The sequence below is a fragment of the Lentzea alba genome (assembly GCF_011067745.1).
In the GTDB taxonomy this organism is placed as follows: domain Bacteria; phylum Actinomycetota; class Actinomycetes; order Mycobacteriales; family Pseudonocardiaceae; genus Lentzea; species Lentzea alba.
This window is the reverse complement of sequence record NZ_JAAMPJ010000004.1, coordinates 1-57671: the sequence shown is the minus strand read 5'-3', so window position 1 is coordinate 57671 and position 57671 is coordinate 1. Positions and strand designations below refer to the sequence as shown.

At 66.2% G+C, this 57671-nt stretch carries 46 protein-coding genes, 1 tRNA gene and 2 pseudogenes (1 of these 49 running past the window's edge); 36 read left to right on the top strand and 13 right to left on the bottom strand.

Annotated features, from left to right (window positions below; translation table 11 throughout):
• The 6 genes in view from G7043_RS15925 to G7043_RS15900 are tightly spaced (at most 10 nt apart) and all read left to right on the top strand, a layout consistent with a single transcriptional unit that may run on beyond the window.
• A protein-coding gene (locus G7043_RS15925) for an AAA family ATPase (RefSeq protein ID WP_313887902.1) crosses the window boundary here: on the top strand, nucleotides 1–889 show its 3' portion. The gene continues 68 nt to the left of window position 1, outside the view; 889 of the gene's 957 nt are visible here — the last part of the coding sequence; the start codon falls outside the window, past its left edge; the stop codon is at nucleotides 887–889.
• A 6-nt stretch (nucleotides 890–895) separates the two neighbouring features.
• On the top strand, nucleotides 896–2029 hold the full coding sequence (locus tag G7043_RS15920) for a DUF58 domain-containing protein (protein WP_207311257.1): 1134 nt from the start codon (nucleotides 896–898) through the stop codon (nucleotides 2027–2029).
• On the top strand, nucleotides 2026–4239 hold the full coding sequence (locus tag G7043_RS15915; protein WP_166046455.1) for a transglutaminase TgpA family protein: 2214 nt from the start codon (nucleotides 2026–2028) through the stop codon (nucleotides 4237–4239). The genes G7043_RS15920 and G7043_RS15915 overlap by 4 nt, the downstream gene beginning before the upstream one ends.
• Nucleotides 4236–6833 carry a PKD domain-containing protein gene (locus G7043_RS15910; protein ID WP_166046454.1) on the top strand — a complete coding sequence of 866 codons (2598 nt, stop codon included), beginning with the start codon at nucleotides 4236–4238 and terminating at the stop codon, nucleotides 6831–6833. The genes G7043_RS15915 and G7043_RS15910 overlap by 4 nt, the downstream gene beginning before the upstream one ends.
• A gap of 8 nt (nucleotides 6834–6841) precedes the next feature.
• Entirely contained in the window at nucleotides 6842–9421 is a 2580-nt protein-coding gene (locus G7043_RS15905) for a PKD domain-containing protein (RefSeq protein ID WP_166046453.1), read from the top strand.
• A 10-nt stretch (nucleotides 9422–9431) separates the two neighbouring features.
• Nucleotides 9432–12041, top strand: coding sequence for a PKD domain-containing protein (locus G7043_RS15900; RefSeq protein ID WP_166046452.1), 2610 nt, complete (start codon nucleotides 9432–9434; stop codon nucleotides 12039–12041).
• A 3-nt stretch (nucleotides 12042–12044) separates the two neighbouring features.
• Here the strand turns inward: G7043_RS15900 and G7043_RS15895 are convergent, their stop codons facing one another.
• Genes G7043_RS15895 through G7043_RS15880 form a run of 4 tightly spaced genes read right to left on the bottom strand, consistent with a single transcriptional unit; the run spans nucleotide 12045 to nucleotide 15480 of the window.
• Entirely contained in the window at nucleotides 12045–13436 is a 1392-nt protein-coding gene (locus G7043_RS15895) for a toll/interleukin-1 receptor domain-containing protein (RefSeq protein WP_166046451.1), read from the bottom strand.
• A 38-nt stretch (nucleotides 13437–13474) separates the two neighbouring features.
• Nucleotides 13475–14458 (bottom strand): hypothetical protein, encoded by a 984-nt coding sequence (locus G7043_RS15890; protein ID WP_166046450.1) that lies wholly within the window; start codon nucleotides 14456–14458, stop codon nucleotides 13475–13477.
• Nucleotides 14455–14952, bottom strand: coding sequence for a hypothetical protein (locus G7043_RS15885; RefSeq protein WP_166046449.1), 498 nt, complete (start codon nucleotides 14950–14952; stop codon nucleotides 14455–14457). The genes G7043_RS15890 and G7043_RS15885 overlap by 4 nt, the downstream gene beginning before the upstream one ends.
• Before the next feature lie 51 nt (nucleotides 14953–15003).
• The gene (locus G7043_RS15880; RefSeq protein ID WP_166046448.1) at nucleotides 15004–15480 is read right to left on the bottom strand and encodes a hypothetical protein; all 477 of its coding nucleotides are present in this window, start codon (nucleotides 15478–15480) and stop codon (nucleotides 15004–15006) included.
• A gap of 199 nt (nucleotides 15481–15679) precedes the next feature.
• Here G7043_RS15880 and G7043_RS15875 point away from each other — a divergent pair, with 199 nt between their 5' ends.
• The 3 genes from G7043_RS15875 (at nucleotide 15680) to G7043_RS15865 (ending at nucleotide 17677) form a co-directional block, all read left to right on the top strand.
• Nucleotides 15680–16312, top strand: coding sequence for a response regulator (locus G7043_RS15875; RefSeq protein ID WP_166046447.1), 633 nt, complete (start codon nucleotides 15680–15682; stop codon nucleotides 16310–16312).
• The gene (locus tag G7043_RS15870) at nucleotides 16306–17421 is read left to right on the top strand and encodes a sensor histidine kinase (protein WP_313887901.1); all 1116 of its coding nucleotides are present in this window, start codon (nucleotides 16306–16308) and stop codon (nucleotides 17419–17421) included. Before G7043_RS15875 ends, G7043_RS15870 begins: the two co-directional genes overlap by 7 nt.
• A gap of 182 nt (nucleotides 17422–17603) precedes the next feature.
• Nucleotides 17604–17677: transfer RNA gene (locus tag G7043_RS15865), tRNA-Pro, on the top strand.
• A gap of 137 nt (nucleotides 17678–17814) precedes the next feature.
• On the opposite strand, the pseudogene G7043_RS15860 reads toward G7043_RS15865, so the two are convergent.
• From G7043_RS15860 to G7043_RS15840, 5 genes and pseudogenes are all read right to left on the bottom strand, one after another.
• Nucleotides 17815–18213, bottom strand: a pseudogene (locus G7043_RS15860) (tyrosine-type recombinase/integrase); the annotation flags it as partial.
• Nucleotides 18214–18319: 106 nt separating this feature from the next.
• Nucleotides 18320–19786 (bottom strand): hypothetical protein, encoded by a 1467-nt coding sequence (locus tag G7043_RS15855; RefSeq protein WP_166046445.1) that lies wholly within the window; start codon nucleotides 19784–19786, stop codon nucleotides 18320–18322.
• 38 nt (nucleotides 19787–19824) lie between these two features.
• Nucleotides 19825–20379, bottom strand: coding sequence for a DUF3558 domain-containing protein (locus tag G7043_RS15850; protein ID WP_166046444.1), 555 nt, complete (start codon nucleotides 20377–20379; stop codon nucleotides 19825–19827).
• Complete coding sequence (locus tag G7043_RS15845; protein ID WP_166046443.1) at nucleotides 20376–20774, bottom strand: hypothetical protein; 399 nt, start codon at nucleotides 20772–20774, stop codon at nucleotides 20376–20378. The genes G7043_RS15850 and G7043_RS15845 overlap by 4 nt, the downstream gene beginning before the upstream one ends.
• Before the next feature lie 92 nt (nucleotides 20775–20866).
• On the bottom strand, nucleotides 20867–21646 hold the full coding sequence (locus G7043_RS15840; RefSeq protein ID WP_313887900.1) for an ESX secretion-associated protein EspG: 780 nt from the start codon (nucleotides 21644–21646) through the stop codon (nucleotides 20867–20869).
• A gap of 246 nt (nucleotides 21647–21892) precedes the next feature.
• Here G7043_RS15840 and G7043_RS15835 point away from each other — a divergent pair, with 246 nt between their 5' ends.
• From G7043_RS15835 to G7043_RS15715, 25 genes are all read left to right on the top strand, one after another.
• A complete protein-coding gene (locus G7043_RS15835; RefSeq protein WP_166046441.1) occupies nucleotides 21893–22411 on the top strand; it encodes a WXG100 family type VII secretion target in 519 nt (172 codons plus the stop codon).
• Complete coding sequence (locus tag G7043_RS15830; RefSeq protein ID WP_166046440.1) at nucleotides 22408–23205, top strand: hypothetical protein; 798 nt, start codon at nucleotides 22408–22410, stop codon at nucleotides 23203–23205. The genes G7043_RS15835 and G7043_RS15830 overlap by 4 nt, the downstream gene beginning before the upstream one ends.
• On the top strand, nucleotides 23202–24647 hold the full coding sequence (locus G7043_RS15825; protein ID WP_166046439.1) for a lipase family protein: 1446 nt from the start codon (nucleotides 23202–23204) through the stop codon (nucleotides 24645–24647). The genes G7043_RS15830 and G7043_RS15825 overlap by 4 nt, the downstream gene beginning before the upstream one ends.
• Nucleotides 24644–25096: a hypothetical protein gene (locus G7043_RS15820; protein WP_166046438.1), complete on the top strand. Its 453-nt coding sequence runs from the start codon at nucleotides 24644–24646 to the stop codon at nucleotides 25094–25096. Before G7043_RS15825 ends, G7043_RS15820 begins: the two co-directional genes overlap by 4 nt.
• A gap of 58 nt (nucleotides 25097–25154) precedes the next feature.
• Nucleotides 25155–25607, top strand: a complete 453-nt coding sequence (locus G7043_RS15815; RefSeq protein WP_166046437.1) for a hypothetical protein — start codon at nucleotides 25155–25157, stop codon at nucleotides 25605–25607.
• A 4-nt stretch (nucleotides 25608–25611) separates the two neighbouring features.
• Nucleotides 25612–26019, top strand: a complete 408-nt coding sequence (locus G7043_RS15810) for a YbaB/EbfC family nucleoid-associated protein (RefSeq protein ID WP_166046436.1) — start codon at nucleotides 25612–25614, stop codon at nucleotides 26017–26019.
• A 114-nt stretch (nucleotides 26020–26133) separates the two neighbouring features.
• Complete coding sequence (locus G7043_RS15805) at nucleotides 26134–26598, top strand: hypothetical protein (RefSeq protein WP_166046435.1); 465 nt, start codon at nucleotides 26134–26136, stop codon at nucleotides 26596–26598.
• Nucleotides 26599–26823: 225 nt separating this feature from the next.
• Entirely contained in the window at nucleotides 26824–26994 is a 171-nt protein-coding gene (locus G7043_RS15800) for a hypothetical protein (RefSeq protein ID WP_166046434.1), read from the top strand.
• 354 nt (nucleotides 26995–27348) lie between these two features.
• Nucleotides 27349–30597 (top strand): protein DpdE, encoded by a 3249-nt coding sequence (dpdE, locus tag G7043_RS15795; RefSeq protein ID WP_166046433.1) that lies wholly within the window; start codon nucleotides 27349–27351, stop codon nucleotides 30595–30597.
• The gene (gene dpdF, locus G7043_RS15790) at nucleotides 30587–33154 is read left to right on the top strand and encodes a protein DpdF (RefSeq protein ID WP_166046432.1); all 2568 of its coding nucleotides are present in this window, start codon (nucleotides 30587–30589) and stop codon (nucleotides 33152–33154) included. The genes dpdE and dpdF overlap by 11 nt, the downstream gene beginning before the upstream one ends.
• Nucleotides 33154–34029 (top strand): protein DpdG, encoded by an 876-nt coding sequence (dpdG, locus tag G7043_RS15785; RefSeq protein ID WP_166046431.1) that lies wholly within the window; start codon nucleotides 33154–33156, stop codon nucleotides 34027–34029. The genes dpdF and dpdG overlap by 1 nt, the downstream gene beginning before the upstream one ends.
• Entirely contained in the window at nucleotides 34022–37090 is a 3069-nt protein-coding gene (gene dpdH, locus G7043_RS15780) for a protein DpdH (protein WP_166046430.1), read from the top strand. Before dpdG ends, dpdH begins: the two co-directional genes overlap by 8 nt.
• Nucleotides 37083–37772, top strand: coding sequence for a hypothetical protein (locus tag G7043_RS15775; protein ID WP_166046429.1), 690 nt, complete (start codon nucleotides 37083–37085; stop codon nucleotides 37770–37772). The genes dpdH and G7043_RS15775 overlap by 8 nt, the downstream gene beginning before the upstream one ends.
• Before the next feature lie 77 nt (nucleotides 37773–37849).
• Nucleotides 37850–42220 carry a protein DpdJ gene (gene dpdJ / locus G7043_RS15770; RefSeq protein WP_207311255.1) on the top strand — a complete coding sequence of 1457 codons (4371 nt, stop codon included), beginning with the start codon at nucleotides 37850–37852 and terminating at the stop codon, nucleotides 42218–42220.
• Nucleotides 42217–42738, top strand: coding sequence for a phospholipase D-like domain-containing protein DpdK (gene dpdK, locus G7043_RS15765; protein WP_207311254.1), 522 nt, complete (start codon nucleotides 42217–42219; stop codon nucleotides 42736–42738). Before dpdJ ends, dpdK begins: the two co-directional genes overlap by 4 nt.
• Nucleotides 42735–44729, top strand: a complete 1995-nt coding sequence (dpdD, locus tag G7043_RS15760) for a protein DpdD (RefSeq protein WP_166046427.1) — start codon at nucleotides 42735–42737, stop codon at nucleotides 44727–44729. Before dpdK ends, dpdD begins: the two co-directional genes overlap by 4 nt.
• Before the next feature lie 759 nt (nucleotides 44730–45488).
• The gene (queC, locus tag G7043_RS15755) at nucleotides 45489–46241 is read left to right on the top strand and encodes a 7-cyano-7-deazaguanine synthase QueC (RefSeq protein WP_313887958.1); all 753 of its coding nucleotides are present in this window, start codon (nucleotides 45489–45491) and stop codon (nucleotides 46239–46241) included.
• Nucleotides 46238–46879 (top strand): 7-carboxy-7-deazaguanine synthase, encoded by a 642-nt coding sequence (gene queE / locus G7043_RS15750; protein ID WP_166046426.1) that lies wholly within the window; start codon nucleotides 46238–46240, stop codon nucleotides 46877–46879. The genes queC and queE overlap by 4 nt, the downstream gene beginning before the upstream one ends.
• Nucleotides 46879–47238 carry a 6-carboxytetrahydropterin synthase QueD gene (queD, locus tag G7043_RS15745; protein ID WP_166046425.1) on the top strand — a complete coding sequence of 120 codons (360 nt, stop codon included), beginning with the start codon at nucleotides 46879–46881 and terminating at the stop codon, nucleotides 47236–47238. The genes queE and queD overlap by 1 nt, the downstream gene beginning before the upstream one ends.
• Nucleotides 47235–48056: a GTP cyclohydrolase FolE2 gene (folE2, locus tag G7043_RS15740; RefSeq protein ID WP_166046424.1), complete on the top strand. Its 822-nt coding sequence runs from the start codon at nucleotides 47235–47237 to the stop codon at nucleotides 48054–48056. The genes queD and folE2 overlap by 4 nt, the downstream gene beginning before the upstream one ends.
• Nucleotides 48056–48970, top strand: coding sequence for a hypothetical protein (locus G7043_RS15735; RefSeq protein ID WP_166046423.1), 915 nt, complete (start codon nucleotides 48056–48058; stop codon nucleotides 48968–48970). The genes folE2 and G7043_RS15735 overlap by 1 nt, the downstream gene beginning before the upstream one ends.
• Entirely contained in the window at nucleotides 48970–50109 is a 1140-nt protein-coding gene (gene dbpB, locus G7043_RS15730; protein WP_166046422.1) for a DGQHR domain-containing protein DpdB, read from the top strand. The genes G7043_RS15735 and dbpB (G7043_RS15730) overlap by 1 nt, the downstream gene beginning before the upstream one ends.
• Nucleotides 50106–51344 (top strand): tRNA-guanine transglycosylase DpdA, encoded by a 1239-nt coding sequence (gene dpdA / locus G7043_RS15725; RefSeq protein WP_166046421.1) that lies wholly within the window; start codon nucleotides 50106–50108, stop codon nucleotides 51342–51344. The genes dbpB (G7043_RS15730) and dpdA overlap by 4 nt, the downstream gene beginning before the upstream one ends.
• Nucleotides 51341–52504 (top strand): DGQHR domain-containing protein DpdB, encoded by a 1164-nt coding sequence (dbpB, locus tag G7043_RS15720; protein WP_207311253.1) that lies wholly within the window; start codon nucleotides 51341–51343, stop codon nucleotides 52502–52504. The genes dpdA and dbpB (G7043_RS15720) overlap by 4 nt, the downstream gene beginning before the upstream one ends.
• The gene (locus tag G7043_RS15715; protein WP_166046420.1) at nucleotides 52501–53040 is read left to right on the top strand and encodes a VUT family protein; all 540 of its coding nucleotides are present in this window, start codon (nucleotides 52501–52503) and stop codon (nucleotides 53038–53040) included. Before dbpB (G7043_RS15720) ends, G7043_RS15715 begins: the two co-directional genes overlap by 4 nt.
• Nucleotides 53041–53397: 357 nt before the next feature.
• On the opposite strand, the gene G7043_RS50370 is transcribed toward G7043_RS15715, so the two are convergent.
• Both G7043_RS50370 and G7043_RS15705 read right to left on the bottom strand, forming a co-directional pair.
• The gene (locus G7043_RS50370) at nucleotides 53398–53529 is read right to left on the bottom strand and encodes a hypothetical protein (protein ID WP_390827123.1); all 132 of its coding nucleotides are present in this window, start codon (nucleotides 53527–53529) and stop codon (nucleotides 53398–53400) included.
• Nucleotides 53530–53677: 148 nt separating this feature from the next.
• Nucleotides 53678–54746, bottom strand: a pseudogene (locus G7043_RS15705) (IS256 family transposase); the annotation flags it as partial.
• Between G7043_RS15705 and G7043_RS47585 the strand changes: the two are divergent.
• Together G7043_RS47585 and G7043_RS15695 are read left to right on the top strand one after the other, a co-directional pair.
• Nucleotides 54633–55049, top strand: coding sequence for a hypothetical protein (locus tag G7043_RS47585; protein WP_207311251.1), 417 nt, complete (start codon nucleotides 54633–54635; stop codon nucleotides 55047–55049). The pseudogene G7043_RS15705 and the gene G7043_RS47585 sit on opposite strands and share 114 nt — an antisense overlap.
• A 104-nt stretch (nucleotides 55050–55153) precedes the next feature.
• Nucleotides 55154–56542 carry a hypothetical protein gene (locus tag G7043_RS15695; protein ID WP_166046418.1) on the top strand — a complete coding sequence of 463 codons (1389 nt, stop codon included), beginning with the start codon at nucleotides 55154–55156 and terminating at the stop codon, nucleotides 56540–56542.
• Here the strand turns inward: G7043_RS15695 and G7043_RS15690 are convergent.
• Nucleotides 56533–57108, bottom strand: a complete 576-nt coding sequence (locus G7043_RS15690) for a hypothetical protein (RefSeq protein WP_166046417.1) — start codon at nucleotides 57106–57108, stop codon at nucleotides 56533–56535. The two genes, G7043_RS15695 and G7043_RS15690, sit on opposite strands and share 10 nt — an antisense overlap.
• Nucleotides 57109–57156: 48 nt before the next feature.
• Nucleotides 57157–57393, bottom strand: a complete 237-nt coding sequence (locus tag G7043_RS15685; RefSeq protein WP_166046416.1) for a hypothetical protein — start codon at nucleotides 57391–57393, stop codon at nucleotides 57157–57159.
• Nucleotides 57394–57671: the final 278 nt, after the last annotated feature.

Below are 57671 nucleotides of genomic sequence, written 5' to 3'. Positions count from 1 at the left end.
CGGCAAGCCCGAGGTGGTCCGGCTGGCACTGGTGTGCCTGCTCGCCGAGGGCCACCTGCTGATCGAGGACGTGCCCGGCGTCGCCAAGACCTCGCTGGCCAAGGCCATCGCCCGCTCGGTCGCGGGCGCCGAGGTGAAGCGCATCCAGTTCACCCCGGACCTGCTGCCGTCCGACGTGACCGGCGTGCAGGTCTACGACCAGGGCCGCTCGCGCTTCGAGTTCCGGCAGGGCCCGGTCTTCACCCACATCCTGCTCGGCGACGAGATCAACCGCGCCTCCCCGAAAACCCAGTCCGCGCTGCTCGAGGTGATGGCCGAGGGCCAGGTGACCGTCGACGGCCGCCCGGTGCCGGTGCCCTACCCGTTCCTGTGCATCGCCACCCAGAACCCGGTGGAGCACCAGGGCACCTACGCCCTGCCGGAAGCGCAGCTGGACAGGTTCATGATGCGCATCAGCATCGGCTATCCCGAGAACCTGGACGACGAGGTCAGCATCCTGTCCTACGGCGTCACCCGGCGCCGCCCGGACGAGCTCAAGTCCGTGATGGAGCTCGACGACCTGCGCCTGATGATCCGCGCGGTGCGCGACCAGCGCGTGGCCGACAACCTCCGCGAGTACGTCGCCCGCCTGATCCGCGCCACCAGGGCCCACCCCGACGTGGAACTGGGCGTGAGCCCCCGCGGCGGCATCGCCCTGGTGACCGCCGCCCAGGCCTACGCGCTGGCCGCCGGCCGCCCCTACGTGACCGCGGACGACGTCAAGGCGGTGGCGATCCCGGTCCTCAACCACCGCCTGCTGCTCACCCCGGAAGCCCGCATCCAGCAACGCACCGCCGCGTCGATCCTCACCGACGTCCTCGCCGCCGCGCCGGTGCCGACCGGTGGGTGACGTGCGGTGCTGACCAGAACCGGCGCGGCGATGGCCTGCACCGCCGTCGCACTGGTGGCCCTCGGCGCCGGGGCCGACTACCCCGAACTCGTCACCCTGGGCCTGGCCGCCGCGGCCACCCTGCTGCTCGCGGCCGCCTGGATGGTGGCCGCACCCCGCCTGACCGTCGTGCGCGAGGTCCGGCCACACCGCGTCTTCGAAGGCAGCGCGGCCCAGGGCACCCTGACCGTCACGAACATCGGCCGCCGCCGCAGCCCGCCCCTGCTGGTCACCGAAACGGTCGGCGGCCACCGCACCACCGTGCCGGTGCCCGCCCTGGCCACCGGCGAGGGCTGCACGGTGGGTTACGCGCTCCCGGCCACCACCCGCGGCCGCTACCTGATCCCTCCGGTGGAGCTGGGCCACTCCGACCCGCTGCGTCTGCTGCAGCGCGGCCACCGGCGCGGCGGCGAGCTCGTCGTGCACGTCTACCCCCGCGTGCACCCGCTCGCCCTGATCGGCGCCGGCGGCCCGCAGGACGCCGAAGGCCCGACGAACAGCAACGCCGCACTGGGCGGGGCGGCGTTCCACAGCCTGCGGGAGTACGTGCCGGGCGACGACTGGCGCCGCATCCACTGGGGCGCCACCGCTCGCACCGGCACGGTGATGGCCCGCCAGGTCGTGGTGCCCGACGAACCGCGCCAGCTGGTCGTCCTCGACACGAGCGCGGCGGCGTACCCCGGTGCGCTGTTCGAGGACGCCGTGCGCGTCGCCGCGTCGTTCTGCGTGGCGGCCGAAACCACCGGCCTGCCGTTCCAGCTGCGCACGACCGGTGCCCTGGAACGGGAATCCTCCGGTCCGGCCTTGGAGTTCCTGTCCACAGTGGAGCGTGGCCGCGCCGACCGCGGACTCGCCGCCCTCCCCGGCCGGCTGCGTGACGTGGTGTCCGACACGCAGGGCGTCGCACTGACCGTGATCACCGGCCGGGTGGACGCCGAGATCGCCCAGCTGCTGATGTTGCTGCGCCCCAGGTTCCTCTCGATCAGCCTCGCCCAGCTGACCACCGCGGCCCCGGTGACGCGCCCGCGCGGCGTGCTCGCGGTCGCCGCGCCCACCAGCGACCAGTTCGCCCTCAACTGGAACCGGCTGGTCCTGCGATGAGCCGGCTGAAGCTGAGCGCGCTCACGCCGGGCAGGGCGGTCGTCGAAGTGGCACTGGCGCTCGCCACGTCCGCCGCCGGGGCTCTGGTGTACCGCGAGTTCTTCGCCTCACCGGGCTACCTGCTGACGCTCGGGTCGGCGTGCCTCGTCGGCGGCGTGACGGCGGTGCCGAACCGGCGCGCGTGGACCACCCCGCTGCTGGCCGTCGCGGGGCTGGCCCTGGTCGTCGTCTTCGGCGTGTTCCACGGCGCGGGCTCGGAGGTCCTCGACGGCGTGCGCGGCAGCTGGAACCGCCTGCTCGCCGTGGTGGTGCCCGCGGACCCGTGGGGTGAACTGCTGGTGGTCCCCACCCTGGTGATGTGGGCGGTGGCGTTCACGTCGGTCGCGCTCGCCCTGCGCACGCGGACCGTGCTCGCACCACTGGCGCCGTCCCTGGCCGGTTTCCTGTTCGCCGTGTTCGTCGTGGGCAACCAGGCCGGTGGGCACGCGATCGCCACCATCATGTTCCTGGCAGCGGCCCTGGCGCTGATCGCCGTCCGCACCCAGCGTCCCACCGCCACCGGCACCGTCCTGACCGAACGGCGGTCCTCCCGATCGGCCGGCGCGCTCGGCGTCGCGGGCCTGATGGTCTGCGCCGCCGCCCTGTTCGGAGTCGTGGGCGGTCAGCTGCTGCCGCTCGCGTACGGCGAGCACCGCTTCGACCTTCGCGACCTGCTCGCACCCCCGGTCACGACCACCGACACCCTCACCCCGCTGGCCCGGTTGAAGAGCCAGCTCAACGACGACCCCGCCCGCGAGCTGTTCACCGTGCGCCTCGACGTCGACGCCTACACCCAGGTCGACCGCATCCGCACCGCCGCGCTCGACGTGTTCGACGGCGCCACCTGGACCTCCGACGACACCTACCGCGTGGCGGGCAGCCACCTCACCGCCGACGCCGCGCTGACCCGCGGCAGGCAGGTGAGGGCCCACATCGAACTGAAGGACCTCGCCGGCCCTTACCTGCCCGTCATCGGCTGGCCGTCCCAGCTGGAGGCGACCGGCGGCAACCGGGGGCTGCTCGGGTTCGACCCGGACTCGGGCGTGCTCATCAGCACCGCGTCGAAACTGCGGGGGCTCAGCTACGACGTGACGGCTGAGATCGGCGTCCGGGACGAGGGCCTGGTGCGGGCCACCGCGACGCCCGGACACTCGCGGTCCCTTCCGGATGGTCTGCCGGAACCCGTCCGCGCGATGGCCACGAACCGCGCCGGTCTCACCGGTTACGAAAGCCTCGTGGACCTCGAGAACCGGTTCCGGGAGCTCGCCACGAACCCGGACGCACCGCCAGGACACTCCTACGCCGCCATCGCCCGCCTGCTGTCCGCCCCGGACGCCAACGGTGGCTACGCCGAACAGCACGCCGCCGCGTTCGCCGTGGTCGCGAGGTCGATGGGCTTCCCGGCCAGGGTCGCCGTCGGTTATCGGCTGCGCAACCACCAGGGTGGCGCTTTCCACGTCAGCACCAACAACGCCCACGCGTGGCCGGAGGTGCACTTCGCGGGCTACGGCTGGGTGGCGTTCGAACCCACCAACACCGACAACATGCCCTTGCCGCACCAGCAGGCGGAGGCACCCGAGGTGGTGCAACCGCAACCGGCCCCGCCGACCACCGCGCCGACGGCCGAGTCGCGACGTGCCGAGGCGGTGGACGGGCAGGGGTTCGGCTGGGACGACATCCGCGACAGCACCGTGCCGGTCGCGCTCGCCGCTGTGCTGCCGGTGCTGCTGCTCTGCGGGTTCGTCGTGATCGCCAAGGCCCTTCGCCGCAGACGCCGGCGGCAGCACGGTGATCCCGCGGCGAGGGTGCTCGGCGCGTGGCAGGAACAGATGGACCGGCTCGTCGAACGCGGCATCACGCCACCGGTGTCGCTGACGTTCCACGAGGTGGCCCGGCACGTCCGCGGCGTCCTCGGTGACGCCGCAACGGTGGTCGAGGCGTCGGCGGAACTGGCGACCACGGCGATCTACGCGCCCGACTGCGTCGATGAGTCCGACGCCACCGAGGCCTGGCGGTTGGTGACCCGGCTGCGCCCCCTGCTCCACCGCCGGCGCGTGTCCGCGGCCCGGCTGCGCGCCGCAGTGGATCCCCGTCCACTGTGGACGGTCTGGAGCGCCGCACGGCAACGACGTCAGGCCGGAGAACGCCTGGAAGTGGGGAGATACCGATGATCCGGCGACGCACCAGGGCATTCGTCGCGGTCGCGGCCGCCGCGTCGGTCACCGCCGCCGTTCTCGTGGCCGGGCCGGGATATGACGCCGCACGGGTGCGCATGTCCTCCGGCGCGGTCTGGCTCGCGTCGTCCGGGACCGGCGAGGTGTCGCTGGTGGACGGCACCACCGGCGAGGTCCGGGGGCACACGCGGGTCGCCGCGCCGGGCACCGCGCTGAGCGTCGCCCGGCTGGGCTCCGCCGCGTTCGTCGCGAACAGGAAGACCGGGCAGCTGAGCCGCGTCGACAGCGCCACCGAGCAGGTCTCCCCGTCCGGGGCCGACCTCCCCGCGAGCGACGGGCTCGTGGTGAAGACCACGCCGGACGTGGTCCACGGCATCGACGTCCGCAGCGGAACGGTCGTGTCGGTCGACCCGCACACGCTGCGGTCGTCCGGCGACCGGACGCGGCTGGCCGAGCGGCTCCAGCCGGACAGCGTGGTCGTGGACGGCGGCGGCCGGCTGTGGGCGATCGACGCCGACACCGGTGACCTGGTCTGGCTCGCTGACGGGAAACGACGGTCGCGTCCCGCCGAGGCCGGGAACAGCCGTCTGACCGTCACCACGGGCCGGCCGGTGCTCGTGGATCCCGAACGGGACGTCGCCGAACTCCTCCACCCCGGCACCGGTGTCGTCGCCGGCACCGTGCGGCCGGGCCTGGACGCGGGCGACGTGGTGGCCGTGAGCGGCTCCGCCGACCGGTCGAGGGTGCTCATCGCGAACAGCACCCGCGGCGAACTGGTCGTGTGCGCGTTCGACCCCCGTTCCTGCACGGCACCGGTGAAGGTCGCCGCGGAAGGCGCCGACCTCGGGACGCCGGTCGAGGTCGACGACCACGCGGTGGTGCCGGACTACTCCACCGGAGAAGCCACCGTCGTCGATCTCGCCGACGGGAGCGTGGTCTCGCAGCGCCTGCTCTTCGCCGGGCCGGTCCGGTTCGAGCTGGTCGTGCACGACAACCTCGTCTTCTTCAACGACCCCAACAGCAACGCGGCCGGAGTGCTGAAGCTGACCGGTGACGTCATGACGATCACCAAGCACGCCGAAGCTCCCACCGGGGACGACGGCGTCGGGCAGCAGACCGATCCACGGGCACAACAGGCCCAGCAGGAGACGAAGATCGGTCAGCCGGAGCGCACACCCGCTCCCGGACTCACGGGACAACCGGCCCTGCCGGACTCCTCCACGCCGGAGCCGAAGGCGTCCATCGTGGTCACCCCCGGCAACCGAGGTGCGGTCGGCGACGAGTTCGAGCTGACCATGACGTTCCTCCCGGCGGTGATCGCCGACGCCGACTGGCAGTTCGGCGACGGAACCACCGGCCGCGGTGCGACGGTCCGCCACCGGTGGCAGCAAGCCGGTGAACACACCGTCGAAGCCGTCGCCACCCTCGGCTCGGGCCAGCGCGTGACGGCGAGGACCACGATCGTCGTGGATCCCGCCGGAACGCCCCCGCAGATCACCGGGCTCTCCGTGCAGCGCCCCAAGCCGGTCGTCGGGGAGCTCGTGCGCATCAGCGCGGGCACCTCAGGTCGTCCGGACATGTGGGCGTGGACCGTCACCAGGGCAGGCAGGAACCGGCCAGAGGCCACCGCGGGAACAGCCGAGTTCAGCCACAGGTTCACCACAGCGGGCCAGTACACCGTCTCGCTCACCATCACGAGAGGTACGACGACGGCCACCTCCTCCCAGGAGGTCACGGTCGCCCGCGGCGCCGTCGAGGGCTGGGGCCGCAACAGGAGCGGGGTGCTGGACATACCTCCCGCGGCGACGAGCGGCGTGATCGCGGTCGCGGCGGGAGACGCGCACGCTCTGGCGTTGAAGGCCGACGGCTCCGTGATCGCCTGGGGTGACAATTCCTGGGGGCAGGTGGAGGTGCCTCCGGAGGCGTCCAGCGGCGTGGTCGCCATCGATGCCGGGCAGGCGCACAGCCTGGCGCTGAAGGCGGACGGCACCGTCATCGGGTGGGGCGGCAAGGGCGTGAAGGACCTGGAGGTGGTGCCGCCGGCGGCCAGGTCCGACGTGATCGCGATCTCCGCCGGTTTCGACTTCGGCCTGGTGCTGAAGAAGGACGGCTCCGTGGTCAGCTGGGGCGCTTCGCCTGGGAACGTGGAGGTGCCGCCGGCGGCCAGGTCCGACGTGATCGCGATCTCGGCTGGATTCCTCCATTGCCTGGCGCTGAAGGCGGACGGCTCGGTCATCGGCTGGGAGGGCGACGAAGGCGGGCACGAATCGGCGACCACGACACCACCGGAGGCCCGCGCGGGTGTGGTCGCCGTCGCCGCGAACGGCTGGAGTTCCCTCGCGCTGAAGTCCGACGGCTCGGTCATCGGCTGGGGTGACAACGACTGGAACCAGATCTCGATACCGCAGGAGGCCAAGAGCGGCGTGATCGCGATCGACACCTCGTTGACGCACAGCGTGGCGCTGAAGTCGAACGGCACCGTCCTCGCCTGGGGCGCCAACGATTTCGCGCAGACAGCGGTACCGCCGCAGTACAACAGCGGTGTCCTGAGCGTCTCGGCCGGCAAGCAGTACAACCTGGTCTTGGTATGAGGCGACGAATGGCGAGGAAAACGCTGGCCGTCGCCGCGACCGCGGCCGCCGTTCTCGTGGTGGCAGGGCCGGGATACGACGCCGCGCGGGTGCGCCTGCACTCCGGCGCGGTCTGGCTGGCGTCCGTCCACACCGGACAGGCCACGCTGGTGGACGGCCCGACCGCCGAGGTGAAGGCCAGGGTGCCGGTCGCCGAGCCGGGCACCGCGCTGAGCGTCGTCCAGCAGGACGATGCCGCCTACGCGCTGAACCAGCGGACCGGACAGCTCAGCCGCATCGACACCGCCGCGGAGAAGGTGTCGCGGCCGGTGTCCCTTCTCCCGCCGAGCGACGGACTCACTCTGAAGGCCGGACCGGACGCGCTGCACTTGATCGACGTCCACAGTGGAGTGATCGCGTCAGCTGACCGGAAAACCCTGGCACGGCGGGGAGAACCCCAGCGGCTGGCGGAGAGGATCAGGCCGGGCAACGTCGTCGCGGACGTCCGTGGCCGGGTGTGGGCGGTCGACGACGAGACCGGTGACCTGGTGTCGCTGGCCGGGAACGAACGACGGCAGAGCTCCGGCGCCGGCCGGAACGCTCGCCTGGTGATCACTGAGAACCAACCGGCGGTGGTGGATCCCGAGCGCGGCACGGTCGAGCTGCGCTCCCCCGAGTCCGGTGCTGTCGTCAGGACCGTTCGGGTGGATCTGCGCGCGGACGACACCGTGGCCGTCAGCGGTTCGGAGGACCGGTCACGGGTGCTCGTCGTGAACAGCACCCGCGGCGAACTGATCACCTGCACGTTCGACACCGGCACCTGCGCCGAGCCCGTGCACGTCAGCGCGCCGGGCGCCGACCTGGGAAGTCCGGTCGAGATCGACAACCACGCGATCGTGCCCGACTACTCCACCGGCGAGGCCACCGTCATCGACCTCGGCACCGCACGGATCGTGTCCCGGCGCGACCTCTTCTCCCGGCCGACGAGGTTCGAGCTCCTCACCCACGACGGCATCGTCTTCTTCAACGACCCCAACGGAAACGCCGCCGGCGTGCTCGACCTCACCGGTGAGGTGCGGACGACCGTCAAGTACGGCGAAGGCTCCGTCGAGGGCGACGCCCCGCCCACACCCGACCCGCGTGCGCAGACGGTTCAGGAGCCGGAGGCCGACCGGCGCGGGCGGAAGCCGGAGTGGGGGACCGGCCGCAACCCCGTCCAACCCGCCGGGAACAACCTCACGCCCCAGCTGCCTGCCTCCGCAGCGTTCATCTCGGTCAGCCCGGACAACCACGGCGTGGTCGGCGAACTGTTCGAGCTGACCATCGTGTTCCGGACTCCGGTCGGCCCCTGGGGCACGGACTGGTCGCTCGGCGATGGTTCCAGGGGGTACGACACGACGACCCGCCACACCTGGCAGCAGCCCGGTGTCTTCACCGTCCGGGCGCTCGCGACCTTCGGCTCGGGAGCGAAAGTGCTGGTCGAGACCGTGGTGACGGTGGACCCGCCCGAGGCACCACCCCGCGTCACCGCGATCGACGTCCAGCGACCGAAACCTGTGATCGGCGAGTCGGTCCACTTCAGCGCGGACAGCAACGTGCGGCCGGACAGCTGGGCTTGGACCGTCGCCAAGACGGGCAGCGCGGCGCCCGAGGCCACCGCCCGGACCGCCGAGTTCGACCACGCCTTCACCACCGCGGGCACCTATGCCGTCACGCTCACCATCACCAAGGGCACGCGGACGGCGACCTCTTCCCGTCAGTTCACCGTCGCCCAGGGCGCGGTCAAGGCCTGGGGCAGGAACAGCGAGGCCCAGGCGACCGTGCCGCCGTCGGCCTCAGGTGGCGTCGTGGCGATCGACGGCGGTGATGTGCACGCCCTGGCGTTGAAGTCGGACGGCTCCGTCATCGCCTGGGGCGCCAACGACTCCGGGCAGACCGACGTGCCGGCGGAGGCCGGTCGAGACGTGATCGCGGTCTCCGCCGGTCGTGCGCACAGCCTGGCGCTGAAGAAGAACGGTTCCGTCCTCGCCTGGGGCCTCAACGACGACCGTCAGTCCTTCGTGCCGTCGTCGGCCAGACAGGGGGTGGTCGCGATCGCGGCGGGCGGAAACCACAGCTTGGCGTTGAAGGAAGACGGCTCGGTGATCGGGTGGGGGGCCGACGACTTCGGCCAGACCTCGATACCGCGGGAGGCCAGGAGCGGCGTCATCGCGATCGCCGTGGGAGACGAGCACAGCATCGCCCTGAAGTCGGACGGCTCGGTCGTCTTCTGGGGCGAGCTCTCCGGTGGCGGACCGCGAGTGCCGCCGGAAGCCACGAGCGGTGTGGTCGCGATCGCCGCTGGGGACTATCACAGCCTCGCGTTGAAGGCGGACGGCACGATCATCGGCTGGGGGCACAGCCGCTCCGACGTGCTTTCGATACCGGAGGAAGCCATGAGCGACGTCGTGACGGTCAGCACCGGGACGCACGCCCTGGCGTTGAAGTCGGACGGCTCGGTGATCAGCTGGGGTCTCAGCAGAGAGGGTGTGTCCAACGTGCCTCCCGAGTACAGCAGCGGTGTGCTGGCCGTGGCCACCGGGGTGTTCTTCAGCATGGTCCTGATGTGAAGCGGTGCCGATGAACCGACGTGCGCGCCTGCTGACCGTGCTCACGGCTGTTGCCGCGGCCGCGGCGGTCGTGCTCGTGGCGGAGCCGGGCCACCACTCCGCGCGGATGCGGATGCACTCCGGCACGGCGTGGCTCGCGTCCAACCTGACCGGCGAGGCGACGCTGGTCGACGGCGCCTCCGCCGAGGTGGCGGCCAGGGTGTCCCTCGGTGAGCCGCCCGGCCCGCTGAGCGTCGCCCAGCACGGCGGCGCGGCCCTGGTCCTGAACCAGGTGACCGGTGTGCTGAGCCGGGTCGACAGCGCCACCCTGAAGGTCTCCCGGTCGGCGGTGTCCCTGCCCCAAAAAACCGTGACCGTGCTGAAAGCCGCACCGGACGTGATCTACGGCGCCGACGTCCACAGTGGAATGGTCACCTCGGTCGACCCTGGCACGCTGGCGGCGAAGGGCGAACCGGTCCGGCTGGCCGGGTCGATCAGGCCGGACGACATCGCCACCGACAGCCGCGGCCGGTTGTGGGCGGTCGACGAGAAGACCGGCGACCTGGTCTGGCTGACCGGCGGCGTGCGGCGGACACGTCCGTCCGCGACCAGGACGGCCCGGCTCGCGATCACCGTAGACCAGCCCGCCGTCGTCGATCCCGGACGAGGCACGGCCGAACTGCTCTCTCCCGAGACCGGCGCCGTGACCCGTTCCGTCGAGACCGGGCTGAAGGACGACGACACCGTGCTCGTGGGTGGTTCCGCCGATCTGCCGAGACTGCTGATCGCGTCCCGCACCCGCGGTGAGCTGATCACGTGCTCTTTCGGCACCGGCTCCTGTTCCGCTCCCGTGCGGATCTCCGCACCGGGCGCCGAACTGGGCACACCGCTGGACCTCGGCGCCCACGCCGTCGTGCCCGACCACTCCACCGGACGGGCCGCCGTCGTCGACCTCGCCACCGCACGGGTCGTCGCCGAGCACGACCTCTTCGGCCGGCCGACGCGGTTCGAGATCGTCGTGCGCGACGGCATCGTCTTCTTCAACGACCCCAACGGAAACGTCGCCGGCGTACTGGACCTCGCGGGCGACGTCCGGACGGTCACCAAGTACGCCGAGGGACCGGAGGGCGACACCGTGCCCGGCCCGGATCCCCGTGCGCAGGCGGAGCAGGTCGCGACCGGCCGGCCCGAGCAGAAGCCCGGTGTGGGACTTCCCTGGCAACCCGAGCGGACGTCGCAGACGAACCCGCCGCCACCGGCACCGACCCCCGCTGCGTCCATTTCGGTCAGTCCCGGCAATCGCGGTGAGGCCGGGACCGACTTCGGCTTGACGATGGCGCTGCGACAGCCCGGCCCCGCCACGGTTCGCTGGACGTTCAGCGACGGGACCGAGGCGACCGGCACCACCGTCCACCACCGCTGGCAGCAGCCGGGCGTGTTCACCGTCCGCGCCGAGGCCACCCTCGACACCGGGGCGAGGCTCCACGCCGAGACCACGATCACCGTGGATCCGGCGAACGCGCCCCCGTCCATCACGCAGCTCGTCGTCCGCCGGCCGAAGCCCGTGATCGGCGAGTCGGTGCACTTCAGCGCCGACACCACCGCGGAGCCGGACGGCTGGACCTGGACCGTCACGAGACCGGGCGCGCCCACTCCGGAGGTGACGGCGCGGACTCCCGAGTTCGACCACGCCTTCAGCACGCCGGGCGTTCACACCGTCTCGCTCACCATCACCAAGGGGATCCGGACCGCGCAGTCCTCCCGGCAGTTCACCGTCGTGCAGGGTGCGGTGAAGGCGTGGGGTTCCAATGCCGCCGGTGCGCTGGAGGTTCCGGCAGGTGCCGCGAGCGGGGTGATCGCGATCGACGCGGGATTCCACCACGTCCTGGCGCTGAAGGCGGACGGCTCCGTCCTCGCCTGGGGCGCCAACGACTTCGCGCAGGCAGCGGTACCGCCGGAGGCGTCCAGTGGCGTGGTCGCGATCTCCGCCGGGGGCGCGTACAGCCTGGCGCTGAAGGCGGACGGGACCGTCATCGGCTGGGGCTTCAACGACAGCGGCGAGGCGTCGGCCCCGCCTTCGGCCCCTCGCGACGTGATCGCGATCGCCGCCGGAACGGCGTACAGCCAGGCGCTGAGAGCCGACGGGTCCGTCATCGGCTGGGGCAACGAGGACGAGGGGAGGTCGGTCCCGCCGCCGGCCGCGGGGAGCGGTGTCACGTCGATCGTGACCGGTACCGCGCACACCCTGGCGGTGAAGTCGGACGGTTCCGTCCTCGCCTGGGGTACCGAGAACCGCGGGGGCGAGCTGACGATACCGGCCGAGGCGACCAGTGGTGGCGTGCGGGCCGTTGCCGCGGGGTTCGAATGTTCCTTCGTGTTGAGGACGAACGGCTCGGTCTTCGGCTGGGGCAACCGGAGGTGGGGCACGCCGGACGTACCGGACTCGGCGAAGAGCGGTGTCGTCGCGATCGACGCGAGGGACCGGCACGTGTTGGCGTTGAAGGCGGATGGATCGGTCATCGCGTGGGGCCACAACGCCAGCGGCGAGGCGTCGGTACCACCCCAGTACGGCTCCGGCGCGCGAGCCGTCTCCGTCGGTGACGGCTTCAGCGTGGTCCTGCTGGACTCGGCCCCCGAGTGACGGTCACGAGTAACGCGCTCGGGTGGCCTGACGCAGCTCGCGCCACGCCGCCGCGACCTGGCCGGTGTCCCCGCCGAACGCCCCGGCGCGCAGCAGCGCCGAGTCGGCGTCCAACCGCGCCGCGTTGCGCTGGTAGATGACGGAGTCGTCGTGTTCGAGGCGCACGGCGAACTCGCCCAGCGACGAGAACGGCGCGTCGTGCAGTTCGAGCAGGCTGCGCAGGAACTCGTAGTCCGCGAACGCCCACTCGAACGCGGCACCGTCCACGACGTTGAAGAACACGCGGCTGAGCACCTGCCGCAGTTGCACACTCAAGGCCTGATGAGGAGGCGCTCCGCCCCATGCGGGAAGCGCCGCTGCGTGCCGCGGGTCGACCACGTTGCGCAAGGCGAGGGCCCGCAACACGGGCGTTGACCGCCCGTCTGCGGCGATGGCGGAGGTGCGGCACAACAGCCGGTGCAGGAGGTCTTCGCGGCTCGACGCCACACTCGCCACGCCGATCACGCAGGTCAGCAGCAACGCCGGGTACGCCGAGGCGTTGACCCACACGTCCTGCGCGCCGCGGTCTCGCGACTCGGGACGCAGGAACCGTTCGACGAGAGCGGTCCACAGCTCGTCGTGCCGCCGATCACCGGACCGCACGCCGATGGCCACCAATCGCAGCAACGGCGCCATGTCGTGTTCGTACGCGGTGAGCCGCTTCTCCAGCGCGGCGGGAAGATCGCTCTCGTCCAGGTGCCCGGAGGTGGGGTAACGCGGTTCCGTCAGCAGTTCGAGCACCGCCGAGGCCGCGGCCTGCACGCGCTCGTGCACCGTCTGCCCCATCGGCTCGGCCAGCGCCTGCCGGAACTCGGTGACGGTGCTGCGCAGCTCCCCCTCGCCCGGCCGGTCCGAACGCACCGCGGCCGGCGCCGCGGGCCTGGTGGTGACCAGCTCCGGCACCAGTTCGACCAGCTCGTCCACCAGCCGCGGCAGGTCGAGGTCGTCGCTGCGGTGGTGAATGCGCAGGTACTGGCACCGAGCCAGGCGCTTCAACGCGTCCGGCAGATCGGCTTCGGTGAGCGGGTCGATGCCGTCCATCAGCACCGGGATGACCCGCAGGCCGCACTGGAAGGCCTCGGTGATCTCGCGCCGCACCCAGTCGTCCGGCTTGTCGAGCCTGCGCACGCCCTCGCGGTCCACCGCGTGCACCCAGCGGGGCCCGATGAGCGCCAGCAGCACCTCGCAGCGGCGCAACCCGCTGAGGATCTCGCGGGAGAAGTCCTCGCCCAGGCGGATCGACTGGCTGGCGTAGAAGACCTGGTCAGCCCCGAAGCGCGCGCTCAACTCCCGCTTGACCAGGGCAGCGGCCCACTCACCGTCGCCGGTGCGGTAGTTGACGAACACGCCAGGCATCGCCCAAACCCTCTCGTGGTGAGGCTCCGGCGTGGAGATTACTGACCGCCTCCAACACGGTTTCCCACCCGGCGCTCCTCACGGGCCTGTTCGATGCGTTCCTCCAGGGCCTCGAACCACTCCCGCCCCTGCCGGCCGCAGCTGTCGCGGATCTCGTGCTTGAGGTCGGAGGTGTTGGCGTTGAGCGTGCGGACCATGCTCAACCCCTGGTCGACCTGCTCCCGCAGTTCGCCCTGCGACCGGGCCAGATGAGTCGCGGCGGCGTGCATCTCGGCGCGTGCCCTCCTGCTCGCGACCAGCTGGAGCGGTGCGCGCCGGGCCCGGCGGACCAGGCTCGACATCGTGTGCAACGACGTCTGCGCGGACTGGTAGGCGATGTGCGCGGTGTCGGCGCACTGGTAGGACTCGCGGTGGAAGACGCGCAGGCCGTGGAACTCCACATCGGACCGGGTCTGGAGCTTCACCAGGCGGGCCCGCACCCGTTCGGCCTGGCGGCTCACCCGTACGTTCTCTCTACGGACGCGCTGCAAAGTCCGGTCGGCCTCCGCGGCCGCCGCGCGCACTTCCTCGACGGTGACCCGCCGCGCGCGACGGTCCCACAACGCCAACACGACGAGCACGGCGACACCGATCAGCGCCGCGCGAACGAAGAGCCCCATGCCGTCGTCGATGACGTGCTCACCGGCGCTGGCCGGCTTCTTCGTCACGAACACGAACACGTTCATGACGGCGAGCAGCCCCAGGCCGCGCACCAGCAGCCCCAGCCACCGCTTCACCAGCGCCGATCGGCGGACGCGGCCGTTCCTCTTCAACGCGAACCGCACCGACAGCACGCCCAGCGGCACCGAGACAGCCGCGCCCCACAGCCATTCCGACAGGTACGCGGCGTGCTCCGGCAGGCCGTCGGCCACGATGCGCGCCGCGATCGCCGGTGCCACCAGCACCATCGTCAGCGGCAGCCCGAAGAACAGCGCGAGGAACGCGAGCGCGCAGCCTCCGCAGCCCCTGCGGTTGCGGCTCACCGGCGGCGACCGCGGCTCGTGTTCCGCTTGGGTGCGAGAGCGGTGGCGCCGGATCCGTTGAGCACCTTGTCGATGACGTCCGCGACGCCACCGGTGAGCTCGGAGTGGTGCTGCACGAGCATGGTGGTGAAATGCCGGGTCAGGTCGATGTACGCACGACGTTCGGCCAGCTCCAGCCCCGGTTTGACGGTCGCGAGCTGCATGTTGACCATGCACTCCCGCAACGCCGCCGCACTCTTGTCGGCCCGGCCGAGCTCCTTCCGCATGCTGCGCAACGTCGCGGTGGACTCCCGGCGACGCTGGTCCAGCACCGCCAGCTTGACCTCCTTGTCGTGCGAGGCCTGCGACTGGCCGACCCGGTCGATCTCGGTGGCCAGCGCGTACGACTCGGCGACGCACTGAGCGGCGGGACCGAGCGGGCCCAGCGAGCCGGCGACGCGCGACACCGCCTCGCTGAACCTGACTTGGTTGCCCTCGACGGTGACCAGACTCATGGCACGTTCATCCAAGCCGCCACGCGGAGCGTTACAGCCCGAACAACCCGGTCAGGACGCAACCGAGCGGCCGGCTCGCGCCCGGTCGATCTCGCGGCGGTACTCGATCCGGGTGGCCAGGGCGAGCGCGGTCTCGTGGTGCTCACGTCCAGCCGGGCCGAGCACGTTGTGCGCCTCGGCGAGGTGGTCGAGCACGGGACCGCTTGTGCCACACGCTGCCGTTGGCGCCGCGGGTGAAGACCTCCTGGTGCCCGTCCCGCATCGACACGGCGGCCGGCGACCCCGTCGACCGCCGCCTGCCCGGCGGTGTACCAGGTCATCTGCGTTGAAGTGGCAGTCGAGCGCCCTGCCCTCGTGGTGCTCGCTGGTCGTGCCGTTGCAGTTGCGGCTGATGCCCGCGGTGTGGGTGCCGTACGTCGCGTTCAGCAGGTCGTGCACCGCGATCGGGCCAGGCTTGGCACTCGCCTCGCACGTCGTCTGCGGTTGGTAGGGCGAGTACGCGTCGATCTCCGGCCCGAAGTGCGGCACCGACCCAGCTGATCAGTTTTCTCGTTCTCCCCAGCTCCCTTCAGTGGTCGAGGGGAACTGTCGAATCCGGTCATGGACGTGCGCGGGACGTTTCTGGACGACCCCGACCTGCGACGTCCCGGTTTTCGCGGCCCCCGTCCGCAGTGCGCACACGGGTGATCTGGTTGCCCTTTGGCATGGGGTGCGGTTGGTTGGAGTTGTGGCCGTACGAGTGGTGCTAGCCGACGACGAAGCCCTGCTGCGGCGGGGCCTGAAGGTCCTCTTGGAAGCCGACGGACGGGTGGAGGTGGTCGGCGAGGCCGCCGACGGCGCCGAACTCGTCGAACAAGTGCTGGCCCACCTACCGGACGTGGTGCTGGTCGACGTGCAGATGCCCGGCGTGGACGGCCTGGAAGCGGTCCGCCGGCTGCGCCAGTGGGCCACCCCGCCCGCCATCGCCGTGCTGACGACGTTCGACCTCGACGACTACGTGGCCACCGCCCTCGACCTGGGCGCCCAGGGCTTCCTGCTGAAGGACGCCGAACCCGACACCCTGGTCCGCGCCGTGGTCGACCTGGCGGCAGGCGGTGCCGTCCTGGACCCGCGCATCACCGCCCGCCTGCTCCCCCGCCTGCGCGGCTTCCGCGCCAACAGGCAACTGGACTCCCTGTCAGCGCGTGAACGCCAGGTCCTGGAACTGGTGGCCGCCGGCCGTTCGAACCACTCGATCGCCGAGGAGCTCTGCCTGTCCGAGGCGACGGTGAAGAGCTACGTCTCCACCGTCCTGACCAAACTGGGCGTGGAAAACCGGGTGCAGGCGGCGCTCGTCGCGCACCAGGTCGGCGTGTGGTGAAGCCGCTCTACCGCGAAATCCTCACCGTGGGCATCACCACGGGCGTGGTCCTGCTGACCCAGGACCGCCCGTTCCCGTGGTCCCTGTGGACCGCCGTGGCCGCCTCGTTGCTCCTGCCCGTCCGCCTGCGCTGGCCGTGGCTGGCTTCCTTGCTCTGCATCCCGGCCATAGCCGGCGGCCTCGGCTGGGCACCCGCCCTGGTGGCCCAGTACCGCCTGGGCCGCAAGGAGAAGTCCATCCCGGTCCAGCTCTTCTGGGTGGTCTTCATGACGGTCGCCGCGACCCTCACCGTCCTCCTGACCGAGTCCATCCCGCTGGGCCCTCTGCTCCTGACCACCGCCTTCACCTTCGGCCTGGCCGCCGCCCCCACCGCACTGGGCGCCCTGGTCACCGCCCGAAAAGACCTGACCCAGTCCCTCTACGAGGCCCGCCGAGCCCGAGCCGCCGAACTGGAAGCCCAGGAAACCTCCGCAAGAGCCGCCGAACGAGCCAGAATCGCCCGCGAAATCCACGACGCCGTCGGCCACCACGCCACCCTGATAGCCGTGGAGTCCGCCGCCCTGGCCGCAACCGCCTCAGACCCCGCCGTGCGCGAGACAGCACTGCGCCTGCGAGCCCTGGCCAAGGAATCCCTGGCGGAAATGCGAGCCGCCCTGGGCCTGCTGAACTCCGACACCTCCTACCCGTCACTGCAGGAGCTGATCGACCGCGCCCGCGTGGCCGGCGTGTCCGTGACCCTGTCGGAAACGGGCGACGCGGCCCTCTCCCCCGCAGTCTCCAGAGCACTGTTCCGCGTGGTCCAAGAAGCCCTGACCAACGTGACAAAACACGCCCCAGGCGCCACCGTGACGGTAACCGTGGACCGAGCCACCCCAGTCCGCGTGTCGGTCGTGAACGGCCCAGGCGAACTCCCACCGCTAGGCGACGGAGGCGGCGCCGGCCTGCACGGCCTGTCCGAACGAGTCCGCCTGGCCGGCGGCACCCTGACCACCTCGTACCGCGCGGACGGCGGCTTCAGCGTGTCCGCCGTCCTACCGCCCGGTAAATCGAAGGTTGACGGACAAGACTCGACTTTCGGAGGTGGTGCCCGATCCTCGGCCAACGCATAGTTCTAGCTGTCGGTCGAGGATCGGGGGATCGGTCGGACCGAGGGACGCGGGGACCCGTACGCCGGGTCCCCGCCGTATTTCCGGCGTTTCCGCAGCTAGACCCTCGTGCGAGGGGCCGTTTTTGATCTCCGTTCGGGGTGCTGTAGGATTCTTTCTGCACGCCGGGGAACCGGGAGTGTGGCCGGGACGTGGCGCAGTTTGGTAGCGCACTTGACTGGGGGTCAAGGGGTCGCAGGTTCAAATCCTGTCGTCCCGACGGTCGATAGAAGCCCGTCTGATCATGGCGAATTGCCTGATCAGACGGGCTTTTGTCTTTCATTGGTTGATCTTGTATTGATCCACTTCAAAGATCGCTTGTGGACCATTTGTGGACCAGAGCGACTATCCGAGTGACTACACGGCTCGAAGGTGCGGCTTCCCGCTCGGCTCTTTGAGGTGTGCAGAGAGCAGATTGGCGGCCTCGAAAAGCGCGAGGTACTGCGGGTGCAGGTACCGCTGCGTGGTCGTGATCGAGCCGTGCCCGGCGATCTTCTGAAGGCGATGGATCGGTACGCCTGCGTCGGCCATCCACGTCAGGCCGGTGTGTCGCAAGCTGTGGCGCTTGAGGTGGTCGAATCCGATCTTGGTCACGACCTCATCCCAGTGCGTCGCGTCGCGCAGTACCGCCGTGGTGATCCGGCCACCGCGCGTGCCGACGAAAAGCCGCGCGTTCTTCGTGCCGTCCGTCGCCGCGATACGACGCTCCACTAGTTCGCGGATCTCCTCGATCAGCGGCACGGTCCGGGCGCGCTCGGTTGCAGGGCGCTCAGTTCGTGCCGTAGATAGGCGACGCGGTGGTGCGGGAACACCCCGACCACGACGCCGTCCTCACGCTGCCGCCACCCGAACACTGGGCGATCTACTGGTCGCTCCAGTCACCGATCACCGGCGGTGCGACCATCTCGTTGCTGCCGAAGGTCTCGTCCGGGTCCGGTTCCAGCAGATACGACGGCGTGGTCCGCTCGAGATCCTCGTCGCCCTTGCCCTTCGCGCCACCGGCTCCCATGGCGCCCATCGCGCCGGCACCCGCGCCGCCGCGGCCACTCGCCGCGCCACCGGCGCCCGTGCCATCACGACCTGCCGCGCCCTCACCGGGCAACACACCAGCCGACCCACCGGGACCGAATCCCTTGGCAGTGTTGGGATTGCCGAGTCCGGTACTGCCGGGCACGCGTCCGCCGCCTGTGCCTGTGCCGGTGCCGCCGCGGCCAGCCCCTGTACCGCCGGGCCCACCGGTCCGGCGGACACCCTTGTCACCGGGTCCGGTGCCGGGCAGGAATCCGGGGTTGAGTCCACCGCCGCGGTTGTTGTTGCCGTCGCCGATCTGGTTGCCGCCCAGACCGAGGCTGTTCTGGCCACCGCCCAATCCGCTGATGTTGGTGGTGTTCCCGCCGGTGTTGGTGACCGGCGGCGCTGACCAAGCCGCGTTGGTCGTGTCGCCGACCTGCGGCGGTGGCGTGAGCCCGCGGCCGTTCGAATCGCCGATGCCGATCGGGGGCTGCGGCTGGGGCTCGGGTTGAGGCTGGGGCTGCGGTGCCGGCGGAGCGGGCGGAGCGGGCGCGAACGCGGGCAGGGCCGTAGCGGTCTGCGTCACCGTGCGGTCGTAGGTCTCCACCGCACGCGCCGCGTCCTCATGCTGCTTCTTCTGCTCCTGGTAGGCGGCCATGTCCGCGGCCGCCTGCTGGACGTACAGGATCGGGTCGGTGATCGCCATCCGCCTAGCGTTCGCCTGCGCGGGGTCGTATGGGGTGGCCGGTGGCGCTGGCATGGTGGACCTCGTGGTGCTCAAAGCGCGCGACTGCTGCATGATCAGCGTGCCCGCGAGCTGCGCCGCTGTCCCGACCCCTGAAGCCTTGTTGCCCAGACCAGCAACCGCGTTGCGGGCTTGGTCGGCGGCCTTGCCGCTCCAGTCGGCCTCGCTGTTGCCGATCGCGCGGGCGATCCGGTCCTGGAACGCGGTGAGCTTGTTGCCGATCTGTGCGTAGGTGTCGCCGACCGCGCCCACTGTGCCAGGGTCGCCGCCGTTGATCATCTCTTGCAACTGCCGGTGCGGGATCCCGAGGTAGTGCACGCCAGGAGCGGCCGGGGCCTGCCGAGCCGACACGCCCTGGTTGCGCAGGCTCACGGCCTGCCCGTCCAACAGATCGTCGACCTGGCCGCTGCCCTGCACCACAGCCATCAAGGCGCCCATGATCGGTCCATGTGTCGCCAGGTTCAGCGCAGTGACCTGGTCATGGATCTGCTGACCGGTCTGGACTTCGCCGTGACGCTGCAGCCCGTACCGCGAATAGACGTCACCGGACTGACCGCGCGGCCCCTCGTTCATCCCCTGCACTCCTTCAACCCACAGTCAGGACAAGCGCCTCACGGCAACTTCGGCTCGACCTTCTCGGCGAACGCCAAAGCCAGCGGACAAGGATCGCCGCCGGAGGCAGGCGGGGTGACGGTCACGTCAACGCGCGACGAGGACGACACCCCGAGGACGACGAGGCAACTTCCAGACGACCGACCACTTACCTGTTTGGCTTCTCGGCCACCAACAGTGATGTCCGTGATCTGGCCCCCACTTGCCTGCGTCTGTGCCAGTCCGAGGTTGGTCCGAATGCCGACGGAGACCGCGGCACCAGACTTTTTCCACATGCAGGTGTCCGCTGATCCTACCTGTTGCCGCTTTGGCGTTCCCTCGGTCCCGATCTCGGTTGCTTCGCTAGCGGTCAGCAGAGTGCAGGGATCGGTATCAGCAAGCGAACCATTGCTTGCACTTGAGCTGGTTGGACTGCCGGCGGTCGTCGACGTGCTCGTCGTCTCGGTCGTCGGGCGCGCCGTGCCAGTCGTGTCACTGCACGCGGCGAGGGCCAGCGCGCCTGCGGCGAGGAGCACGGCGATACGTGATGTCACAAGCAATCCTTTGGTGTTCATGCGGCAGGCCCGCCTGCCTTTTTGATGCCGTGCTGGCTGCCTTCGTCTGCAGACTGGTAGGCCGCCATTGCCTTCTCGACCTCCGTCTTGAACTCGAGCGCCTGTTCCTGGAGCTTCCGCAGAACGATGATCAGGCCCTGATGGGGATCACTTGCGATCGTCGCTTGATACGGCTTGTAGACCTGGGCGGCAGGCGTAGTGCCAAGCGGTAGCTCCTCAGCGAGCTGGTCCGTCTGGTGGAGGAGTTCCGTGAGCTCGTCATGCAGGTCCTGAGCTGCAGAGATCAAGGCTTGGCCGCCGGACTCGTTGATGGCCCAGCCGCCGGCTGCGCCGACAGCTTTCAAGCTGTTCAATGCGTCGCCGAAGCCACTCACGCTCGACCAGATGTCAGCCACTGCTGCCCCTCCCTGACAGGTGCCCCAACGTAAGCAATTCGTCGCTCACCGTGTCCGGCGGTTCCGGCGTGTGACCAGCGGCGCCGGTTCCATCACGACACATTCCGCACCAGGTTGGTCAGGTGCCGGTCGAGTGCAGCGAGATCAGCCGGCGTGTAGGTCGCTTGGAGTCGTCCGTCACGATCGGTGCTGTTCAGGACGGCATAGCGGCCCGCTGGGGTATCCAGCCAGTTCATCGTGATCGGAGTGCTCTGTCGGCTGTTGCGGCTGCGGGCAGTGACGAGGAAGTCGCCGCCACCCAGTCGTGGCTGTCGCAGGATGTCCTCGGCAGCCGCTCGTTGCGCCGCCGGCGAGTGTCCTGCCGCTCGTACCGTCGAGGTGAACGTGAAGTCGGAGAAGTCCTCGTCGACCCGTCGCCGCGCGGTCGGCGGGGCTTTGGCGGTCACGGTGACCGAGGTGCCCGGTCCTGGGGACAGCGGTGGCAACAGCCCGACGAGCCTGCGGATGACCGAGTCAGGTTCTGTCAGTTCGAACCGCAACGCCTCGCCTTCCTGCGCCGCCAGCACGCCGGCATGGTCGTCGATCACCGCAAGCGCAAGATGCTGTTCCTGGCCGGCGACACCGCGCATGGCGATGGCGACCCGCCCACGCGCGTACACGTTCAGCGCCTGCACAAGCTCAGGGGCGAAGTCATCCCTGCGAATCAACCCGCGTGCGATCAGCTCATCCTGCGCGGCCTGCCCCAACCTCAGCCGCTCCTCCACCTCGACGGCGAAGTGCGGAATCGAGAACGGAAACTGCCGGACATCGCGCCTCAGCGCCACGCCCAGCACGTCGAGTTCGACGAACGAGCAGACGATTTCCCCTGACACGTGGATCTTCCCTCCCCGAACACCGCTCCCACGGTGCGTGACCGGCAGCCATACTGCCAGTCGACCTGTGCTCTACGGAGCGTTACAGAACGGGTTGGCCCTGTTGAGGGGTTGATCACTACGGTCCGTGAGTAGATCGCGGTCGACATCGGCATCGGGGATAGGTAGAAGCACGCAATTCCGGGTGAACGGCGTGCGCGTCCACCACCTGTCATGATTCGCTCGCTGTGAGTGAGGGGCGGAGACATGTACGGGAACCCGGACGAGCTGGACCGGATCGCGGGCGAGATCGAGAAGCGCGCTGATGGCGTGCGGGAGCGGGCCAAGAAGCTCGACGACGACGCGCACAAGATGGAATGGCACTCAGTCGCCGCAGAACGCTGCCGGGAAACCGTCGGCGGGGACAAGCGGCAGCTGGAGAAGGCTGCGGACGGGCTGACCGAGGCCGCCGCGCTGCTGCGCCGACACGCGCAGGAAGTGCGTGAGCTGATCGCGATGATCAAGAAGATCTCCGAAGCCGTGGTCGGCTGGTTCACCAGCGCGATCGACCGGTTCAATCGCGCGGTCGACGCGTTCAACCAGGCAGCACGGGACTTCGCGAACGGTGTCGCCGACGTGCTGGGTTTCGGCGGTAGCCAGCCGCCGTCACCTCCGCAGCCGCCATGGACCGGCTGGAAGTGGGGACCCGACAACCTCCCGCCCGCAGGGGACAAGGCGTGGCTGGAGGCGGGCGAGTACCTGCGTGGGCAGGGGGTGCCCAGATGACCTCGGCACCGCACAGGCTGGTGCTGACCGCCGGTGAATTTGCGTACCTCGTCGAACGCACCGGTGTCGACTTGCCGCCGGCCTGGAGGCCTTCGGCGGACATAGGTCCTGCCGAGGCAGGTCTGATCAAGAAGCGCGTGGTCGACGGGGTAGGCGGCGAGCTCCACCGGTCGGTGATCAAGAACCTGGAGATCCTGGCGTTGCCGATGGTCATGCTGGACACCGTCGCGGCGATCGACGGCAAGGGGCTGCACAGCATGCACGCGATCTCCGGTCCGTTGGGTGCGTCGTTGTTCGAGTTGGGTGACAACGCGGTGGAGATGTCAATGTTCGCCTCGGCGGATTTGGGTAGGGAGCTGATCCGGGCGGTTCCACCCGAGAGCCAGGACACCAACGCCGGGATCGAGTCACGCCTGGGCGGAGGCGGACCGGAGCAGGCTCCGTTGCGTGGCCGGTTGCCTCTGGCGGCGCTGCAGGAGATGGGCGCCGCCCGTCTGTTTCGCGATGCCGACCCCGGCGGCCCGGCTGCTGTCGTTGCCAGGTTGCGACTGTCCGGCGACGAGGCGGCGCTCGCTCAACAGGTGGCGACCGAGACGGACGGGGCGTTGCGGTGTTTTGTCGTCGGTCGTAACGGGATGGCGTCTCAGGTCAGCTGGGTGCACACCGACGGTGGTTGGAGCGGCCTCGATCCCGAACCGGATGGTTCAGGCCGTCGAATCGTGCGACTGGAACCGGCTGATCGTGAGGATCTGGGCACGTGGGTCGCCCCAGCAGTGGCAGGAGCGCTGGCATGAGTGACGAGCCTGTGGAGCCCGGCGCTCCGACGGCAAGGGATGTGGGGATCGCCCCAGTCGCGGACATCGAGGTCAGTGGTGGTGCCGGCGGTTTCCGAGCCAAGGGTGAGGACCTCGTGGCTATGAGCGCTCTCACCGATGAAGTTGCCGGCGACATGCTCAAGACCGCGTTGGCCGGGCACAAGTTTCTCGCTGAGCCGGACGTGCTGGCCTCGGCTCTGCTCAATCCGTCCGGTGTGGTGAAGTTCGAGGCGGCCATGGCCATGGCGCTTGACGGGCCTAACGGTCTCACCGCCACGTCCGCGGCCATCGGTCTGCGCGGTGATGCTCTGCGCGCGACGAAGTTGGCGTACGAGGCTGCCGACGAACTCGCAGCTAGAGGACTCGACGCCTCGCGCTGGATGGCGGGCCTTGCGGTCGCGTCGGCGCCAGGTGGTGTCGTTGCCGCTGGACTCGCAACAGGTACTGCCATCGCCGCCGATGTGTACGCCAACTACGACGGTGACTGGCAGAAGTGGCTGGTCGACCACCCCGGCATGATCGACAACCTGATCGGCATGTCACCCGGCATGTTGTCCGCGCTCGGCGTGCCCGTCGACCTGGCTACCACCTTGGACCTGCTGGCCGCGACGTACGCTGACGGCAACGCTCATGTCACCGCTTTGATGCCCTTGCCTGACCCTGGGCCGCACAACTTGCGTGAAATCATGCTGGGTCTTGACGTGCGCAACGACCCGAACAGTGACCAGGACAACAGCAACCTCGATGTGCGAGTCATCAAGGACGCCAACGGCAAGGTGACCGGCTACATCGTGGACATCCCTGGCACCAAGGACTGGAACGCGCCGTGGGATCCCAAGAGTGCCAACGATTCAGGTGTCAACGTCGACGCCATGGCGGGGAACAACACCGTCCTGCAATTGGGGATCGAGAGGGCGCTGCGTGAGGCCGGTGCGCAGGGCAGCGGCGTGCCGGTGATGCTGGTCGGCCACAGCCAGGGCGGCATCGTCGCCGCCCAGTCGAGCAGCGACCTGGTTGCAAGCGGGTACAACGTGACGCACGTGGTCACCGCCGGCTCACCGGTCGGTCGCATCGACATTCCCGGCAACGTGCAGATGCTGTCGCTGGAGAACAGGAACGACATCGTTCCGCGCCTTGACGCCAGCGACAACCCGAACACCGCGAATCGCACGACGGTCACCTTCGAGAACCAGACCGGGAGCATCGGCGGCAACCACAGCATCGGTGGACACCGGTACGACGAGAGGCACCGCGACGAGCCGCCTGTCGATCAAAACTACGTTGCCGTGGCTGGGCAACTGGACGGGAGTTCGGATCCTTCAGTGCGGCGATTCTTGGACAGCACGGGTGCGTTCACCCAAGGCAGCGGGCTTGATTCGCAGCTGCTGCGTTATCGAGTGTCGCGGGAGGGCGTGAATTGAGCGCGGCGGTGAGGTTGACAGGCCTGGTTGCCCTTCTGGTCGGCTTGTTGGCGGGGTGCAGTGTGCTCGAGCAGCGTCACGACGACGTGGAGGATCTCGGCAAGAAGATCGTGGCGGACTGGAAGGAACAGCCAGAGGTCGCGGAGGCGAAGTACGACTACCGGCACGGGATCGACCAGGGACAGATCATGTACATGGTGGTCATCGTCCGCGCGGAGTCGGTCTCGAACGAGGTCGTCGACAAGCTGAAGGACATCGCGAATCGCGACTTTTGGGAGAGCCCGGCGTATGACCGCGACGACCTGTCGCTGCGGTTCGTCGCTTACTCCTCGGACAACCCGCCCGTAGACGGGCAACCGGAACCGGACAGGTCGATTCGCAGAGAAGGTCTTGGTGTGCCTGAGAAAGTCGCGCTGGAGAAGTACGGACCGAGACCGTCCAAAAGGTGAGTGTGGATGAGGCTGGGAGACTCTGAGACACGTCCTCGCTGGGGTGCGAGGAAGTGAAGTGAGCACCGCAGTGCGTTCAGCTGTGCTGGGCAGCCTGTTCGTCATGGTGGGCTTGCTGACCGGGTGCAACGTCGCCGACCAGTACCACGAGGGAGTGGACAGCTTCGGCAAGCAGACGGTCGCTGACTGGAAGGCGATGCCGGAGGTGGTCGAGGCGACATACGAGTACCGCCATGGACTGGATCAGGGACAGGTCTTGTACCTCGACGTCATGATCCGCGGGGATGTCGACAAGGACAAGGTGATCGGCCAGTTGCAGGAGGTCGCCAGAAAGAACTTCTGGCAGAAGACCTCGTCGAACGACGTCAAGGTGAACCTCGCGGTCCACTCCGAGAGCAGCGCGCTCGGCGGCGGGTCCGCGACGCCCGGTCCGGTGATCTACCAGGGTGGGCTCGGCCAGGGTTCCGGATCGCCCGAAGAGAAGTACGGGCCGAGAGCGACGACGAGGTGAGTGGATGATGACTCCGGACGAATGGCTGGCTGATTTCGAGGCCAAGACGGCTGAATTGCGGCGCAACGCGGTCGCGTTTCGCCGCAACCTGGAGGCTGCAGGGCAGACCGTTACCTCCGACGACAAGGCGTTGACTGTGACGGTGGCGCCGAACGGTGCCCTGCTCGACCTCAAGATCGCGCAGAACCCGGAGCTCGCGGCGAGACTCATGGCGTTGGTGCGGCAGGCGCGGGAGGGTGCCGCGGCCAACGTGCTGGGCGAGTTCCGCAACGCGGTCGGCGGACAGGCGGGACAGCTTGACACCGATGTGTCGGTGCCTGCGTTCGGTACTCCTGAACCGCGGAAGCCGAATCATCCGCAGCTGGTCGAGGACGAGGACTTCAGTGACAACTCGATCTACCGGCGGCCGTAGAGGTTGCTGCGTAGCGGGCGTCCCGGTACGACTGCGAACCGCACAACGGTCGCCTTCGGAACCAGAACCGACCGAGGTGACGTCGGCTTGTCACGGGAAGCGGGAGGGAGTGGCGTGAGCGCGGCAAGGCGTGTGGTCGGTGTGGTGGGCGTGGTTGTGCTGTTGGTCGGGCTGCTGTCCGGATGCAATCTCTTCGTGCAGTACTACGAGGACGTGGACGAGCTCTGCAAGAAGATCGTGGCGGACTGGAAGGCGCAGCCAGAGGTAGTCGACGCGACCTACGTCTACGTGCACGGCATCGACTCGGGGCAGCAGATCGATCTCGATGTCATCGTCCGCGCGGAGTCGGACACGGCCGAGATCCTCGAAAAGCTGGAGGACATCGCGAATCGCGACTACTGGCTGAGCACGGCGTACGACCGTGAGGACCACATGTCGTTCCAGTACGTCGTCTACTCCTCGGACAACCCGCCGGCAAAGGGTGAAGTGGGCCTGCCCAAGTCGATCGGTCAGGGCGATATTGGCGTGTCGCCGAAAGTCGGTTTGGAGAGGTACGGGCCGAGACCGACGATGAAGTGAGCGAACCCTGACCCCGGACGAGTGGCTGGCCGACTTCGAGGCCACGACCGCAGAACTGCAGCGCAATGCGGCCGCGTTCCGTCGCAACCCGGAGATGGCGGCGCAGACCGTCACCTCCGAGGACAAGATGCTGACCGTGACGGTGTCACCGAACGGGCCCTGCTCGATCTCAAGATCGCACAGAACCCGGAGCTCTCCGCGAAGATCATGGAGTTGGTGCGGCGGGTGAGGGAAGGCGCTGCGGCCAACGTGCTCGGCGAGTTCCGGAACGCGGTCGGCGGGCAGGCAGGTCAGTTGGACACCGATGTGTCCGTTCCTGCCTTCGGTACGCCTGAGCTGCGGAAGCCGAAGGCGGTCGAGGACGACTACTTCAGCGACAACTCGAGCTATCGCTGATGCGGCTCTACCCAGCTTGTCGAGCCCCCGCTATCCATGGCCGCATCAGTTCCACAGGTCGGTCGGCGACATCGCTCGCAGGCCATGAAATTCCGGTAGGCACGATCGCGTGCGCTGAGTACGTCGAGCAGTGAGAAGCAGCCGATGCATCTGTGTCGTCGAGTTCCGGTTGGCACCTCAGGTGGCGTCGAATCAGGTTCTCCGTAGAAAGTCCGAGTAACGATGCCTTGCCTGGCGCCGATGCGTACTCTGATGCGGGAGTGCCCGTGGGAGATGCCTGTCGCACGTACCAGAGGGCCTCCATCTCGCCGGAGCACGGGAGGGGTATCGGGGTTGCAGCCAGGCAGTTTTATCATGCAACTGGGCAGATGGGACATCGGTCGTGTGAGTGCGATTCAGTCGAGTCGGGTCCGCATCGAATACTTCGAGTCGATTGCCGAACCGATCGCCGAAACTGTTGATGCCCTCGTGCAGGATTGTCAACCCGTCATGCTCCCCGTGGGGGCGCGAGTTTTTTGGTGTGACCCCGACACCCACGACTGGACCGCGGGAAGGGTCACCGCCCGGCAGGGTGAATCGTATTTCGTTCGGTTCCCCAACAGCGGCGAGGACCGGCGAGTGAGCGGCTCGGATCTGAGGGTGCGCTGGAACCGCCCTGTTCAGGATCCGCTGCACGTGCTTACGGCTGGCGGGAGTGAGCCCTGGTTCTTTCGACAGGCTCGTATGCCGATGTTGAACGCGCTGGTCCGGCAGCGCGCCGCTTGTGCGAACGTCCCCGCATTCTTGTCCTCTGCGGTCGAACTGTTCCCCCACCAGGTTCAAGCGAGTCTCACCGTCCTGTCGGACCCGGTTCAGCGGTACCTCTTGGCCGATGAAGTCGGACTGGGGAAGACGGTCGAGGCCGGGTTTGTCGTCCGTCAGACTCTCATCGACAACCCCTTGGCCAAGATCACGATCTTGGCGCCGGACGTGCTGCGCAGGCAGTGGATCCGTGAGTTGACGGGCAAGTTCTTCACCGACGACTTCCCGCGAGCCGAAATCAGAGTCGTCGCACACGAGAACCCGACCGGCTGGGCCAAGCACAAGAACAGCGATCTGCTCGTCGTGGACGAAGCGCACGCGCTCGTCCAGGGAGGTGACCCAAACTCGTCGCCGTACCGCGAGTTGGCACCGTTGGCCCACACCGCGGAGCGGCTTCTGCTCCTCTCTGCCACTCCCATCACGTCGAACCTGATCACCCACCTCGGCCTGCTGCACCTCCTGGACCCTGACGTCTACCGATGGGAGGACCGGGCGGCGTTCGAGGCGCGCTACGCTCTGCGTGCCGAACTCGCGGATGTCGTCTACGCGATCGATGCCGACTGGCCACCTCTGCTCTCGATGAACATTGATCGGGTACGTGCGGTCCTTCCCGAGGACAAGCGAGTTGAGGAGTTGGGTGCTGCGGTGCTCTCCTTGCTCACGCTCGACGGCGACCTCGCCGATATCGCCGACGAGGACGAGCTAAAGCTGCGCGTCGACGAGTTGCGAGGACACATCAGCGAGACCTACAGGTTGCACCGGCGGACGATCCGCCACCGGCGATCCCAAGTCTTGGCGGACCGGGCCGACTCCGACTTCGTGCCGTACGAGGTGCGGGGGCGGGAGCTCCCGAGGCGTTTGACGATCGAGTCCCCTGCCGACGAGCGAATCCAGGAGATCCTCGAAGAATGGCGGACCGGTACACGGAGCGCCCTGCTGGACATGGGGATCGAGGACGAGGATGCCAGCTACGCCCAGGTCTACGGCATCCTCATGTCGCGTTCGGGCGTCAGTGGGCGTGACCTCCTCGAGATCCTGCGGTTGCGGGTCGAGCATGTCGAACCGTCGATCGACCTGGACCCGGTGGATCGCGGACTCTTGACCTTCCCCCCGGTCCTGGCCCACGAGCCCGATATTCTGTGCGCGGTCGAGGAGGCTGTGGCCGAGAGCGGCGTCATCGCCTTCGAGCCGGTGACCAAGGCCCTGCTGTCGGTGCTCCCACAGCACCGCAAGATGATCGCGTTCTGTGGTGGTGGTGCCCTCGCGGACGACCTGGCCGCCCATCTGCGGGCGCGGTTCCCGAAGGCTCCGATGTTCCGGCATACGAGATCCATGGCTGCGGAGGACGCGGAGGAGTCGGTCACCAGCTGGCGGGATGCGGCGAGCGGCCTGCTGGTGTGCGATGACTCCGGTGAAGACGGCCTCAACCTTCAGGTCGCAGACGCGGCGATCCACCTGAGGCTGCCATGGTCGCCCAACCGGCTCGAACAACGGCTCGGGCGGGTGGACAGATTCGTGGAGAGCGGCAGGAACACACCACACGGGCCTGCCGTGCACTACGTCGTGCTGCCTTTGGATGGCGAGTTGGCGGCAACGACCTCGTGGCTGGAACTGCTGTGCCGTGGCTATCGCATCTTCGACACCTCGGTGTCGACGCTTCAGGACGCGATCTCTCAAGGGCTGGGCTTCGTGTGGCGTCGAGCCCTCGACGTCGGGCCGGACGGGCTGGTGGACTGCGCCGAACAGGTCGAGCGGGCGTTGAAGGAAGCGTCGATCGAAATCGACAAGATGGACATGCTGGAGTCGATCCACCACAGCGTCACCTACTCCGATGACGTGGCGAACGCCATGAGCGAGTTGGAGACCGACTGGCACAAGATCCGGGACGCGGTCCTTGGCTATACATCGGACAAGAACGGCGGCATCAACATCCGCCGGCTGGAGCGATCCATCGACGGCAGGCGCGTGGAGGTGTTCGACATTGCCGGGTCCAAGCCCAGGGTCGACCCGAGCATCCTGCGCGTTGCCCGATCCCGCTTCGGCGAGGACTCGGGTAAGGGTGTGTTCAACCGATCTGTCGCCGTTCAGCCTCCGGGCAGACGGATCTTCCGCATCGGCAACCCGGTCGTCGACCTCTTGGCGCATGTGATCGACAACGACGACAGGGGCCAGGCGACATGCGTGGTCCGGATCGACCCCCGGCGTCAAGAAGAGGAACCGGGCATCTACTTTGGCTTCGACTTCCTGGTCGAGGCGGACCTGCGGGCCGCGATCGCTTGTGTACCCGATGCGCCCAGCGCGGTTCCCGCCTTGCGGCGTCGCGCCGATCGGCTGTTTGCCCCTTTCACGATGCGGGTGTGGGTCGAGGCAGAAGAGGACTGCGCAGTGGCAGACCCGGAGGCCACGAGGTGGCTGGAGCGACCGCTCGACCCTCGGCGTGATCACGACATCACCGGACGGAAGCTCGACGAGTTGATCGGTCTGCTCGGCGGCTGGGCGGGCTTCCGTAAAACCGGTGTCGAGGCGCAGCATTTGGCACGCGTTCACCTGGCCGAGACGGCGAAGCTCACCGAACTGTCCGCGGCGGCATTGGGACGAGCGAAGGCCGGCTTGCGGGTGATGCAGGCGCAGGCCAAGGCGCGGGCGCTGGCGGGCCGGCTGGTGAACGACGAGGAGACGATGGTTTTGGACAACGCCCTGACGTCCGCTCTCGCGGACGGGGTCAGCGACCCCAGCGCACGCGTGGTCGCGGCGATGTGCGTGGTCCGGACGGGGATTCCAGGGCAGGCTCGTGGGTTCTGATTCGTGGACGGGCGCACAGCAGTTGTTCAGCCAGTGGCCCACCATCCCGTCCTACGACGATGCGACCGGGCTCCAGCGCAGGCTGACTGACGCCGTACGTGAGTTGGGCACGCAACGCGCGTCCAAGGTCGACGTGGCGGTGCTGACCCGGCAGGTGCTGTTGGAGGCTGCGGCTCGGGGAAACAACGCGGGATTGGTCGTACCGCTCGATCCGGCACTCCCAGGTATATCCGAGTGGTCGAACGCCGAGTGCACCGTGGTTGAGACGCCCAGCGGATTGCGCGTGTGGGCGAACCCGTGGACTCCGGAGATGGGAGGGCCGTCCCTGGCGTCGGCTGCAGCCGAAGAAGACCTGATCAACGTCTACCTCGGCAGCGAGGCGCACCAACGCTTCACTCCTGCGGCTGTGCCGGCCGACCCGTTCATGACCAGTGCCTTCGGTCATCGAACCTATAAATCCACCGGGCAGCGGCAACTGGCTCGTGCGGTAGCGCTTGCCGAGCCGGGCTCCACGCTGATCCTCAGCCTGCCTACCGGGCAGGGCAAGACCGCCGTCGCCTTGGGCGCAGGGTTGGTGTCCCCTGAGCAGTCGGGGTTGGCGGTGGTCGTCGTTCCAACTGTCGTGCTCGCGCTGGACATGGAGCGGCGGACCAGGGAGGTGATGCGGTACCACGACATCGGCGCGCCGGATGACCGTTTCGCTTACGTGAGCGGGCTTGATGACGACGACAAGCGACGGATCCGGGAAGCGATCAGATCCGGTCGGCAGCGTGTGCTGTTCACCTCGCCGGAGGCCTTGGTCACCGGTCTCGCGAAGGCTTTGGAAGACGCCGCAGCCGCCGGGTACTTCCGCCACTTCGTGATCGACGAGGCCCATCTAGTGGAGCAGTGGGGTATCCGGTTCCGTCAGTCGTTCCAGACGATGGCCAGGCATCGTGATCGGTGGGTCGCATCGGCCCCGGAGGGCAGGGCTCCAGTGACGGTCGCGATGAGCGCGACCTTTACACGTGACCAGATCTCCAGCCTAAGGTTCATGTTCGGCGACCCCGAGCGTACGCGGGTCGTTGCTGCAGCGCAGTTGCGGCACGAACCGAGTTTCTACGTGGCACACCACACGACCGAGGCGGGCCGCGTGTCAGCGGTTTTGCGCGCAGTGCACCTGCTGCCCAAGCCCATGGTGCTTTACGTAACTACTCGCCGCGATGCTCGGTGGTGGCGGGATCGACTGCACCAGGCAGGTCTGCGTCGAGTCACTGCGGTTACTGGTGAGTCCTCCGATGTCGAGCGGCAGAACGCGATGACGGGATGGAGCGGTCGGGACTCGACTGGAGAGGTTTCGACCGCCTACGACGTCGTGGTCGGTACTTCTGCCTTCGGTCTCGGAGTCGATGTGGGCGATGTCCGGACGATCGTGCACGCTTGCGTGCCGGAATCCGTGGACCGCTTCTATCAGGAGGTGGGGCGCGGTGGACGCGACGGTTTCCCGTCCCTGTCGGTCTTGTTGAGCACCGACGAAGACTTCGACGTCGCCGCGAGCCTCGCGGACGAGCGGCTCATCAGCGCGGCCTTGGCGTTCGAGCGGTGGCACGCGATGTTCGTCAAGGCAGAGCGGCTGGAAAGGGAGGTGTACCGCGTCGACCTTGACCGCTACCGAGCCGAACTGTCCAGGACCTCGAAGACGAACCGGGGGTGGAACCTGCACATCCTCGGTCTGATGCACCGTGCCCGACTGATCGATCTGTCGTTGTCGGTACCCCCCGAGGCCGGAGCCGACGTCTGGGACGACGAACTCGGCACACCCAGCCAGTCCGCCGATCGGTTCGTGCAAATCACCCTCCTGGACGGTGCCGCGAACCGAGAGGGTGAGTTCTTGGAGCGGATCAGGCGCGTTCGCGGGGAGATCAAGCACAGCCGGCGTCTGGCGGTCGACGGAATGCGGGACCTGCTCAGTGGACGACACTGCGTCGGACAGGTGCTAGCGGCCTACTACAGTACCGACGACGTCGCGATCGGTGTGACCTGCCGCGGGTGCCCGCGGTGCCGTCGGGAGGAGAAGCGGCCGGGGGAAGTCTTCTACCGGCTGGCGGCCGAACCATCCCCGTTCCTTCCGGCTCCGACCCGCAAAGTCGACTACGACCCACTCGTCCGCTTCCGGGGCCGGACGAACTGCCTCAGCATCACCTGGGACGGTGATGCGGACTTCCGGCGGTCGGTGCCCAGGCTACTCAATGCACTGGTGCGACGAGGGATCCCCGTCGTGGGCGGGCCCGGTGCGACTTCGGAATTGATGGCAGCGCTCCAGCGGGACGCGGGCGAACTTCCCTTGATCCACGACCAGGATGACGATCTGTTGAGGTCCTATGCGGGACCAATGGTGTGGGTCGGCACGCCCGAAACTTGGTGCCTACCAACAGATGTGGTGGAGAGGATCTGGTCTACGGACCTCGTCTACGTCGTCCATCCGGCCGCCACCTCGCACCCGGAGAAGGCGTCGGAAGCCTTTGCCACAATCCATCGACCGACCGTGTCCGTGCGCGCAGCGTTGGAGTTCCTCTGATGGCCTTTCTGAACGTCGACCGGGCGCTACCCCCCCAACTTTGGGCGCTGGTCCGGCTGTTGAGCGTGCGACAGCCCCTGACCGACAGCCAGGCCAGGGCGTTCATGAGCCCGGACTCGCTGAGCGCGGGGATGAAGTCCGACCCTCCATTCCAGCCCACGGTTCGTACGTTGCTGGAATTGGGCTTGGTGGCGCAGGACGAGAGCGGCAGGCTGACGCTGCGGTACTCGATGCCGAGCCTGGCGGACTTCCAGCACCGTCTCCGCGAGGCCCTCTTCTTCCCGGAGCGCAACACCGATCTGGAGTCCGATCCCATTACCGGCAACAGGGACATGACCATCGTCCTCTCCTACTTCCTCTCCTTCGACCCGCTGGACTCCCCAGTCAGCCGGACACAGGTCGACGAAAGGAGCGCGAGGAGTTTCTCGGTGGAGGGCAAGAACCCAACACCGAGCAATGTCCGTTGGCCACGGTTCGTCCACTGGGCACCGATGCTCGGCCTTGGCGCCGCACCACTGATGCCGACATCCGACTCGGGCGTGCTGAGCCCGGACTGCACGAAGGCGGTCCGCCAGGTGCTGGCCGCGTCCCGGTTGGTGGGGAAGACCGTCTCAGCCGTGGATGTGGTGCGGACGATTAGGGAGGCCATACCCGTGCTACCGGGGGGCGCCTACTCGATCCGGCTGGGGATTCCAGATCCCGGCGAGCAGGCCGTCGGCCCTGCCCTTTCCTTCGCACTCCTGCGCGGTCGCCATGAGGGGTGGTTGCGGTTCGAGCGTTTCGCAGACAGCGCGAGTTCGGTGACCGTCGCTGATCGGGATGAGCCCAACCGCCGGGTATCGGACATCGTGGTCTCGGAGGGAATCAATGGCTGACCAATTCACCCTCCACACCTGCTGGCGCGCCGAGGAGGCGGCTCAGACGATCAACACCGAGGCGGTCAGCCCTTCCCGCGCCGTCTTCCTGGCCACCCATGCCACGTTCAGGCTCCGACGCAGCCGGTTGACCGGCGGAACGCGCGAAGACGCGAAGAACATGGAGCGCGCAGCGGACCTCGTAGACGAGAAGGCGGTGCTGTCCGATTTCTTGGCACGGAAGTCCGACACCGGCGCCCTGCTGATGCCAATCGTGGGTGAGTCGGGAACGGGCAAGTCCCATCTCATTAGATGGGTTCGAGAGCAGGTCGAGGACACACCCAAGCGCAAGGTCATCTACTTGGAGAAGGGGAAGACCAGTCTCAAGGCCGTCATCGCAGAACTACTCGCCGACCTTGAATCGGACAACGCGGCTGAACTTCGCCGCACTATCGACAAACTCTCTTCGAGTGTGGAGCCGGAAGCCCTGGCGAGACGCCTGATCAACAGCATTGAGGAAGAACTGTCAGCCACCACCCAGGAGGGTGTGTCTGGACCGATACGAGTCTTGCGTGGCCCTCGCGGGGTGGCCGTTCTGCTGCAAGACCCCCACGTCCGCAACCACATGCTGGAATCGACGCGGTTCATCCCGCAACTGGCACACCAACTCCTGCACGACCGCCGCGACGGCGAGCAGCAGCGTCCTGAGCGGTTCACCACCGAGGACCTGCCATTGGAATTCGGTGACATTGGCAAGGTCGCGCAGATGACAGCCGGAGTGCTGAAGATGCTCAGCACTAACCCGCCGATGAAGGTAGCTGCTGTCGACCTGTTGAACGAGTGTTTGGAGGCCGCAGTCAAGCGGGCCTTCAACCTGGGGGCGGGCAGCCTTGTGTCGGCGATGGAGGAGGTGCGCCGGGAGTACGGCCGGCGGGGCCGCGAGATCATTCTCCTGGTAGAGGATTTCGCACTCATTCAAGGAATGCAACGGGAACTGCTGGACGCCATGATCGAACCCGCGCGGCGGGAAGGCGTCGAGGTGCTGGCTCGCATCCGGACCCTGCTTGCGGTGACAACCGGCTATTTCCAGTCCTTGCCGGAGACGGTGCTGACGCGTCTGCACGCCACGGTGGGATACGTCTACGACCTCGACGCTCCGTTCGACCCCACTGGGAGTGGGGAGGATTATATGGCCTCCTTCATCGGGCGTTATCTCAACGCCGCCAGGATCGGGAGCGAAGCACTCGAAGCGGTGTCGGAGGGTGCCGAGGTTCCCAATCATTGCGACGACTGCAAGTTCAAGACTGAGTGCCACCCTGCGTTTGGCGTGTCAGACGAGGGCTACGGCCTCTACCCCTTTAACCGATCGGCCCTGACCAGAGCCGTGCACTCCACCGCTCCTGTGGAGGCGCCGTACCAGTTCGTGCCGCGCGCGGTGCTGGGGTCCGTGGTGCACAAGGTTCTCGTCGAGGACGCCAAGCCCATTCGGGACGGGGCTTTCCCGCATCGGGGCTTCATTGACAGGTTCCGCCGGGCGAAGATCGACGATCCGCTCGATAGCGCCACGCTCGACATGGTGGAGTCCGCGCACCCTGCCGAAGTCGATCGGTATCGAGCGTTTCTGGAGTTCTGGGGCAACGCGGAGTCGCCATTCGAAGCGGAAGCGGCGGTCCGACTTGCATTTGGGTTGGCACCGCTGAAGGCTTCAGATACCCGTCGCCCGCGGACTCGGGGTGTGCCGAAGCCCGCGGTGGAGCGAGACAAAGCTCCTGAAGCGGGCAGTTCTTCGCTGCCACAATCCCTCCGGAGCCGCCTCCAGGAGATTGAGGACTGGGCAACGAAGGACACCGACGCGATGTCCAATGTCGCCCGTGAACTCAGGACGATCGCCGCCGACGTGGTCACCCAGCGGTACGACTGGGCAGATCCGTTGATGAATAGCATGACCAAGGATGCGCTCAAGTCGATCTGGAGCGCGACCTCTGGTGCAGTGCACATCCGTGGGGCGCGAGGCGGGCTGAAGGTCGACCCGGAGTCGGCGCCGATCCAGTTCGCGAAGAGCGGGCAGAACGCCCAATTCTTCAAGTCGATACTGCAATTGAGCCAAGGGTACCCGCCCATCTCGATGGACAGCGTGTATCGCTTGGCCGAGTTGGCTGAGTCGAAGGCCGCAGACTTCACTGCGGCCGTCCTCGTGAAGCAGGAGATCACCGATCCGGATCTTGTGCTGGGGCTGAGGGTGTCGTTGATCGGCGCCGCCTTGGCCGGCCGGGCCTGGCCTGGCATGCCGGAGGCAGGAATGGTCGATGCGGTCCTGCACGACGGCAAAGGGTGGGTTCGTGAGGACTTCGCGGCGCGCGTACCGCGGTGGAACTCGACGCTGGCAGATCACCTGAGCAAGCGCGAGGAGCTAGTCACACGGATCAGGAACGCGGTTGGTATCTCACAAGGTGAGCGCGGAAGGGTACGCCTGATCGACGCCGCACATCTGCTTCCGCTGCTCCAGCAGGCGGCCCAGGAGTGGACATGGCAGGTCGGCGACCGTTCGGTGCCGGCTTGGGTCTCGGCCGCGGCCAAAGGATTCATGTTGCTCCCCAGCATGGTCGACGAGCAGTTGGGCGCGCTGCGGGACTTGTTGGCCTCGCTGCGACGCAGAGTCGCGCGCGGGATGCTGTCCAAGGTCGTGCAGGCGGTTCTGGACGCCATGGACGAGGCGAAGCAGCACGGATTGCACCTGACCTCTGCACAGAGCGAGAACTTGAGGCGGCTCGCGACAGATGTCCAGGACGTGGACTGGCACGTCATCACCGAACTTGAGGACGACCTCGCTCGCCTCGCTGATACGTCGGGCGAGGGTCAGGACCGGGCCAAGGCTGAAATGATCGTCGCTGCCCGAGGACGTGGTCCGGCACTGCCCGCCATTCGCGCCTTCCTGGAGGCCAGCAACGACTGGTTGGACGAGGCGTTGGAATCAGCCAGGAACCGCATCGGTGGGCACGAGGAGGAAACCTCGGACAACCTCAACTCGGTAGTTCGCGAGTGGGCCGAGATAGTGTTTAGCGAGGAGTCGGCCAATGAGTGAGGCAACCGTCTTCGAGAAGGTCGAGCAGCTGCGGAGCGAGACGCGTCGCTTGGCGACCGCGGAGAAGGGCGCCGACGAGGCGCGGCGGATCGGTAGTCGGGTGACGAAACTGAAGGCCTCGCTCGGGGAGTTGCGCACCCAGGTTGAACTTGCCTGCAAGGTCAACGAGACCATCGGGTCCAATAGAGTGGATCTGTCCGCTGTAGACGATGGTTATCGAGACTTCGAAGCCAAAGTGCGAAGTGTGACCAATCCCAACAACGCAGTCTTCGAGCGAGCAAACCAACGTATTGCTGCAGTGTGCAAACGACTGGAGGAGGAGACTCGCTCGGCGTGGTCCACTTGGGCCTCGGCCCGCATCTCGGAGTTGCATCTGACGCGCATCCCAATGCTCCCGCCAAGAGACCAGCGTGAGGCTCGTCGGAAACAGGGCGAACTGGAGCGGTGGTCCCGCGGGAACGAGTTGTCCAGACCGATTATCAGCCTTTTCACAACCTCGATCAGCGGGTTGGCTGACATGCTCGCCGATGCTCCCGACGCGCCTCCCGAAGTTGCGGACCTGATGGTGAGGCTTTCGGGTGACCAACCGCCCACGCTGGCGCAGATCACCGACGACGAGATCTCGTTGCTGCGGTCGCTGCACTTCGATGAGCAGATCACGCTGAAGAGGATCAGTACGTGAGTGAAGTTAAGCCAAGGTTCGTCAACGACCTCCTCTCAGCCTTGGAGGACCGGGAATTACCCCTATTGTCTTGGGGAGTGACAACCGGGGTGCTTTCTCGGGACGAAGTCACGACGACGATCGAGCGGATACTCGCCGAACACCAAGACGCACCTCGCGGCGTGACCATCGAAGCCCTTGTTGACTACCTGGTCAGCAAGGCGTTGCTGGTGCCCGTGTCTAGCACTGCGCCGAGTTACGACACCGCGGAAACGCATGGGTACCGAACGCGGATGGCCGAGGCCCTGCGGTTGACCGTGAACCTGCGGCAACTTTTCGCTCCTCGTTGGGGAGTTACGCAGCAGACGGGTTGGTGGCTGAGCGGGCCGCGGCTCGTGGCCGACTACCGACTGCACGTCCAACCGCGTCGCTATCCGAAGCGCGACATCACGGTGGACCGGGCGTGCGCCGAGTTCGCGACGCTGTCAGGATGGGATGCTCCCCAGGAGCGGGTCACGAGGACACTCGTGGGGAAGAACGATCTGGCCGCGTTTCAGGTCGACGCGACGCAACGCATCTTCTTGGCGATCGGTGCGGACCGGAGTCGAGGCATCATCGTGGGAGCAGGCACCGGTAGCGGGAAGTCCATGGCCTTCTACCTTCCGGCTTTTGCTTCTATGGTGGAGTCCGGGCGGAGGGGCGTCCACACTTTGGCGATCTACCCGCGCGTGGAGTTGCTGCGTGACCAACTGGTTGAGGCAGTCCGCACCGCGAAACGGCTTCACGACGCAGCGGCCATTCCACAGCGCATCCGGATCGGTGTTCTGTACGGGGACACGCCGAAGCACAATAAGGAGTCTCGGTTCTTTGAGAATGCACGATCTGCTTGGAAGCGGCGCAACAGTGGGTTCGTGTGTCCGTACTTCAGTTGTCCGGCTTGTGACATCGGCGAGTTGATCTGGCCGGAGACCGATCGGATCGCCGGTGTCGAGCGGTTGAAATGCGGAAACTGCCTGCACGTGATCGATCCACCGAGCCTTGCGCTGACCAGGGAGAGCATCAGGGCGAAACCACCGGAAATTCTGTTCAGCACCACGGAGATGTTGAACAGGGGTGCGACGAACAACCTCTCGGGTGTGCTCGGCTGGCAGGGTGGGGCGCCGCCCTCCGTCGTCCTGCTGGATGAGGTGCATACCTACGTCGGGATGCACGGTGCGCAAGTCGCGCTCCTTCTGCGGCGCTGGCGCAACGCAACCAGAAAGCCCGTCACTTTCGTCGGTTTGTCAGCAACGCTGCGCGACAGCGAGCGGTTCTTCGCTGCTCTGACCGGTCTTCCCCCGAGCGCTGTCGACCGAGTTGAGCCGAGGGAAGACGACATGCTGGACGAGGGACGTGAGTACTGCATCGCGCTGCGCGGCGACCCCGTGTCTCAGGCAAGCCTGTTGTCCACCTCGATCCAGACGGCGATGCTGTACGGAAGGATCCTGGACAAGAAGCAGCATGTGTTCGGCACGACCGGTTTTGCCTTCACCGACGACCTGGACGTGACCAACCGCTTCTACGATGCCTTCCGCGACGCCGAGAGCGGGCAGAACCGGGCGATGCGAAATGGTGGTCGGCCGGTTCTGGCTGCCTTGCGATCCTCTGCGGGAAGCTTCGAAGCTGATCGCGAGCGCGATGGTCAAGTGTGGCGTGTGGCAGAGAAGATCGGGCATAGGCTGTCGTCTGACTTGAGACAGCAGCACTTGCGAATCGGTCGAACCTCATCACAGGACGCGGGCATGGACCGAGACGCGGACTTCACAGTCGCATCGCCGTCGCTGGAAGTGGGGGTCAACGATCCCAGGGTTGGGCTGGTGCTGCAGCACAAGGCGCCACGCAACCCAGCGGCCTTCATCCAAAGGCGAGGACGGGCCGGCCGCCTCCGGGACACCAGGCCGATCACAGTGGTGACACTCTCGGAGTACGGCCGCGACCGCTTGGCTTACCAGGCTTACGAGTCGCTATTCACCCCTGTCCTGACCGCCTCCACTTTGCCCGTGGGCAACAGGTTCATTCAGAAGATCCAGGCAACGCAGGCCATGCTCGACTGGCTGGGTGCTCGGATGCGGGCGCGAAACTGCTACCTTGATCCTCGCGTTGTGTTGGCACGCCCGTGGAGTGGACAGCAGCCGGACGATTCCGCCTGCGAGACCGCCGCCCGGATCCTGCGTGAGGTGCTGGAGAACCCAACGATCCAAGACAGCCTCGCGAAGCACATCCAGCGTGCGTTGCAGATCGACCCGGACGACGTCCAAGCGATCTTGTGGGATCCCCCGAGGTCGTTGCTGCTGTCCGTGGTCCCGACAGCGCTGAGGCGGCTGAATACACGGTGGGTCTCCGCGCGCGAAGACCCAGGTGCCGGACAGGGGAAGCTGCTGCCGGAGTTCCTGACCACCTCGCTGTTCGCACCGTTGAACCTCCCCGAGGTCGAGTTGGAGTTGCCGTTCGGCAACCAGGACGACTCGGAGGCGCTTGGCGTCGCGCAGGCACTGCGTGAGGCCGTACCGGGCAGGGTCAGCAAGCGGTACGCCTACCGACGCGACGACGATCGAACCTGGATTGCACCTCCTGCCGACTCCGATGAGCTCGACCTGCGGACGATGGTCGGGGCAGGCGCGACCGTGGAAGGTGCGTGGGAAGACCCTGACGGTCGGCGTTACAAGGTGGTCCGTCCGACGCGGATCCGCCTGACGGAGCCGGATCCTGAGATCCACACGAGGTCCCAGGGCGTTCCCCGATGGGTCAGCCAGATCGTGGTCGACGACAGCACACCGCCCAACGCGGCTGATGTCCCGGACCCGTCGCCATGGAGCACCAGGCTGGTCGAGGTCGGGTTCTGCTCTCACAGGAGCGGAAACCCGGTCGAGGTAAGGCGGATGACGATCGGGGCGGACAGCGTCATCGCGCGCGCCAACCAGCGCGTCGATCAGCGACGGAAGATCACCTACTTGCTAGATGGCCAACCGGCGGCCCTGGGCTTCCACCTGGATGTGGATGGGATCAAGTTCGTCCTCAAGCGCCCGGATCTCGACAACCCTGGATTTCGGGCCTACCTCGCGTCACCTCAATGGCGATCGTTGGCCTTCCTCGACGCGGTGCGCACCGACCCCGCTCTCGACGACCTGACGAACAAGTTCCAGCGTGAGTGGCTGGCCCAGATCTACCTCACTGCCTTCGCTCTCGCCGGAGCGGATGGGAGTCCGGGCTCGGAGGTGCACGCGAAGCTTGCTGGCGGGGCTTGGCGTGATCAACTCCAAGAGATCCTCACCGTCATGTACCGGAGCACCGAGGCGCCGGGTTCCGGCGTGCCGACGACGGAACGACTCGTCCAGGACCTCTCGGCGCTGGCCGCTCAGGGCGACGTCATCGACTCCCTCAACCGCGCAGGTCGGCTATTGGTGGATCCAGACATCGTGGACCGGACAGCATCGCTGGCGGCGCAGGTGTACGCGCACACCATCGCTGCAGCGATCCTCGCGGCATCAATCCGTGTGTGTCCACATGCGCAGGACAAGGACCTCACCGTCGACGTTTTCGAAGGGAGGCAGGGAGACCACGACGTGGTGTGGCTGACCGAGACGTCGATCGGCGGCGTCGGCGTGGTCGAGTACCTGGTCCAGAACTACGCGCAGGACCCCAGGGCGTTCTGGACGCTCGTCGACTCCATCCTGGCGCCGGGAGAGCACGAGCACGTGGATGCCACGATGCTTGGTCTGTTGAAGGAGTTGACGATGAATCCTGCCGGGCCGGCAGCGACCGCGATGGCGGAGTTGCGGCGCGCCCAGTCCACACACACTGCCGAAGCTGGGCTCCAGGACCTGCGTGAGGCATGGACGGCCTTGAGCGGGCCACCTCGGCACGCCGCGGTCGCCGCTCTGTCGACGCGCCTGCTGCGGCCAGGTTCGGACACGGCCTCGGATCGCACGGCGTTGCGTCTGGTGGAGGACTGGATCAAGTTGGAGCAGCGACTCGGGGTGGAAGTCGACGCGCGGGTGGTGGCCTACGCGGCCAGTCGCGGATCCTTCGCTGCCGACGAGCGCGAGCTGACGGCCGACCAGGCATTCAGCATTTTGTGGCCACGCGGCCACCAGGCTCGAAACCAGCACTTGCAGTACTACCAGGGATATGGCCAGGAGACGGTGGTGGACCGAGCGCTCGTCACCGCTTCACACGCGGAACAGGTGTTCGAGATCGACCTTGAGGACTCGGATTGGATCGTGCAATACCAAGCGGCACTTGCCGAGCACGGGCAACTTGACCTGGTTAGTCGCAGCCGCGGAAACCATGCGGTGGCTGCGGCATTGGCGCTCCTCCCGGTTCTGCCCGCCGATCGGGACGCGCTTCGCGTCTACGGGCAAGTCCGAAACATCATCAGGCATTCCGACCGCACCACCGTACGTGTGGAGATCAGGGAAGCGGTGCAATGACCACAGCCGCGCGCACAATCCGCATAAGCGAGCAGACGCGCATCAGGGTTGCACCGGTCCTGCGTGCCGTGCTGTTGTCCGAGATGCTCGTCCCCAGTCCGCTGATCTGGCTGGTTTCGCCATGGATAACCGATGTCGACGTGATCGACAACTCCGCCGGCGAGTTCGACGCCGTCTTCGGAGATGACTCGGTGACTGTGTGCCGGTTGTCCGACGCACTGGCCAGGATCAACTCGGCAGGAGCTCACATCCACGTCGTGACCCGCCCCGATGCCCACAACGAACCCTTCTTGCACCGGTTGAAGGCCGTGGCACCTCGTGGACGGCTGAAGATCATACAGGCATCTGAGGTCCACGAGAAGACACTCTGCGGGCAGGAGTGGCTGCTGACGGGATCCATGAATTTCACGATTCGCGGTATGTCGCTGAACGACGAGGCGGTCATCTACAACCAAGGTGGGCGTGAGCCCGGCCAGGCACGAATCGACCTTGAACGGCGTTGGGAAAGTGCGACGTGACCGAGATCGAGGCTGTTTCACCACGAACACTCGAATCTACCCGGACGCTGCTGGAAGCGTTCTTCGCGGCAGCGGTCAACGATGCATGGCCGGACATGGCCGAGGGCTACGAATGGGCGGACCGCACCAGGCCGTTCGTCGACATCGCCCTGCAGCGGTCGGACATCCCGCTGGTATTGCCCTCGCTGAAGAAGTCGATGGACACCTTCGTCATCTACGTGGCGGTGGACAAGCGCGAGGATGTCGTCCCCACAGCGGAACTCATCAAGGCATTCGCGGGTCCTAGCCACCTCGTCGATGCGTCAATGGAACGCCCCGTTCGACTTGACTCTAGAGTGGAGGTTGAGCGAATCCTGCTCGAGTCCATGAGCCCCGCAGCGGTGTTCCGCCTCAGTGCGGGCCCGGTGCCGAAGCGGCGGGCGAGGTTGACCGACGCGATGTGCCTGATGCAGCAGGTGCTCGCGAGGCGGCCGACGCGGTCGTGGCACGTTGTGAAACCCACCGGCAGACTCCTGGCGGAGTTCGACGCTGCGCTGGCCGCCGGCGGTGAGGCGAGTTCAGCGGTGATCCTCGACCAACTGCGGGACACCGGCGGTCTGGATGCGAGCAACCTGGCCTACCTGACGATCAAACGGCTCAACCGGCTAGGTAAGGACGCTGAGATCCAGGCACTGCCTCGCCTGGCAGACATCATCCGGCAGGAGCCTCCGACCCCGGTGCGCGAAGCCCTCTTGGAATCCCTGTACTTCAGTGCGGTCGAGGACCACCTCGCGGCCGGCGGCCTGGAGGCTGCGATCCAGTCGTTGTGTGACACCGGAACTCACCTGGATGAGTTGTTGAACGGGCCGCTCAGGCTCCGTTCGACCGGTGCGTTGACCATCGCAGTGCTCGCAGGAGTCATCCGTGATGATCACAATCTGCTCAAGCACGCGAATGACGCGCTGCAGAACCTGGGGCGGTTCGAGGAGCTTCCTGAGGCGGTGCGCACAGAACTGCTGAGTAGGCTCGGGGATGGCTCTCCTGACACAGTGATCACTCCTGAGCCACAGCCAGTGATCTCCTCCTGGAGTGAGTTGGTGGCGGCGATGTCCGACAACTCCCCGGCTGTGCGCAACGTGCTCAGGGAGGCTGGTTGGCAGGACTGGCCGTCGCCCGCCCAGAACGACGATGAGATTGCTGGCTTGTTGGACGGCCTGGGGGATGAAGCTGCTGAGCAGGCGTGGAGCGCAGTAGGTGCCTTCCTGGAGGCCACCGGGTACGACGATCCGGCAGGCCGCAGTGCGGAGGCGTTCATCCTCAACGCCCTCACCCACAGCCGATTCAAACCTGGCGACCTGTTGGTGATCCAGGCGCTCCTCGGGGTCGCACTGCGCGGTGCACCGAACGCCGACGATTACGAGCACCTGCTCCGGGAGATTGGCTCGGAGTCTGATCGCTGGGTTGCGCCGGAGCGGGCGTCTGCCGTACTGGACATCGTCGACTCGCTGGTGTTGTCGGCGTGCCCAGATGAAGTCGCGCGGCAACAACTGGGCTACCGACTGCTGACCCCACTCTCTCGGCATTCGGAACGACTGGACCTGGCGGACATCGCCTTTGCCCGTGTGCTCGACGGAGAGCTCGGACTCGGACTGCCTTGGCAGACCGAACTAGGCGACGAGCACGCGGAGTCGGAGGCGTGGCACTCCGCGAATGTGAACGTCCTTCTCTACTCACTCGATGAGAAGGTTCTGGGGCGGGTGACCGAGCAACTCCGCTCCATTGCACCGAATGCCCGCGTCACGAGTTCGTCCGACCACGTCGGCGGACCTCGTCTGCGCCAGTGGGTGCAGAACGCCGATCTGGTCGTGTTGATCACTCGATGCGCGAAGCACGCTGCGACCGGATTCATCTCCGGTCACACCAGTAGCGAGAAGATCGCCTACGTGGACGGAAGCGGGTCTGCCTCGCTGCTCCGCACAACGCTGGCAGAACTGAGGAGGCGGTACGGATAGCTTGAGTCGTCGTTGTTCTGTCTCGGCGCGACTGCTTAACGCCCCGCTCTGATGCCGACGTACGACTTACTGTGATCATGGACGTTCTAACGAGGGCGCACGACTTTCAACAGCGGCTCAGCGCCCAGCAGCTTTCGGAACTGATTGCACTGGCAGAAGAATGCGGCGTTCCAACGCTCCTGGTAGCGCCAGCCGCTGATGAAGCAGAATAGCCACGACGGCACCTCGACAGCAAGATCATCGGTACCTACTCCCGTCTTGCACGTGTGGCTCAAGGCGACCGACGGAGCCAACACTGTGCGCCTGACGTCACGCCCCCATGGCCGGCAACTTTCCTGTCGGCAGAGTGCCTACCTACTGGGCCTCGTGGCATGTACTCGCGTCCGTGAGCAACACGCTGAACACTGGCACGTCGCGTCGGATTCCCACGACTTCACTGGCACGCGGCCGCAGAGCCGCTTCGATCGCAGACCGCCCGGTAGGCCTCGTCAGGGCTGGGCGCACGACATGCGCTGACCGCAGAATGTACGCTCGACGATCTTTACAGGATGGCCCGTCGGCTGGTGTCCCTGCGCTGGCTTCGATCGTCGAGTTGCGTCACGGGCCAGCGGATCAGCCGCGCGACACGTCCCGAACTCCCCAAGATCGCCAAGCTTCGGCGGTACAGTTTCCGGCCAAGGAAGAACTCGGAAACTACACAGGCGCGCTGCGAGCGTATGAAAACTGCACTGCTACGATCTTGATACCGTCACAGTTTTGGTGATCCGCCTGATCGCAGGTATGGATCTGATCTTGGAGGCAACGGTGGACCAACCCCGCAGGGCTGTTGTGCTGCTCAGCGGAGGCCTGGACTCGGCGACAGTCTTGGCCATCGCCAACGCAGAGGGCTATGAGACGTACGCGCTGAGCTTCAGCTATGGCCAGCGGCACACCGTTGAGTTGGCTGCCGCGCACCGAGTCGCCAGGCAGCTCGGCGCAGCGCGACACATCGTGTTCGATCTCGGAATGCGAGCGATCGGCGGCTCCGCTCTGACTGACGACATCGATGTTCCGCACCACGACAGTGTCGATCAGCTCGACTCAAGTTCAGCGCCCATCACGTATGTACCGGCACGTAATCTGATCTTCCTGTCCGTAGCGGCGGGCTGGGCAGAGACCGTGGGTGCGACGGACATCTTCATCGGTGCGAACGCTCTTGACTACAGTGGCTACCCGGACTGTCGGCGTCCCTTCCTCGACAAGTTCGAGGAAGCCGCCACTCTCGGCACGGTCGCAGGGGCTGATGGTGGCATGAAGTTCCGTGTGTACGCCCCCCTTGTCGATCTCACCAAGGCCCAGACGATCCAGCGAGGTCTGGAGCTCGGTGTCGACTACTCGATCACCCACTCGTGCTACGACCCCGGTCCTTCGGGACAGGCGTGCGCCACGTGTGACTCGTGCTTGCTCCGCAAGCGCGGGTTTGAGGACCTCGGCCTCACCGACCCCGTGCTGTCAGAGTCGGTGAACACGTGACCTATCAGGTCAAGGAGATCTTCTACACGCTGCAGGGCGAAGGCTCTCATGCCGGCCGCCCCGCGGTGTTCTGCCGTTTCGCGGGGTGCAACCTCTGGAACGGCCGGGAGTCCGGACGAGGCAAAGCCATCTGTCAGTTCTGCGACACGGACTTCGTTGGTACGAACGGTCCAGGCGGCGGGATGTTCCGCACTGCTGATGCTTTGACCGATGCCATCAGCCGAGCGTGGTCAGGGCTCGCCAGTCCGCGTGCCAAGCGGTTTGTCGTGTGCACTGGCGGCGAACCTCTGATGCAACTCGACACCGCGCTGGTCGACGCGTTGCACGACGCAGGTTTCGAGATCGCCGTGGAGACTAACGGCACCAAGCCTGCCCCGCCTGGTCTGGACTGGATCTGTGTGAGTCCCAAAGCGGGCGCTGAACTGGTACTCACGTCTGGGGACGAACTCAAGCTGGTCTACCCCCAACTCGCTGCACCGCCAGCGCTCTTCGAAGATCTTGACTTCACCCACCTCAGACTTCAGCCGATGGATGGCCCCGATGTCGAGGCCAACACCAAGTCCGCTGTTGAGTACTGCTTGCAGAATCCACAGTGGAGTCTCAGTCTGCAAACGCACAAGTATCTAGGAATCGCTTGATGGAGATCTTCCGCGAGTTCACCTTCGAGGCCGCGCACCGGCTGCCGAACGTTCCGGAGGGTCACAAGTGCGCGCGACTGCACGGACACTCGTATCGGGTCGAAGTGCACGTCTCAGGCGACGTCGATACACGTGCAGGCTGGGTCATGGACTTCGGCGACCTGAAAAAGGCGTTCGTGCCGATCGACGCTGAACTCGATCATCACTACCTGAACGACGTTCCCGGTCTTGAAAACCCCACCAGTGAGAACCTGGCCAGGTGGATCTGGGATCGGCTCATCGACGAGCTTCCGCTGTCCAAGATCGTAGTCAGGGAGACTTGCACGTCTGGCTGTGTGTACCGGGGAGATGCGGCATGACCCTCGAAGACGTCCAGAGCCGGACAGACACACGGGGCGTCGCTCTCGACGAGGTCGGCATCAACGGGTTGCGATACCCCGTGCTGGTGTCGGATCACGGTGGCGACAAGCAGGAGAGCATCGGCGAGTTCGCGCTCGCTGTCGCACTACCTGCTGAAGTCAAGGGCACGCACATGAGCAGGTTCGTGGAGATCCTGCACGAGTGCGCCTCTGAGATCAGCGCTGTTGGTATGCAGGTCGTCCACGGAGAGGTGCTTCGCAAGCTGAAAGCGCCGTGGGCCAAGGTGTCCGTAGACACGGAGTTTTTCCGCGAGCGGCTGGCTCCGGTCAGCGGTGCACGTGCGAAGCTTGGCCACCGAGTCCGGTGGACCGTGACAGGTGGCGAGCACGACAGTGCAGCTCGAGTCGAAGTCACTGTGCCTGTAACGAGTGTCTGCCCGTGCAGCAAGGCGATCAGTGACTACGGCGCGCACAACCAGCGTGGTCACATCACTATCGGTGTTCTGCTCGCAGAGCAACCTGACCGGGCAGACCAAGTGAGCCTGGTGGAACTCTTCGATCTGGCGGAGTCAGCGGCTTCAGCCCCCGTGTACCCGCTCCTGAAACGGCCGGACGAGCGTTTTGTCACGATGCAGGCTTACGACAACCCGGTTTTCGTAGAGGACATGGCACGGACGGTTGCCGGACGACTGCGTTCGGACGCGCGTGTCGGCGCGTTCCGAGTGCACACCGCCAACGACGAGAGCATTCACGATCATGCGGCTTACGCCGTAACTGAATGGCCTCGCCGTGGTGCATACGCGCTCGAGATGATCTGATGCGCGCGTCTCGTGTACACATCATCGTCACCTGCACCAATCGCAAGCAACGTGCCGTTCCGGAAGAACTCCAACTGCGCAGCTTGACCCAGCTTGGCACCGCTAGCCGGTTCGACGCATGGATCAAACGCTTGAGCAGTTCCGATGCTCCAGCGGTGCCAGCTGGGCAGTTGTACGCAGGCGACCAGTGGCAGATCGCACGGACACTCCAGACCAAGGTCGAAAACGCCCGTACCTGGATCTGCTCGGCCGGCTACGGCTTGGTGCCGCTTGACGCGGAACTGCGGCCGTACGCGGCGACGTTCGCTACAGATCAACCTGACAGCGTCGGCAACACGACTGCAAAGATCCAGCAGTGGTGGCAGTACCTGACAACTTGGCGAGGTCCTGGCACGACTGCACCACGTTCGCTGGCCACGCTGGCAGACATGGATCCCAACGCGACTTTCGTGGTCGTGCTGTCCAGCAGCTACCTGCGTGCGATCGGACCGGACATCGTCAACGCCGCCAGCCACCTCCGGAACCCGGAGCGGATGTCGATCATCTCCGCGAATGCGTCGTCAGCGGGTGAGTGGGACCGATACCTCCTGCCGACTGACGCCAGATTGCAGAACACCTTGGGTGGTAGCCTCGGCTCGCTGAACGTGCGCATCGCCGCGAATCTGCTCGAAGGCAATGACCTGAGCAGGCCGGTCCTCACCGAACATCTGCTGCGGTTGCGTTCGGCCAGCGCACCACGCCGCAAGTTCGAACGTGTGCCGATGAGTGACGCCGAGGTGCTGAACTTCATCGCTGAACGGCTAACTCCGAGGAGCACGCACACTTCCATGCTGCGTGAGCTTCGGGATGCCGGATTTGCCTGCGAACAAGGCCGGTTTCGCCAGCTGTTCCGGAATACTGTCGGGAGCGGATGATGGCGAACCCCTCCACTCTTTTGATCGCACGACGCGCTCTGCAGGTCGAGCAGACTCCGAAGCGACCGCTGTATCTCTTCACCTTGACCGCCGCTGAGATCCTCCAGGTTGCGGAGATCTCCAGGGTCAACCGCGACGACGCCGGCGATCTGATCGGCTACCAGCGTCCACCGGTACGTGCCCACGTGCAGGAGATCGTCGAGTACCTCAACGGCCGCGAGGTGTTGTTCCCGAACCCGATCATCCTCGCGTTGTCATCCGATGTCCGCTTCACCAGCAGCAGAGGACCTAAGACGACCGACGGCTACGCGACCGCAGGCATGATCGAAATTCCCCTCGTGCCTCCTGGCCGTTCGAAGCCGGGATGGATCGTCGACGGACAGCAGCGCGCGCTCGCTCTCTCACAAGCAGCGAACAAGAACTTCCCAGTCCCGATCACCGCGTTCATCGCGGACGAGGTGTCGGTGCAGCGCGATCAGTTCATCCGGGTCAACACGACCAAGCCTCTACCTCGTAGCCTGGTCACCGAACTTTTGCCCGAGGTCACCACAGAACTTCCGCGGAGGCTGACGCTCAAGCAACTAGCGTCGCGGCTGTGCAACATGCTCAACCAGAACGACCAGTCGCCGTTCCACGGCCTGATCATCCGCACGTCGACAGATCCGAAAGCGCGGCAGTCCGCAGTGATTACCGACAGCATCGTCGTCAAGATGCTCGAGGATTCGCTCAAAGACGCTGGTTGCCTGTTCCAGTATCGCAACGTGATCAGCGGCGACACCGATGTAGAGGGAGTGTGGCGGGCACTGACCGTCTACTGGACAGCGGTGAAGGACACCTTCCCCGAAGCGTGGGGCAAACCTGCGACCAAGAGCAGACTGAGCCACGGTGCAGGAATCCGGGCTATGGGCAAGCTGATGGATCGAGTACTGACTGCGGTGGATCCGCTGCGTGAGGACGCTCCCGAGTTGGTGCGTCGCGAACTCGCGAAGGTTGCCCCGCACTGCCGGTGGACCAGCGGTACCTGGGAGGAACTCGACATGAAGTGGAACACCATCGAGAACGTCCCCAAGCACATTCAAGAACTGTCCAACTTCCTCATTCGCACCTACGTCACGAGCGGCAGGACGCCCACGCTATGAAGTTCTTCTTCCCTGACTCGCAGGATCAGATAGATCCTGCGTTCGACTTCATCACCGAGGAGAAGAAGGCGTTCCGCATCCGCCAACGCGATGACCTGTACGCCCACGAGGCCCTGGAGGAGCCACCCTTCGACGGGCTGCTCGTTTCGAAGGCGATCGTGGACGGCACGATGAGTGGAACCGGGAAGTACACGGTTGCTCAGCGTCATAGGCTCTACCGCGAAGGCGCTGAGCAGTTCTTCCGCCTATCTGGTCAGAGCAGGGACCTGCAGATCATGGGTGACTGCGGAGCCTTCAACTACGTCAGCGAGGAGTACCCTCCGTACACGCCCGATGAAGTCATCGACTTCTACCAGGAAACAGGGCTGCACATCGGCATCTCCGTCGACCACGTGATCTTCGGCTTCAAGCCGGTCACCCCAGCCGACGAGCCCAAGCTGCCGGAGTGGTCCCGGCGTCAAGAAATTACCCTCGAGTTGGCCGCCGAGTTCTGGAAGTTGTGCCGACTTCGCAAAGTGGACTTCACCCCCATGGGCGTAGCGCAGGGATGGGATCCCGACTCCTACGCACACTCTGTGGCCGTGCTCCAGAAGATCGGATTCAAGCGCATCGCATTGGGTGGCATGGTGCCGTTGAAGACGGCAGACATCTTGTTGAGCCTGCGTCGAATCGCCGACGAGCGTGCTGCAGAAACCCAACTTCATCTCCTGGGCATCAGCCGGTGCGAGCAGGTCCTGGAGTTCGGCAGGTACGGCGTGACGAGCTTCGACTCCACCTCCGCCTTCCGGCAGGCGTTCAAGGACGACAAGGACAACTACTACACACCGGGCCGGAACTACGTGGCGGTGAGGATCCCTCAGGTGGACGGCAGTCCCCGGCTGAGGAAGGAAATCAGCGCCGGTCGCATCGAGCAAGAACTCGCGTTCGAGCACGAGCAGACCTGTCTTCGCCTAGTTCGCTCCTTCGCTGACGGCGGAGCCGGCGTGGACGAGGTCGTCGATGCGCTGTGCGCCTACGAGAAGCTGTACGACCCCAAGAAGGATCACCGCGCCGCGTACCACGAGACACTCACGGATCGTCCGTGGGAAAAGTGTCCATGCGCGATTTGCAAGCGGATCGGCGTGGAGGTGATCCTGTTCCGCGGCTCAGAGCGCAACAAGAGCCGCGGGTTTCACAACCTGTATGTCTTCAGCAAGAAACTTGACCGAGAACTGGTAGCAGGGAGTACCGCGTGACCGCGACCGACAGCCTGATAGAGACCGAGCAGACGCTGCGGATCCCCGCTATCGAGGTCAAGCAGGGACCCAACAGGACTCTCTACACCTTCGCGATCGACGGCAAGCAACTGCCGAAGGTGGCCACGATTGCTCGCATTCGTCGCGATGAGGACGCCCAACTGCAGGGTTACCAACGGACTGCGGTGACCTCGCACATCAATGCGATCAAGCGGTACATCGAGTCTGCCGACGCGATGCTGCCGAACGCTCTCGTCGTGGCGTTCGACAAGCGTGTCACGTTCGAACCCGCGAAGGGTGCGCCCGCTGACGGGCACAGCCGGGCCGGCACGTTGATGATCCCTGTGGATGAGGAGTGGTCCGAGTCGGACAAGCCAGGGTGGATCGTCGACGGTCAGCAGCGCAGCTCCGCGATCCGGCAGGCGCGAGTTGAGAGCTTCCCCGTTTGTGTGACCGCGTTCATCACGGATGACGCCGCGGAACAGCGGTCTCAGTTCATCTTGGTCAACAACACCAAGCCCTTGCCAAAGGGCTTGATCCACGAACTGCTGCCGACAGCTTCAGGGCAGCTCCCGTTGCCGCTGCAGCTCCGGCAGTTTCCGGCGCTGTTGCTGGAGCGGCTCAACTACGACGAGGATTCACCGCTCAGGCACAGGATCCACACGACGACGATGCCTGACGGCTTCGTCAAGGATAATTCGATCCTGCGGATGCTTGAGCACAGCCTCGACAACGGAGCACTCCACGAGTATCGCAATGCGGGGGCAGGTGACGGGGACGTGGCCTCCATGCTGCGCGTGCTGAAGAACTACTGGACTGGTGTTTCCAAGGTCTTCAGCCTGCCCTGGGACCTCAAACCGACCAAGTCCCGTCTCACCCACGGCGTTGGCATCATCAGCCTCGGCTTCGTGATGGACGAGATCATCAAGATCAAGTCCAACGGCCAAGAACTCACGGTCGAGGACTTCGTGGTCGAGTTGAAGGCCCTAGCACCGATCTGCCGATGGACCCAAGGCAACTGGGAGTTTAAAGACGGGTCCACGCGCAAGTGGAACGAACTCCAGAACACCTCGAAAGACATCCAATTGCTGACCAACCACCTGCTTGACTGTTACCGAAGGCATGCCAAGCCCGCAAGGAAACGATCTTCTGCGCGATGAAACGGTTGTTGCTACTGCTCACGGTCACCGCGTATGTCGGCACTGTCCTGCTGGCTAACCTCGTCACCAGCCAGTTCGGCTTAATTGCTGCAGGATTCGGACTTCTTGTTCCAGCTGGCACCTACACCGCTGCGCTGGCCCTCAGCTTGCGTGATGCGGTTCAGGAGTTCGCAGGACGGTCGTGGGTTTGGATAGGTATCGCGGCGGGCACGGTGCTGTCCGTTCTCGTTGCTGACGGCCGCATCGCCCTGGCTTCGGGCGCTGCTTTCGCCCTCTCCGAGTTCTTGGACATGATGGTCTACAGCCGGTTGCGAGAGCGCAGTTGGCGACTCGCGCTTGTGTCGTCCAATGCGGTGGGCTCGGTTGCGGACACAGTGCTCTTCCTCTGGTTGTCCGGGTTCGGTCTGACAGCCACTGCGGTAGGAGGGCAAATCCTTGTCAAGGCGGTGTGGGTGACCGGAGTCTGTCTGCTTCTCGGTGAGGTGATGCGCCGGATCGTTGTCGTCTTTAGGAAAGGTGCGCAGTCGGTGACCTGAACGACGGAACGGGTGACATTCGCGCCGCTCTAACCGCCGCGCTCCTGCTCGCTGAGCCGTCACGGTAGTAGTCAACTGCGCTGGTTTCCTTCTGCCCCTTGTGTTTCTGCGCAGTAGAGACGTCAGGGCGCACGACTGGCTGTGTCAGGGTCAGAGGCTTAAGTGCTCGGCGGCTCCGAGGAGGAGCGGATCTTCGGGCCTTAGCCTAAGGCGGTTAACGTACCTGCTCAGTTATCCTGGGGGCAACGGGTCGCAGGTTCAAACCCCGTCGTCCCGACGGTCGGTGACCAGCGGGTTTACCTTTCGAGGTAGACTCGCTGGTGTCTTTTTTCCGTTTATCATCGCAATGTGGTCGCGCTACGCCGCGTCGGCCTTCGCAAGGGCGGTCTCGATCGCCTTGACCGCGTCTAGCGCGATGTATTTCAGCAGGTGGCCGTAGATCTCAGTGGTCGTCGACAAGGTCGAGTGGCGCAGCGTCTTGGATGCCATGGCCAGCGGAATCTTCGAGCTGAGCGTCGCGGTCTCGGCGAAGTGACGTAGGTCGTGGACGCGGATTCTGGGCAGCCCTGCCTGCTCGGTGAGTGAGCAATTGTCAAGATCTGTGGATCAAGATCTTTAGGCGGCTTCCTCGTCTGGGCGCTGGCCCGGCGGCGCGTGAGCCGGGGCCTTTGGCGACCCTTGGTGCGGTGGCGCACGGCGGCGAAGGTGGACTCGATGGGTTCGTGGTGCGCAGGTGGATCCAGTGCTCGGCCGGGTAGTCGTAGAACGCCAGCAGCTCGTGGAGATCGTCGGTGATCTTGGCGGCTGCCTTGGGGAACTTCGCGCCGTAGGCAGCGTCGAAGGCCTTCACGGCGTCCAGGGCGTGTCGTTTTTCCTCGGCGTTCCAGATCTCCGCGAGGGCTTTCTTCGCGCCGGGATGCGCGGACTTCGGCAGCGCGGCCAGCACATTGCCGATCTTGTGGAACCAGCAGTGCTGCTCGCGCGTGTCGGGGAAGACTTCGCGCAGTGCGCCCCAGAACCCGAGCGCGCCGTCGCCGACCGCGAGTACCGGGGCGCGCATGCCGCGGCGGGCGCCGTCGCGCAGCAGGTTGGCCCATGACTCGGTGGACTCGCGGTAGCCGTCGGCCAGGGCGACGAGCTCCTTGTGGCCGTCGGCACGGACGCCAATCATGACGAGTAGGCAGAGTTTGTGTTCCTCCAGGCGGATGTTGACGTGGACGCCGTCCGCGCACAGGTACACGTAGTCCACATCGGACAGACTGCGTTCGGCGAAGGCGCGCTGGTCGGTCTTCCACTGCTCGGTCAGCTTCGTGACCACCGGAGCGGACAGGCCATTGCTGCTGCCGAGGAACTGGCTGGCGCGGGCACGAAGTCCCCCGAGGACAGGCCCTGCAGGTACAGCAGCGGCGGCACCTCGGTGATCTTCGGGGTCTTGCGCGTCCACGGCGGGAGGATCGCCGAGGAGAACCGCTCGCGTTCGCCCGTGTCGGGGGCGATGCGCTTGTCGTTGCGCGCGGTGCGGTCACCTCGACCGCGCCGGCGCTGGTCAGCACCTCCCGCGGCTGGTGGTAGCAGTTACGCATCACCAGGGGGTGGCCGCACTCGTCACGCTCTTCGGCGAACGCCGCGATATAGACGTCGACCTCGGCACGCAGCGCCTCGGCCAGCATCCGCCGGGCACTCTCCCGCACGATCTCGTCGATCAACGACGTGCCGGCCGGGGCATCCGTCCGGCGGCCCTGAACTGGTGCGGGCACGCCGAGGTGACGCGAGTCGTGCCGGAGGACAACGGCCGTGGCGGCTACCTCCTCCGCCTGCCGACGACCGGCCGCAATGCCCTGCTGCTGGTCAAGGTCATGTCCGAGGACCTGAGAGCGGACCTCAACAACAACAACGAGGTGGAACTCGGCGAGGAGATCTACGTCGAGGTCTACCGGACAAACAAGGAGACGGGCAAGACGCTGCTGCGCGAACTGCCAGAGCCCGACGAAGTGCCGAGCGCAGCCTGACCGCTGTACTCGCCGATGCCCCGTGTCTCACACGGGGGCATCTCCTCAGGCGCGTTCTCGCCCGAGTCCGCAACGAGCTGAGATCATGCTCTAGGAGGTGGCTTGTGCGACGCTGGGACCCCCTGACCGAGCGGCAGTTCGATGCCCTCCGGCGTGTCGGAAACGCTGGTGAGGAAGTCGGCGCCAGCGACTCGAGCCTGGCCCGGACGATCTATGCGCTACGGGACAGGGGGCTAGTGACCACGCCACGGGTCGACGGCGTGTGGACCTCGCAGATCACCGAAGCGGGACGTTTCTACCTGGAACATGGTCATCACCCGGATCGGCCCGGTCGTAGCGGGGATGTCAAGACGAAGCCTGTGCGATCGCGTCCCGTGGACCAACCGCAGAAGCCGGTTCGTCCGCAGGCGAAGGCTGTCGAAATCTCAGCCGAGGAGCTCCTGTCCCGTCTCCACAAGGACAGCCGTCTGCACATCGTCCAGCCCGATCGCGACACCCGCGCCGCGTGGAGGCGAGCGATTCACGCCGCCAAGCAGTCTGGCTTGGTGCCGGCCGGGATGCATCTGCGGCACCACGGCAGAGACGACGGTGACCTGATCATCGAGCTCGTCGAAGGACAGCACCCCGACGCCAAGTACTGGAAGGACAGGCCGCGGGTCGAGGTCGTCGACTCTCTCGATCAACCACACCAGGTTGTCGTGCGACTCCAGCGGAAACCGGAACGCCTGCACGTGTCCAAGGAAAGCCTCGATCGCGCCCTGCGGATCATCCAGTCACTCATCGCGGAGTGGTCCAGGCGCGGCCACGACGCCGACCTGGGTGACGGCGAGTCCGGATTTGTGATGTTGATTCGCGAGTCGCAGTTCACCCTCACGATGGACGAAGAATACAAGCCAGTCGATCATCTGCCGAGTCTGGAAGAGCTTGCTCAGAACAAGACCTACTCCTGGCAGCGCGTACAGCCAGAGACGAGATGGGCGGGAACCGGACGCCTGAGCCTCGAACTCCCGCACAACTACTCCTACAACGGTCGACGGCGTCGTTGGGGCGACCGAGAGCGCTGGTCGCTGGAGGACAAGCTCAGCGAGATCCTGTCTGAGCTGGAAGGACGAGCCCAGTTCGACGACGAGCGTCGCATTGCCCTCGCCAACGAGAAGGTCCGCCGACAGCAGCAGTGGGAATCCGCGATGGTTGAGGCCAGGGACCGATTCGTCGAGGACTTCAAGATCAAGGCCATTGTCGAACAAGTCGACCTGTGGGACCGGGCAGCGAAGATCCGTGCGTACTGCACTTCTTTGGAGGACTCACGCGCCGCTGAAGGCAAGATGCAGGATGAACTTGCCGAATGGATTCTGTGGGCCAAGAGCTACGCTGATCGAATTGATCCCACCTGTGGAGGCCTGCGGCTGCCGGAAATTCCCGATCCCCGGCCGCAGGATTTGAAGCCCTACCTCGGTCGCTGGAGTCCGTATGGTCCAGATCGTCAGTGGTGATCAGGCCGACGGCTGTGACGCAAGGTTTCGATGGGGATGCCCAGCTCCTTCTCCAGTCCGTCGGCTGTTGTGCGATCCCACTTGCCGAGTTCCGTGACCGCTCGTTCGACAAGCTTGCCAAGCCGGAACACCTCAGCACGTAGTGCGACAAGCTCGGTGAGTCGTTCCGCTGCCTCGTGGCCGCACCAGTCTCGGACCAGTTGCCGCGCAGGCGCGTACATCTTGTCCACCTCGATACAGATCTCCGGCTCGATATAGCCGTCGTCTCGACTGCTGCGGTGGTAGCTGCCGTGAATTGCTTCCTGGCGAGCCTTCGTCTCGGCCTCTTCGACCTCTGTCAGCACTTCGTCGGCGAAGACTGAAGCCGCCCGCTGGGCGACTACCAGCGTGGTGGCGAATGGGACCACCCATGTCCCGTCGTCGTTCTCGAAAGCGGTGGGATCGGATGTCAGTTCGGTCGGATCCAAACCCAGGACTCGCGACAGTTCGGCTACGTCATTGATGAAAAGAATCCCGTTGTCGCGGTTGTAGCCGGTCGAGATGCAGTCCAGCGGCAGGTTCTCCACCTCGAGGACCATCTCCGCAGCGCGCAGCTCGGGATCCTCACGGTTGCGTCACGACGCGTCCCGGATAGCTGTCCACCGTTGATCGTTTGCTACCCATTCATCGACCTTGTCCCATGTGGTCTTCAGTCGAGCGGGTGACACCCACTCCTCACGACCTTCGAACCGGTCCTCCATGAACCTGATGAGGACCCGTGGTGGCCGGTTCGTGCCGACGCGCAGGATCCGTACTTTGGTCACCTCGTCCTGTTGCCTGGCGCGGTACGCCCACTCCTCACCGATGTCCACCTGCCAGCTCCTCCGTCCAGGTGCGGGTCCATGCTCGCGGTCATCTCGCATGATTGCGCAAGATCGTTGTGTTGAGCGGGCGCCTTGGCCGTCACCGACCAAGTTCCGCCCATCGGCGGCACCATCGCGCCCGAAGGGTGAATCAGTGCAGTGAGGTTCCCCCGAGAACTCGGAGGGTTGATTACCTGGCTCCGGTTGGGGACGCCGGGATGATAGATGGCTCGAGTTGATCGGCGTGCCAGGCGGCCTCGTACTCGTCGGGACTGAGCCAGCCGAGC

Bases quoted from the DNA above. Each gene is read 5' to 3' on its own strand.
- dbpB (WP_166046422.1), top strand. From the start codon at position 48,970: ATGGCGAACCCCTCCACTCTTTTGATCGCACGACGCGCTCTGCAGGTC.
- G7043_RS15810 (WP_166046436.1), top strand. From the start codon at position 25,612: ATGATGACTCCGGACGAATGGCTGGCTGATTTCGAGGCCAAGACGGCT.
- G7043_RS15855 (WP_166046445.1), bottom strand. From the start codon at position 19,786: ATGAACGAGGGGCCGCGCGGTCAGTCCGGTGACGTCTATTCGCGGTAC.
- dpdA (WP_166046421.1), top strand. From the start codon at position 50,106: ATGAAGTTCTTCTTCCCTGACTCGCAGGATCAGATAGATCCTGCGTTC.
- dpdK (WP_207311254.1), top strand. From the start codon at position 42,217: ATGACCACAGCCGCGCGCACAATCCGCATAAGCGAGCAGACGCGCATC.
- G7043_RS15850 (WP_166046444.1), bottom strand. From the start codon at position 20,379: ATGAACACCAAAGGATTGCTTGTGACATCACGTATCGCCGTGCTCCTC.
- G7043_RS15735 (WP_166046423.1), top strand. From the start codon at position 48,056: ATGCGCGCGTCTCGTGTACACATCATCGTCACCTGCACCAATCGCAAG.
- G7043_RS15825 (WP_166046439.1), top strand. From the start codon at position 23,202: ATGAGTGACGAGCCTGTGGAGCCCGGCGCTCCGACGGCAAGGGATGTG.
- G7043_RS15905 (WP_166046453.1), top strand. From the start codon at position 6,842: ATGGCGAGGAAAACGCTGGCCGTCGCCGCGACCGCGGCCGCCGTTCTC.
- G7043_RS15915 (WP_166046455.1), top strand. From the start codon at position 2,026: ATGAGCCGGCTGAAGCTGAGCGCGCTCACGCCGGGCAGGGCGGTCGTC.
- dpdE (WP_166046433.1), top strand. From the start codon at position 27,349: ATGCAACTGGGCAGATGGGACATCGGTCGTGTGAGTGCGATTCAGTCG.
- G7043_RS15885 (WP_166046449.1), bottom strand. From the start codon at position 14,952: ATGAGTCTGGTCACCGTCGAGGGCAACCAAGTCAGGTTCAGCGAGGCG.
- G7043_RS15900 (WP_166046452.1), top strand. From the start codon at position 9,432: ATGAACCGACGTGCGCGCCTGCTGACCGTGCTCACGGCTGTTGCCGCG.
- G7043_RS15895 (WP_166046451.1), bottom strand. From the start codon at position 13,436: ATGCCTGGCGTGTTCGTCAACTACCGCACCGGCGACGGTGAGTGGGCC.
- G7043_RS15775 (WP_166046429.1), top strand. From the start codon at position 37,083: ATGAGTGAGGCAACCGTCTTCGAGAAGGTCGAGCAGCTGCGGAGCGAG.
- G7043_RS50370 (WP_390827123.1), bottom strand. From the start codon at position 53,529: ATGGCATCCAAGACGCTGCGCCACTCGACCTTGTCGACGACCACTGAG.
- queD (WP_166046425.1), top strand. From the start codon at position 46,879: ATGGAGATCTTCCGCGAGTTCACCTTCGAGGCCGCGCACCGGCTGCCG.
- dpdG (WP_166046431.1), top strand. From the start codon at position 33,154: ATGGCCTTTCTGAACGTCGACCGGGCGCTACCCCCCCAACTTTGGGCG.
- folE2 (WP_166046424.1), top strand. From the start codon at position 47,235: ATGACCCTCGAAGACGTCCAGAGCCGGACAGACACACGGGGCGTCGCT.
- dpdH (WP_166046430.1), top strand. From the start codon at position 34,022: ATGGCTGACCAATTCACCCTCCACACCTGCTGGCGCGCCGAGGAGGCG.
- G7043_RS15835 (WP_166046441.1), top strand. From the start codon at position 21,893: ATGTACGGGAACCCGGACGAGCTGGACCGGATCGCGGGCGAGATCGAG.
- G7043_RS15715 (WP_166046420.1), top strand. From the start codon at position 52,501: ATGAAACGGTTGTTGCTACTGCTCACGGTCACCGCGTATGTCGGCACT.
- G7043_RS15830 (WP_166046440.1), top strand. From the start codon at position 22,408: ATGACCTCGGCACCGCACAGGCTGGTGCTGACCGCCGGTGAATTTGCG.
- G7043_RS15910 (WP_166046454.1), top strand. From the start codon at position 4,236: ATGATCCGGCGACGCACCAGGGCATTCGTCGCGGTCGCGGCCGCCGCG.